General features: G+C 56.2%; 46 protein-coding genes and 1 tRNA gene (1 of these 47 running past the window's edge). 18 read left to right on the forward strand and 29 right to left on the reverse strand.

The annotated features are described in order from the left end of the window. Positions 1-149: 149 nt before the first annotated feature. The 8 genes from WHJ28_RS16555 to WHJ28_RS13285 all read right to left on the reverse strand — a co-directional run bounded on the left by WHJ28_RS16555 (position 150) and on the right by WHJ28_RS13285 (position 8442). Positions 150-476, reverse strand: a complete 327-nt coding sequence (locus WHJ28_RS16555; protein WP_425461146.1) for a rubredoxin — start codon at positions 474-476, stop codon at positions 150-152. 729 nt (positions 477-1205) lie between these two features. Next, a complete protein-coding gene (locus WHJ28_RS13255) occupies positions 1206-2360 on the reverse strand; it encodes an amidohydrolase (protein ID WP_340042545.1) in 1155 nt (384 codons plus the stop codon). Positions 2361-2533: 173 nt separating this feature from the next. Beyond that, positions 2534-3778 carry a S1C family serine protease gene (locus WHJ28_RS13260; protein ID WP_340042546.1) on the reverse strand — a complete coding sequence of 415 codons (1245 nt, stop codon included), beginning with the start codon at positions 3776-3778 and terminating at the stop codon, positions 2534-2536. Between the two features lie 15 nt (positions 3779-3793). Next, positions 3794-5251, reverse strand: a complete 1458-nt coding sequence (locus WHJ28_RS13265; RefSeq protein WP_340042547.1) for a sensor histidine kinase — start codon at positions 5249-5251, stop codon at positions 3794-3796. Then, positions 5248-5943 (reverse strand): response regulator transcription factor, encoded by a 696-nt coding sequence (locus WHJ28_RS13270; RefSeq protein ID WP_340042548.1) that lies wholly within the window; start codon positions 5941-5943, stop codon positions 5248-5250. The genes WHJ28_RS13265 and WHJ28_RS13270 overlap by 4 nt, the downstream gene beginning before the upstream one ends. Positions 5944-6337: 394 nt before the next feature. Further along, entirely contained in the window at positions 6338-7513 is a 1176-nt protein-coding gene (locus tag WHJ28_RS13275) for a cation diffusion facilitator family transporter (RefSeq protein WP_340042549.1), read from the reverse strand. Next, entirely contained in the window at positions 7479-7643 is a 165-nt protein-coding gene (locus WHJ28_RS13280) for a hypothetical protein (RefSeq protein ID WP_340042550.1), read from the reverse strand. The genes WHJ28_RS13275 and WHJ28_RS13280 overlap by 35 nt, the downstream gene beginning before the upstream one ends. A gap of 7 nt (positions 7644-7650) precedes the next feature. Next, positions 7651-8442 carry a sensor histidine kinase gene (locus WHJ28_RS13285; protein WP_340042551.1) on the reverse strand — a complete coding sequence of 264 codons (792 nt, stop codon included), beginning with the start codon at positions 8440-8442 and terminating at the stop codon, positions 7651-7653. A gap of 259 nt (positions 8443-8701) precedes the next feature. On the opposite strand from WHJ28_RS13285, the gene gap reads away from it, so the two are divergent. Then, complete coding sequence (gene gap, locus WHJ28_RS13290) at positions 8702-9715, forward strand: type I glyceraldehyde-3-phosphate dehydrogenase (RefSeq protein WP_087328567.1); 1014 nt, start codon at positions 8702-8704, stop codon at positions 9713-9715. A gap of 78 nt (positions 9716-9793) precedes the next feature. On the opposite strand, the gene WHJ28_RS13295 is transcribed toward gap, so the two are convergent. Continuing rightward, on the reverse strand, positions 9794-10633 hold the full coding sequence (locus tag WHJ28_RS13295; RefSeq protein ID WP_340042552.1) for a pyridoxamine kinase: 840 nt from the start codon (positions 10631-10633) through the stop codon (positions 9794-9796). A 293-nt stretch (positions 10634-10926) separates the two neighbouring features. Here WHJ28_RS13295 and WHJ28_RS13300 point away from each other — a divergent pair. Next, positions 10927-11011 (forward strand) — tRNA-Leu (locus WHJ28_RS13300). A gap of 82 nt (positions 11012-11093) precedes the next feature. Next, a complete protein-coding gene (locus tag WHJ28_RS13305) occupies positions 11094-15335 on the forward strand; it encodes an NACHT domain-containing protein (protein ID WP_302667387.1) in 4242 nt (1413 codons plus the stop codon). On the opposite strand, the gene WHJ28_RS13310 is transcribed toward WHJ28_RS13305, so the two are convergent. From WHJ28_RS13310 to WHJ28_RS13335, 6 genes are all read right to left on the reverse strand, one after another. Beyond that, entirely contained in the window at positions 15332-16627 is a 1296-nt protein-coding gene (locus WHJ28_RS13310; protein WP_302667388.1) for a recombinase family protein, read from the reverse strand. The genes WHJ28_RS13305 and WHJ28_RS13310 overlap by 4 nt on opposite strands. A gap of 10 nt (positions 16628-16637) precedes the next feature. Beyond that, positions 16638-18296, reverse strand: coding sequence for a recombinase family protein (locus WHJ28_RS13315; RefSeq protein WP_340042553.1), 1659 nt, complete (start codon positions 18294-18296; stop codon positions 16638-16640). 81 nt (positions 18297-18377) lie between these two features. Further along, the gene (locus WHJ28_RS13320; RefSeq protein WP_340042554.1) at positions 18378-18554 is read right to left on the reverse strand and encodes a hypothetical protein; all 177 of its coding nucleotides are present in this window, start codon (positions 18552-18554) and stop codon (positions 18378-18380) included. Positions 18555-18603: 49 nt separating this feature from the next. Next, on the reverse strand, positions 18604-19959 hold the full coding sequence (locus WHJ28_RS13325) for a relaxase/mobilization nuclease domain-containing protein (protein ID WP_340042555.1): 1356 nt from the start codon (positions 19957-19959) through the stop codon (positions 18604-18606). 3 nt (positions 19960-19962) lie between these two features. After that, a complete protein-coding gene (locus tag WHJ28_RS13330; RefSeq protein WP_302667392.1) occupies positions 19963-20274 on the reverse strand; it encodes a plasmid mobilization protein in 312 nt (103 codons plus the stop codon). A gap of 255 nt (positions 20275-20529) precedes the next feature. Then, a complete protein-coding gene (locus WHJ28_RS13335) occupies positions 20530-21600 on the reverse strand; it encodes an AAA family ATPase (protein ID WP_302667393.1) in 1071 nt (356 codons plus the stop codon). 150 nt (positions 21601-21750) lie between these two features. Here WHJ28_RS13335 and WHJ28_RS13340 point away from each other — a divergent pair, with 150 nt between their 5' ends. Continuing rightward, positions 21751-22875: a DUF6076 domain-containing protein gene (locus tag WHJ28_RS13340; protein ID WP_302667394.1), complete on the forward strand. Its 1125-nt coding sequence runs from the start codon at positions 21751-21753 to the stop codon at positions 22873-22875. Beyond that, positions 22872-23837 carry a sigma-70 family RNA polymerase sigma factor gene (locus tag WHJ28_RS13345; RefSeq protein WP_302667395.1) on the forward strand — a complete coding sequence of 322 codons (966 nt, stop codon included), beginning with the start codon at positions 22872-22874 and terminating at the stop codon, positions 23835-23837. Before WHJ28_RS13340 ends, WHJ28_RS13345 begins: the two co-directional genes overlap by 4 nt. Positions 23838-23882: 45 nt before the next feature. On the opposite strand, the gene WHJ28_RS13350 is transcribed toward WHJ28_RS13345, so the two are convergent. Continuing rightward, positions 23883-24332, reverse strand: coding sequence for a DUF6550 family protein (locus WHJ28_RS13350; protein WP_302667396.1), 450 nt, complete (start codon positions 24330-24332; stop codon positions 23883-23885). Then, positions 24329-24649 (reverse strand): DUF6809 family protein, encoded by a 321-nt coding sequence (locus WHJ28_RS13355; protein ID WP_302667397.1) that lies wholly within the window; start codon positions 24647-24649, stop codon positions 24329-24331. The genes WHJ28_RS13350 and WHJ28_RS13355 overlap by 4 nt, the downstream gene beginning before the upstream one ends. Positions 24650-24955: 306 nt before the next feature. Here WHJ28_RS13355 and WHJ28_RS13360 point away from each other — a divergent pair, with 306 nt between their 5' ends. The 5 genes from WHJ28_RS13360 (at position 24956) to WHJ28_RS13380 (ending at position 35770) form a co-directional block, all read left to right on the forward strand. Continuing rightward, entirely contained in the window at positions 24956-29596 is a 4641-nt protein-coding gene (locus tag WHJ28_RS13360; RefSeq protein ID WP_340042556.1) for a DUF4011 domain-containing protein, read from the forward strand. A 133-nt stretch (positions 29597-29729) separates the two neighbouring features. Further along, complete coding sequence (locus WHJ28_RS13365; RefSeq protein WP_340042557.1) at positions 29730-31031, forward strand: M18 family aminopeptidase; 1302 nt, start codon at positions 29730-29732, stop codon at positions 31029-31031. A gap of 175 nt (positions 31032-31206) precedes the next feature. Then, positions 31207-31908: an ABC transporter ATP-binding protein gene (locus tag WHJ28_RS13370; RefSeq protein WP_340042558.1), complete on the forward strand. Its 702-nt coding sequence runs from the start codon at positions 31207-31209 to the stop codon at positions 31906-31908. 1 nt (position 31909) lies between these two features. Further along, positions 31910-34219 (forward strand): ABC transporter permease, encoded by a 2310-nt coding sequence (locus WHJ28_RS13375; protein WP_340042560.1) that lies wholly within the window; start codon positions 31910-31912, stop codon positions 34217-34219. Positions 34220-34237: 18 nt separating this feature from the next. Continuing rightward, a complete protein-coding gene (locus WHJ28_RS13380) occupies positions 34238-35770 on the forward strand; it encodes an efflux RND transporter periplasmic adaptor subunit (RefSeq protein WP_340042561.1) in 1533 nt (510 codons plus the stop codon). Between the two features lie 47 nt (positions 35771-35817). Here WHJ28_RS13380 and WHJ28_RS13385 read toward each other — a convergent pair whose 3' ends face one another. Further along, positions 35818-37161 carry a hypothetical protein gene (locus WHJ28_RS13385; protein WP_340042562.1) on the reverse strand — a complete coding sequence of 448 codons (1344 nt, stop codon included), beginning with the start codon at positions 37159-37161 and terminating at the stop codon, positions 35818-35820. Then, complete coding sequence (locus WHJ28_RS13390; RefSeq protein WP_340042563.1) at positions 37158-37625, reverse strand: RNA polymerase sigma factor; 468 nt, start codon at positions 37623-37625, stop codon at positions 37158-37160. Before WHJ28_RS13390 ends, WHJ28_RS13385 begins: the two co-directional genes overlap by 4 nt. A 140-nt stretch (positions 37626-37765) precedes the next feature. Here WHJ28_RS13390 and WHJ28_RS13395 point away from each other — a divergent pair, with 140 nt between their 5' ends. The 6 genes from WHJ28_RS13395 (at position 37766) to WHJ28_RS13420 (ending at position 44262) form a co-directional block, all read left to right on the forward strand. Continuing rightward, positions 37766-38569 carry a M55 family metallopeptidase gene (locus tag WHJ28_RS13395; RefSeq protein ID WP_340042564.1) on the forward strand — a complete coding sequence of 268 codons (804 nt, stop codon included), beginning with the start codon at positions 37766-37768 and terminating at the stop codon, positions 38567-38569. Between the two features lie 11 nt (positions 38570-38580). Beyond that, positions 38581-39369, forward strand: coding sequence for an NYN domain-containing protein (locus tag WHJ28_RS13400; RefSeq protein ID WP_340042565.1), 789 nt, complete (start codon positions 38581-38583; stop codon positions 39367-39369). Between the two features lie 401 nt (positions 39370-39770). Continuing rightward, positions 39771-41063 (forward strand): UDP-N-acetylglucosamine 1-carboxyvinyltransferase, encoded by a 1293-nt coding sequence (murA, locus tag WHJ28_RS13405; RefSeq protein ID WP_340042566.1) that lies wholly within the window; start codon positions 39771-39773, stop codon positions 41061-41063. A gap of 65 nt (positions 41064-41128) precedes the next feature. Then, positions 41129-41917, forward strand: a complete 789-nt coding sequence (locus tag WHJ28_RS13410) for an MBL fold metallo-hydrolase (RefSeq protein WP_340042567.1) — start codon at positions 41129-41131, stop codon at positions 41915-41917. Further along, positions 41914-42402: a 23S rRNA (pseudouridine(1915)-N(3))-methyltransferase RlmH gene (gene rlmH, locus WHJ28_RS13415; protein WP_340042568.1), complete on the forward strand. Its 489-nt coding sequence runs from the start codon at positions 41914-41916 to the stop codon at positions 42400-42402. The genes WHJ28_RS13410 and rlmH overlap by 4 nt, the downstream gene beginning before the upstream one ends. A 132-nt stretch (positions 42403-42534) precedes the next feature. Then, a complete protein-coding gene (locus WHJ28_RS13420) occupies positions 42535-44262 on the forward strand; it encodes a phospho-sugar mutase (RefSeq protein ID WP_340042569.1) in 1728 nt (575 codons plus the stop codon). Between the two features lie 384 nt (positions 44263-44646). Here WHJ28_RS13420 and rpiB read toward each other — a convergent pair whose 3' ends face one another. The 7 genes from rpiB to hrcA form a co-directional block, all read right to left on the reverse strand. Beyond that, complete coding sequence (gene rpiB, locus WHJ28_RS13425; protein WP_204704678.1) at positions 44647-45072, reverse strand: ribose 5-phosphate isomerase B; 426 nt, start codon at positions 45070-45072, stop codon at positions 44647-44649. A 14-nt stretch (positions 45073-45086) separates the two neighbouring features. Continuing rightward, complete coding sequence (locus WHJ28_RS13430) at positions 45087-45878, reverse strand: histidinol-phosphatase HisJ family protein (RefSeq protein WP_340042570.1); 792 nt, start codon at positions 45876-45878, stop codon at positions 45087-45089. A 224-nt stretch (positions 45879-46102) separates the two neighbouring features. Further along, positions 46103-48223, reverse strand: a complete 2121-nt coding sequence (locus tag WHJ28_RS13435; RefSeq protein WP_340042571.1) for a glycosyltransferase family 39 protein — start codon at positions 48221-48223, stop codon at positions 46103-46105. 57 nt (positions 48224-48280) lie between these two features. Next, positions 48281-49438, reverse strand: coding sequence for a molecular chaperone DnaJ (gene dnaJ, locus WHJ28_RS13440; protein WP_340042572.1), 1158 nt, complete (start codon positions 49436-49438; stop codon positions 48281-48283). 137 nt (positions 49439-49575) lie between these two features. Next, complete coding sequence (gene dnaK / locus WHJ28_RS13445) at positions 49576-51432, reverse strand: molecular chaperone DnaK (protein WP_340042573.1); 1857 nt, start codon at positions 51430-51432, stop codon at positions 49576-49578. Between the two features lie 202 nt (positions 51433-51634). Beyond that, positions 51635-52168, reverse strand: a complete 534-nt coding sequence (grpE, locus tag WHJ28_RS13450) for a nucleotide exchange factor GrpE (protein ID WP_340042574.1) — start codon at positions 52166-52168, stop codon at positions 51635-51637. A gap of 16 nt (positions 52169-52184) precedes the next feature. Further along, complete coding sequence (gene hrcA, locus WHJ28_RS13455; RefSeq protein WP_340042575.1) at positions 52185-53237, reverse strand: heat-inducible transcriptional repressor HrcA; 1053 nt, start codon at positions 53235-53237, stop codon at positions 52185-52187. A gap of 226 nt (positions 53238-53463) precedes the next feature. On the opposite strand from hrcA, the gene WHJ28_RS13460 reads away from it, so the two are divergent. Continuing rightward, positions 53464-53931, forward strand: coding sequence for a GNAT family N-acetyltransferase (locus WHJ28_RS13460; RefSeq protein ID WP_340042576.1), 468 nt, complete (start codon positions 53464-53466; stop codon positions 53929-53931). A 34-nt stretch (positions 53932-53965) separates the two neighbouring features. On the opposite strand, the gene WHJ28_RS13465 is transcribed toward WHJ28_RS13460, so the two are convergent. The 3 genes from WHJ28_RS13465 to WHJ28_RS13475 are packed head-to-tail and all read right to left on the reverse strand — an operon-like array spanning position 53966 to position 57250. Then, positions 53966-54727 (reverse strand): MBL fold metallo-hydrolase, encoded by a 762-nt coding sequence (locus WHJ28_RS13465; protein WP_340042577.1) that lies wholly within the window; start codon positions 54725-54727, stop codon positions 53966-53968. Further along, positions 54724-56109 carry an MATE family efflux transporter gene (locus WHJ28_RS13470; RefSeq protein WP_340042578.1) on the reverse strand — a complete coding sequence of 462 codons (1386 nt, stop codon included), beginning with the start codon at positions 56107-56109 and terminating at the stop codon, positions 54724-54726. The genes WHJ28_RS13465 and WHJ28_RS13470 overlap by 4 nt, the downstream gene beginning before the upstream one ends. 16 nt (positions 56110-56125) lie before the next feature. Beyond that, entirely contained in the window at positions 56126-57250 is a 1125-nt protein-coding gene (locus WHJ28_RS13475) for a cysteine desulfurase family protein (protein WP_340042579.1), read from the reverse strand. 199 nt (positions 57251-57449) lie between these two features. On the opposite strand from WHJ28_RS13475, the gene WHJ28_RS13480 reads away from it, so the two are divergent. Next, a protein-coding gene (locus WHJ28_RS13480; protein WP_340042580.1) for a rubredoxin crosses the window boundary here: on the forward strand, positions 57450-57671 show its beginning. Its footprint extends 1149 nt past the window's final position; the window shows 222 of its 1371 coding nt (coding positions 1-222); it begins with the start codon at positions 57450-57452; its stop codon lies beyond the right edge, outside the window.

Raw genomic sequence — 57671 nt, forward strand, 5'->3', positions numbered from 1 at the left:
AGATAATCCCTTACAATCTCTATTTTCTTCTCGTATGCCACCTTACTTCTGGACATAAATATCTCCCCCTATAGAAGCAGTGTTTTATTTCACTGTCTCCTATAGGGGGAGCATATCACAATGCGCAGCCTGCGTTCTTTGTGTGTAAGTTAGTCAGCCTTCTTGAACATCTCCTTGTCCACGCCGCACAGGGGGCAGGACCAGGAGGAGGGCACCCGCTCCCAAGGGGTGCCGGGAGCCACGCCGTGGGCGGGATCGCCCTCGGCGGGATCGCCCTCGGCGGGATCATAGATGTAGCCGCACAGGGCGCACACCCACTTGCCGCCCTCGGTCTTGGGGGCATCCACCGGCACGGTGCACAGGGCGGCCACAGCCTTGGCGTAGTCGGCCATGGCGTCCAGGTCAGCCTGAGTGGGGGTGAAGAGAATGCGGAAGGGTTCGGCATAGCGCAGGCCCTTCAGAAAGGTGTGGAGCATGGGGGCGGCCTTGCCCTGAGGGCACTGGTGGGCGGAATGCTAGGAAATGCGTCGTCTATCCCTCTGCTTCCCTATGCGCCGCTGCTTCTGGCGCGGTTCGTCCCGCGCCTCGGGGCGTTGCGGCGGCGGTCGGCATTCCAGTTGACCAGCCCGTGTCCCACAATACAACTCAGGGCGGTAACTGGCGTCACCTATTGAGCAAGCGAAACCTGCTGATATTACTGGCAGGAAATATGATAGCAGGCGCGGTACTTGGCAATCTGGAAATCTATTGGCCGCCCTACCTGCAGCAGCTTGCAGGAGACTACACACCACTGATGGGTGTTATGAACTGCATCAGTATATTTGCGTGACGGCAGGAATGGCTCTCACAGGGCATCTGGCGGCCCATCTCCCATTGCAAAGAGTCTATATACTCTGTCTTGGCGATGCCGGGTTTGCTGGCATTGCTAGGTATGACAGACCGTATATAGGGATATACAGCCTGATCCTCCGCCTGGGGGCCATGCTGGGCAGCTGTATAGCGGCTGTGGTGCTGGTATATTGGGGCGTGCCTCAGCTATGGGCCTGGATGAGCCTTTTATTGGCCGCAGGGATCGTATTGCAGACATTATTCGGCATAACAAGGAAATCTGCGTTTTGACCTCTTTTTGTTGTTTAAGTGTCCCTCACCTGAAATGCGGCATACAGACAGAACAAGGCGCGCCCTGCGGCGCGCCTTGTTGCTGCTTATTTAACCTGCTTTCCCCCCAGGAACACGGCCTGGACCTTGCCGTTCCAGTCAAAGGGGTGGCCCTGGGTGACTACGATATCGGCATCCTTCCCCGGGGTCAGGGTGCCCACCCGGTGACCGATACCTGCGATCTCAGCCGGGTTGCGGGTGATGGCCGCCAGGGCCTCCTCCTCCTCCATGCCGCCCCGCACCGCCATGGCCGCGCACAGGGGCAGGTACTGGATGGGGATCTCCGGGTGGTCGGTACAGATGGCCACCTGTACCCCCGCCTTGGCCAGCAGAGCCGGATTTTCCAGGGTCTGGCCCACCAGCTCCGGCTTGGAGCGGCCAGTGAGGCAGGGGCCGGTAATGACCGCAGCCCCCTCAGCGGCCAGCAGCTCAGAGATCTTGTAGCCCTCGGTGCCGTGGACGATCACATACTTCAGACCGAACTCCTTGCTGAGCCGTACCGCCGTGGCAATGTCGTCCGCCCGGTGGGCGTGGAAGTGGGCGGGCACCTCCCCCTTCAGAACCGGCACCAGGGCCTCCAGCTTGGCATCATAGTCAGGCATATCGGTATCCGGGTCCTGCTCGGCTTTGTCCTGCTTGTCCTGATACTCCAGGGTTTTGGACAGTTCCTCCCGGATAATGGAAGCAATAGCCATACGAGTCACGGGAGTCTCCTTGCGGTCATTATAGGAGGTCTTTGGATTCTCACCCATAGCGAACTTCATGGCCGCCGGGGCCTTTACCACCATCTCGTCCACCCAGCGCCCGTCGGTTTTCAGGGCCAGGAACTGTCCGGCGATTGGGTTAGCGGAACCGGGACCGGTAAGCACTGTGGTGACGCCTCCCTCCCGGGCCTCCTGAAAGCCACGGTCCAGAGGATTCACGCCATCCAGGGCCCGCAGCTGGGGTGTACAGGGATCAGTCTCCTCATTACCGTCATCCGCCTCAAACCCCAGGGAATCTCCAAACAGGCCCAGGTGGCAGTGGGCGTCAATGAAGCCGGGCAGGATATGTCCCCCCTGGGCATCCAGAGCGCCCTCCGCAACGGCGGTCAGCTCTTCCATGGACCCTACCGCCGTAATCTTCCCGTCCTCAAAGGCCACATAACCCCGCTGGATCACCGGCCCATCCATGGGGTGGACCACCCCGTTGACAATCATCATCTTCTTTCCGACCCCTTTCGGCAAATCTTTTGTTTGACATATTCAGTAATTTATGGTATATTTTAGACACAGCTCACAAGAAGGACAAGTGCGATCCACATCACCATTCATTCCATTCTTCTGTGTAACATTGGGCGTCTCCTGACGGAGACGCCCGTTTTTTCTGCCTTTGTTCAGGGAACATACTGTTCGATCAAGGTCACATCCCGCTCCAGGTAGCCGCCGCCCCGCCACAGGCGGAAGTGGATCACATCGCCCGCTTCCATGCCCTTCTTCAGCGCCAGCAGTTCCTCAATGGTGGTGATGCTCTGGCCGTTGGCCTCCACGATCACATCACCGGGAAAGACACCCTGTTTTTTGGCGTTGGAATCCTGCTGCACACTGTCTACATAGACGCCCAGCGGCAGGTCATATTCCTCCGCCATCTCCTGGGTGATGGTATGACAGGTAATACCGATGGTTGGTTCTCCGCTGACGTAGCCCTGGCGGACAAGATCCTCCACCACCCGCTTGACGGTGGTGGTGGGAATGGCAAATCCCAGCCCCTCCACCGTATCGTCATAGGCGGACATCTTCATGTTGGTGATGCCCACCACCTGACCGTAGGCGTTGATGAGGGCGCCGCCGGAGTTGCCTGAGTTGAGGGCGGCAGTGGTCTGGATGAGTACCATACTGTACCCGTCCACATCCACATCCCGGTTGATGGCAGAGATGATGCCGTCGGTCATGGTACCCCGCAGCTCCTGGCCCAGGGGATTGCCGATAGCGACCGCCGCATCTCCCACACGCAGCTCATCGGAATTGCCGAACACCGCAGGATGCAGATTCTGAGCGTCGATCTTGAGCACCGCCAAGTCGGTGGGTACGTCCATACCCACCAGCAACGCCTCATACCTGCTGTCGTCCTGAAGGATCACCTCCACCGAACTGCAGCCCTCAATCACGTGGGTATTGGTAATGATGTAGCCGTTGGCGGACATCACCACGCCGGTGCCAAAGGAATAGGAGGTCCCCGCGTCTCCCCAGATGGATACGATGGACTGGATGTTTTCCTGATAGATGCTCTGGAGGGTATGGGCCCCTGTCTGAGGCTGTGGCGTCAGAGGCAAGGTCACATCATCCCCCAGAGGGGCGCGCTCTACGGTGGTCTCTCCCGTCTCCTCGTCCTCCCAATCCCAGGTACCCCCCCAGTCATAAGGGGTATTTTGAGGGGACTTATCACCAGAGTGGAATAAATTCTCCCTGGATGACAGGGTATGGCCCACCCAGCGCAGCACTACCGCGGCCGCCAGCAGCAGCGCCAGGACACAGCAGAAAAGCACCACAGCCTTTCCCGGCCCTCGCCGGCCCGGACGCCAGCGGCGGCCCTGGTCCTCCGGCGGATAGACCCGGTTCTGGTCGTAATAGTAGCCGTGCATGGCTCCCTCCTGTCCTTAAGCCAGGGTCAACGTAAAGTTAAACTCGGTCACACCGTCCTGGCTGGTCACTGTAATATTTTCCTTGTGGTTGTTCAGAATGGTCTTCACAATATACAGGCCCAGGCCCACGCCTTCCCGGTCCACACTGCGGGATTTATCACTCTTGTGGAATCGGTCGAAGATCATGGCCAATTCATCCGGTGGGATGGTCTGCCCGGTATTGCGTACCGCCACATGGGCCTTTCCTCCTTTGGCCGCAATGGAAATGCCCATGGTGCTCCCGTCGTTTGAAAACTTGATAGCGTTGTCCAGCAGATTATAGCACACCTGGGTGATGGCGTCCGGGTCCCCCCATACCATCACTGCCCCGTCGGGCAGCTGGGTGTCCACATCCAGATGCCGGGCGTTGATTTTGGTCTCCAGGCTCACCAGCACCCGCAGCATGATCTCGGAGACGTCAAACTGCTCCTGTGCGGTGACATTTTCCGCCGACTGGAGCCGGGACAGGTCCAGCATCCGACGCACCAGCCGGGACAGACGCCGGGTCTCGGAGGAGATAGTCTGGAGGGCGGCCCGCTCCCGCTCCGGCGGAATGGTGCCGTCCAGAATACCGTCAGAGAAGCCGGCAATGGTGGTCATGGGGGTCTTTAACTCATGGGAGATGTTGGCCACAAACTCTGACCGCCGCTCCTCGCTCTTGGAGATGGAGTCGGCCATGGCATTGAAGGCCTCGGCCAGTTCGCCCACCTCGTCCCGCCGGTCCTCATAGCCTCTGACCCGCAGCTCATACTCGCCGTGGCCAAACTTTCTGGCGATCTCGGCAATTTCTTTCAGTGGCTTGGTCTGCTTTAGAGAGGTCACGGAGCTGGTAAGAAAGGCGATACACAGCACCACCACCGCGGTAAAGATAAAGATGGTGGTAAATGCCCTCCACAGTTCAGTCAGGCTGGAGGCCTCCGCCGCCACATAGGCCACGCCCACCATGGTCTTGACCAGCTGACCGCTGTTACGGTCCAGAGCCTCCACTATAATGGGTGTGCCGGCCACATAGCGCTTTTCAGAAAAGAACCCGCCCAGGGTACTCATGCCGGTATAGCCTCCGGACTGGGCCACCTGCTCCACCACGGTACGGGGCAGATAGCGCCCCCCCAGGATATTGTAGCCCTGAACAGTCATGCCGTCGGTGGATACCACCATCTCTCCGTCAGCCTCAGTAATGAGCACCACAGCGTCGGAGATCTGGGCTATGGTGGCGATCATGGTAATATAAACGTCGTCCTCCACGCTGACGCCCAAGGCCCTGGATTTTCCGGTAAAGCTGGCCACATAATCGGCGTTGCGCTCCATGGATTCTTTGGTCTGACGGATGGTATACTGATAAGACAGGGCAAAAAAGGCGGCGCCCAGCAGAGCAAAGGACACCAGGATCATGCCTGCCGTCAGCATAAACTGCCGCTTATACAGGCTTCTCATGAGGCCGTCACAACCTCAAATTTATATCCTACGCCCCACACGGTCTTCAGGCTCCATTGACTGCTGACGCCCTCCAGCTTTTCCCGCAGGCGCTTGATGTGTACGTCCACGGTACGGGAATCACCGAAATAATCAAAGCCCCACACTTCATCCAGCAGCTGGTTGCGGGTAAATACCCGGTTGGGGGAAGCGGCCAGATGGTACAGAAGCTCCAGCTCCTTGGGGGGCGTGTCCACCCGCTTTCCATCCACCAACAGCTCGTAGGAGTCCAGGTTGATGACCAGCTTTTCAAAGGAGAGTTTCTTCTCTCCCCCTCCGTTTTCGTCCCCGCCGAACCGGCGCATCACCGCATGAATCCGAGCCAGCACTTCCTTCATCTCAAAGGGCTTGACGATATAGTCGTCAGCGCCCCCCTCCAGGCCCGCCACCTTATCCTGAGTCTCGCCCTTGGCGGTAAGCATGATCACGGGGGTCTTGTCATTTTCCCGAATCTTTTTCAGCACCGACCAGCCGTCCATAACGGGCAGCATGATGTCCAGCAGCACCAGGTCGGGCCGGAAGGAGCGGAACAGTTCCACGCCCTTGCCGCCGTCGCCGGCCACCGCCGTTTCAAACCCCTCCTTCTCCAGATAGAGGTGGAGCAGTTCGGCAATATTGGAGTCGTCTTCCACGATGAGGACTTTCTTGGCCATAGTACACCGTCCTTTTCAGACTAATCAAATGGTATTCTTCCGGTATGTCCGTTTATACCTGGGAACCTGTATCATACTTATCCTTATTATAATGCGTAATGAACAAAGCCGGAAGGCTTGAAAGCCAAATCTTTCAAGGCCAAATAGCTTTGTTCAGGTGCAAGGTTTTTGGACAAAGTTATCCAAAAAACCTTGCACCTTCCATTGGTGCGTCTCAACGCACCAATGGAAATACGCATTATAACAATGGCTGAATTCCATAAAATCGGCTCCCTTGAGCCGTTTTATGGAATTACGCGGCTACAGCCGCGGGAATAAACCGATTTTCGGTTTATTCATCAGACATTATTATACACGTTTCCCCACAGCGGGGGTGAACAATTTGTAAATCGCCTTATCTCGCCCCCACATAGGACCGGTCCAGCTGAAGCACCACATAACAGCCGGGCAATACCTGCTCTGCCGCCTCGGCAATGCGTCTGCGGATCTCCTCATCGCTGAGACGACAGCGGTGGGGCACCATCACGTCAAAAATCAAGTTGGAGTGGCGGGGTCCCCGGGTCAGGCGGAAGTCGTGGATGCTCATATCCGGGTCTATCTTCCGGACCAGCTCGCTCACCTGCTCCCGCAGGCGGGCAACCTCACTGTCTCCGGTTGCGATGGGGTCCATGTGGGCGGTGGTCTCAATGCCGAATTTCTCCTGGATCTCCCGCTCAATGTGGTCAATGGCATCATGGGCCTCCATAATATCGTTTCCCTCCGGTACCTCGGCGTGGAAGGAGCACATCCGGCGGCCCGGTCCGTAGTCATGGATCACCAGATCGTGCATCCCCACCACCTGCTCATGGGACAGGACCAGCTGCTGGATGGCCTTCACCAGCTCCGGGTCGGGGGCAGTACCCAGCAGGGGGTTCAGGGTATCCTTGGCCGCGCCCCAGCCAGCCCGCAGAATAAAGACCGCCACCACCACGCCGATCCAGCCGTCAATGCTTACATGGGCAAAGTGGCCGATGAGGGTGCCTGCCAGCACGGCGGAGGTGGCCACCACATCGGACAGGGAGTCGGTGGCGGTGGCCTGCATGGCCGCCGACCGGATACGCTTGCCCAGCTTCCGGTTGAAAAGACTCATCCACAATTTGATCAGGATGGAGCAGATGAGAATACCCACCGACATGATGGAAAAGGCTACTTCCTGCGGTCGGATGATCTTCTCAACAGAGGTCTTTCCCAGCTCCACACCCACCATTAAAATCAGCAGGGACACCAGCAGGCCCGCCAGATACTCGATGCGCCCGTGGCCGAAGGGATGGCCGTCGTCAGCCTTCTGCCCCGCCAGCTTGAAGCCCACCAGGGTCACCACTGAGGAACCAGCATCGGACAGGTTGTTGAAGGCGTCGGCGGTAACGGCGATGGACCCGGTCACCACGCCGGCAAAAAACTTGCCAAGCGACAGCAGCAGGTTAAGGAAAATACCCACTCCACCGGACAGCACGCCATAGCGCTCCCGCACCGCCGGGTCCTGTACCTGCTGATAATCACGCACAAAATGCCGGACCAAAAACTCCGTCATATACGTTCACTCCAAACCAAAAAACAGGATTCTTATTATTATCCCACGGAAGGGCTGCAACGTCAAGTTCCATGCCGTTTCCCCGGGAACAGAAAAAGAGCGCCGCGCCAAGCGCCGCGCTCTTTTTCATTTGTGTCTCACTCCAGATCGGCGGGCAAAAAAGCTTCGTAGGGCAGTACGGCGGACAACTCCACCATCAGATCGGAGAAGCCCCCCGACCGGTCCCAATCTGTCCGCGGGGTACGCAGCACCGCGCCCCCCTCCGGCGGCCGGATGGGCAGGGAGACCACCGCCCGGGACCCCCGGTCCTCCCGCTGCTCAAATACGATAGCCCCGCCGTGGAGGGCGGCGATCCGCCGTGCCACCCGCAGGCCCAGGCCCAGACCGTCAGGCCGGTGAAGCAGTTCCCGCTCCTCCCCTTCCTCCGGCGGCAGCAACCCGGGCCCGTCGTCCCACACGGTAAGCACCGCCCGGTCCTGGCGCACCGCCAGGCGCAGCCCGGTGTGGCCATCCTTCCCGGCAGCCCGGAAGGCATTGGAGATCAATCCAAGCAGCATCCGCCGCAGCTGGGGGCCATCCCCGGTGGTGATGAGACTGCCCTGCTCCTCTTCATAGGAAAAGCTCAGGCCCGCCTGTCCCGCCAGGGAGGCCACCTGCTCTCCAAGGCCACGGCACAGCCCCGCCAGGTCCAGACTGGTCCGTTCCACCGTCAGTTCGTCCTCCGGCAGCTGGAGGTATTCCAGATTGCCCAGCATCCGCATCATGCGGTACATACTCTGGTGAAGGATGGCCAGGTAGGGCTCATACTGCTGCCCGCCCTTCTCCTGTACCACCGGCGTCAGCAGCTGCACCGCCGCCGCCAGATTGTTCATCTGCTCCCGGAACTGCTCCACCAACAGCAGTCCCAGGTCCTCGGAAACAGGCTCCATGGGCCTCTCTCCTCCTCTCAGCTCCCAAAACACGGTAAAGTCAAAGTCAGTATAGCAAATATTTTGTCGAATCTCAAGGAATACGGTCGTATTACATCGAAACCGCCACGTTTACCGATAACCGCCATATAAATTTATACAGTTTCCCCAGTAAGTTTTGCATTTTTCCTCTTTTCATTCCAGGCAGATTAGTCTATAATGTAGTCGCGCCAAAGAAAGATGTATTAAGAGGCTATTTAGAACAAAGGAGAGATTCACTATGAGCATTAAAGTGGGTATTAACGGTTTTGGCCGTATCGGTCGTCTGGTGTTCCGCGCCGGCATCAACCGCTCTGACATCGAGTTCGTGGGTATCAACGATCCCTTCATGACCCCCGACTACATGGCTTATATGCTCCGTTACGATACCATGCACGGTCAGTTCGACGGCACCATCGAGTACACCGATGACGCCATCATTGTCAACGGCAAGACCGTGAAGTTCTTTGCCTGCATGGACCCCAAGGACATTCCCTGGGGCGAGGTGGGTGCTGAGTACGTCGTGGAGTCTACCGGCGTGTTCCTGACCCAGGAGAAGGCCCAGGCTCACATCGACGCCGGTGCCAAGAAGGTCGTTATGTCCGCTCCTTCCAAGGACTCCACCCCCATGTTCGTGATGGGCGTCAACCACAACACCTACACTTCCGACATGAAGTTCGTGTCCAACGCCTCCTGCACCACCAACTGCCTGGCTCCCATCGCCAAGGTGCTGCATGACAACTGGGGCATCACCGATGGTCTGATGACCACCGTTCACTCCACCACCGCTACCCAGAAGACCGTCGACGGTCCCTCCAAGAAGGACTGGCGTGGTGGCCGCGCTGCTGCCGGCAACATCATCCCCTCCTCCACCGGCGCCGCCAAGGCCGTGGGCAAGGTTATCCCCGAGCTGAACGGCAAGCTGACCGGTATGTCCATGCGTGTTCCCACCCTGGACGTGTCCGTTGTTGACCTGACTGTCAATCTGGCCAAGCCCGCCAAGTACGACGAGATCTGCGCCGCCATGAAGGCCGCCTCCGAGGGCGAGCTGAAGGGCATCCTGGGCTACACCGAGGACGCCGTTGTTTCCTCCGACTTCCTGGGCGACGCCCGCACTTCCATCTTCGACGCCGGCGCCGGCATCGCTCTGACCGACACCTTCGTGAAGGTCGTGTCCTGGTACGACAACGAGTGGGGTTACTCCAACAAGGTCCTGGACCTCATTGCTCATATGTATTCCGTGGACCACAAGTAAGTTACTTGAATCCAAAAAAGGGACGCTGCATCGGCAGCGTCCCTTTTTTCTGTTTGTCTCTTTGATACTGGGCAGCGCTTACACCAGTTCCTTCAGCAGGGGCTCAAACTGGACCCCTTCCAGAGGCGGAGTGCCGATCTGCATAGACTGCGCCACACACCGCTGGACAAAATCCACCGCCTGCTCCACCGATCCGGGCAGCTCATCCCCCCGCATAAGGGCACCCAGCAGCACGCTGGCGAAGAGATCGCCGGTACCGGGGAAGTGGGCGGGCTCCTGGTGGGCCATGGCAAAGCCGGTGGTGCCAGTGATGCGGTTAAAATAGCCCGCTCCGATCTGGCCTTCCGTCAGGCTGACGCCGGTGAGCACCACCGACCGCTTTCCTTTCAGGCTCAGCCGCTCCAGCCAGTTCCGGATGCCGCCTTCCTCAGTAGGACAAGCGTCATAGTCCTCATCCAGCAGCAGGGCGGCCTCCGTCCAGTTGGGCGTGATGCAGTCGGCCTGGTCCGCCAGCTGACGCATTTGCGCGCACAGCTCCGGGGTGTAGGTGCGGTAGGGCTTGCCGTGGTCCCCCATCACCGGGTCCACCAGCACCCGGGTATGTTCTCCCCGAAACTGCTGATAGAACCTCTCAATGATCCGGATCTGGTCTGCCGAGCCCAGGAAACCGCTGTAGATGGCGTCAAAGGTCACGCCCAGCTCGGCCCAATGGGCTGTGGTCCGCTCCATCTGACCGGTCAGATCCAGAAAAGTGGCCTTGTCACTGGGCGGGAAGGCGGTGTGGGCAGAGAGGCTGGCAGTGAGCAGGGGGCAGCACTGGCTGCCCATGGCGGACAGCACCGGCAGCACCACCGTCATGGAACAGCGGCCAAAGCCTGAAATATCCTGTATGGCAGCAATCCGGGGCGCAACGTTCATGGTCTGGTTCCTCCTTTGGGCTGCATATGCTATTTCATTATAATGCCTTCCTGTCCCTGCCGCAACCCCCTGTCGGAATTGACATTTTCCCTTACCGATGCTAAACTAGTGGATACACCACAGGCGGGTATGACGGAATTGGCAGACGTGCAGGATTTAGGTGCTGTCACCTCAGTGAAGAATTCATCAACCAGATAAAAGCGGGCATGTCCTGTTTTTATAGACGCGGCTCAAGCGCAACGCGCCGCCTCGGGTATCCCCTCCCCGAGTAAAAATAGAGGGAAACTGAATATGCGGGTATGGCGGAATTGGCAGACGCGCAGGATTTAGGTTCCTGTGAAGTGATTCGTGTGGGTTCGACCCCCACTACCCGTACCAACGTAAGTTGACGAGCTGCCAGAAACGGCGGCTCGTCGTTTTTGTTAATCATTCAACTAATAATAAGTTTGGAGGTGTTAAAATGTTAGATACGATAGGTGCTTTCGGGAGTGGTATTGGAACCAACCTTTTATCTGATTCTTTGAGCAAGAAACTTGAGGCTTTCAAAGACAAAAAAGCAATTGCCTCTTTCACCCAAAGTCTGCGAGATTGGGAAATTGAATTTGAAAAACAGAATGACGGCACTATCATCACAAACGGCGCATTTTATTCACATGTGAAGTATCATAATGTAATTGAAAATATTGTGGCTTATGTCCTTGAGCCGAGTATGAATGCCGTGACTGAGGATGAATTTCTAAATTGTCTCCATGAAAAAATGGTAAGCAGGATCGAAGAAACGACCGAAAAGAAATTATCTTGGAACGACTCAAGACTTATTCGGAATTTCCTTACACACTTACTTACAACAACAAGAGCCTTTCTTTTTCAAAAAATATCTTTGGAAGATCGCGGCCTATTCTATTTGGTTTGCCAAAATAATGCCAAACTTGAGCACTTAGAACGGATTGTAAAAGAGAAATTCCAAATGCAGGATCAGAATGTCCAGCAAATTGTAGAACAACTCTCGATGGCTATTCAGAAGTCCGAAACAGAGGAACGCATCAAAGCAAAAATGGCTTCATGGAATTCCAGACAAATAAAGAACCTTGGTAACCGGTATACGCCAGATTTGAACATCCCTGTTGAAATAATGGACTCTCTCCACGGAGCATCTGTCGATCAACAATTTCAGAATATATTCTATGACAAAGTAGATAAATTTTTGATTGCGATGAGACACACAGAGCTTAGTGAAATCAACGCATTGTGTGATGCCATAGAGAAATATGCAATAGAATTGAATTTCTTCAATATTACATCAAGCGACATCGATGTAATAATTTCAACAGTTAACGCTATCAAAGATTTTCTAACCAGCAAAATAGAAGAATATTATGAAAACCCCGAAGGGAAGAAAAGTTTTGACAGTAAAGCATACCAGTTATACGAGAAACTGGGTATTGCCAACGAATTTAACGACTATCTAACTAATACAACTGTTAGGGTAGCCGTTTCCCCGTACATTATTTTGGCCGGAGATGGTGGTGTTGGAAAATCACATCTTATTGCCGATTACATTGATAACTGTGATTCTTTGGGGCAGACATCTTTACTTCTGTTAGGCCAGCAGTTTTCTGCGGGAATGGATGTTTTGGCTATTCTCCCAACTCTACTCGGTTGTGATATTACTTATCACGAACTTTTTGATATATTCGAAGCGATTGCCTGTGCTCAGAAAAGTCGTGTCCTGATCTGTATTGATGCTCTTAATGAAGGTGCTGGGGTAACTTTTTGGAACAGTGTTCTTGGTGGACTCGTTGATTTCCTGAAAGAGTTTCCTCACATTGGCCTCCTCGTGTCTGTGCGTACACAATATGAGGATCCTCTTTTCGACGGACAAGATACGCTTAGAGCACAAATGCAACGAATTGAACACTTCGGTTTCACTACAGTTGAACACGATGCCATGCATCAGTACTTCTCTTTCTATGGAATAACCATTGACTCTGTAGTATTCCCAATTTCAGAATTCAGAAATCCGCTGTTTTTGCGGCTGTTTTGCACCGCAAATAGAAATACGCACATTAGTCTGGGCGATATTTCATTGCCGTTTGTTTATTCGCAGTACATTAGTGTGATGGAGCAGAAAGTCGCTGAAAGATGTAACTATAACAAATCTTATAAATTAATTTCAAAAATTATTGACGAAATGGTTTCCAAACGTATCAATGAACATAGTGGAACCGTTTCACTTTCGCTTGATGATACCCTTGCACTAATAGTTGATATCTGTAAGAAATGGAATGTTAACACCGATGTGTATAGTGCACTTCTTGCGGAAGGAGTTCTTACACAAGGCATTACATATAACGGTGATGAGTATGTTTATATTACCTACGAACGACTGGAAGACTACTTTTTAGCACAGAAAATAGTTTCAGCGTATGCACAGTTAAGTGAGGAGCAGTTTTTTGAGAAGTATTCTTGGATGTTAAACAAGCCGGACCTCCTTCAATTCTTTGGTATTGTCCTTGCTGAAGACTGGGAATATGAACTGAGTGATGTATTTTCCTCTGAAAACGCGAAGAATACATATCGTGTTCGCAATGCATTTCTTTATGGCTTATTATGGCGAAAAACAACCAGTATTACGGAGCATACTATAGATTACATTAACTCGGAAATCCTGCAATATGAGTATAGTTTCAACCAGTTTGTAGATGTTCTCTTCGCATTATCAGCACGCCCAAACCATCCTTTGAATGCCAAAAATGCATTTAACTTTTTTCATGGGGTAAAAATGTCAGACAGAGATGCTACATTTATTCCGATATTTGACGAATTATATAGTAATCACGATTCAGCGCTTTATCGACTCGTTGAGTGGGGACTTGTTCACGCCTCAAAGCAAGCTATTACCGACGATATTGCGGAAAGTTGTGCAATCATCCTTTCTTGGCTCCTAATTTCGCCTAACAACGAACTTCGGGATAAGGCAACAAAAGCTATCATTTGCATCCTGAACTCACACATGCCGGCATTATTATTCTTGATGCGGATATTTGAAGAAATTGACGACCCATACATTTCTGAAAGAATATATGCTGTCGCATTTGGCTGTGTGGTAAATGAAGATTCACCGCAACAGGTCAGGGCACTGGCAGAGCATGTTTACAAAAACATATTTGATAAGGATGTTGTATATCCAAATATACTGTTGAGAACCTACGCCAAAAACATTATCGATTATGCACGCCACATAGGCTGTGTTGAGGACGGGTATTTCGACGCAGAAAAAATCACACCTCCATATAACAGCAGATTCCCAGAAATTCCTTCGGATGAAGAGATTAAAACATATAAGTTGGACTATAACAGCGAATCATTTAGAGATTATCATTGGTCACAATTAGCTATTTTGAATTCAATGAAGGTTGAATACAGTCGAAGCGGTCAACCTGGTGGCTATGGTGATTTTGGAAGGTATACCTTTCAATCGTATTTTTACGCTTGGAAACAACTACATCCTATAGATTTAAAAAACATAGCCATTAAGCGTATCTTTGAACTGGGTTATGATGTCGAAAAGCACGGAAAATATGATCGAAATTGTACTGATCGTGTTGGTTTAGGGTTTCAGTTTGGAAGGAAGGAGCGTATTGGGAAAAAGTATCAATGGATAGCACTTTATGAATTGGCGGCTCAAGTCTGTGACAATTATCAGATTACGGTATACGACAATGACATAGGGGAACCACATCAGGAATACTGCAAGGGTTCTTTTGAGCCGGATATTCGGAACATCGATCCAACGGTACTTGTTACTCCTGTTTTTGATAATTTGCATATCGATATCGCAGCATTTTCATATGACATCCCAAACAATACTTATGAGGAATGGCTTGCTGATTTTTCTGACACACCTACTTTTGTGCAATGCGTAAAGCTACAGTCCGGAGCACATCAATATCTCTTACTTACGGGTGAATATGATTGGAAAGAAGCTAAGCGTTTAGGTTTCCGTTCATATGACCTTCCTCGCAAAGATATGTGGCATCAAATCAGAGGATATGTTGTAAAGAATGAATATGCTGAATCACTCATTTGCGCTCTTTCTGGTGTTGACTTTATGGGGCGTTGGATGCCTGAAGCTCAAAGTAACTCAGCAATGTACAACAAAGAATATTACTGGTCTGATGCGCATACTTTCTTTAATAACCCATATTATTGTGGTTTAGAATGGGTAAATATCGATTCTGACCGCCTTAATTATGTCTTCCCAGGAAAAGTATTAATTCCTGTTAAACAGTATTATAGCGAACGAAAAGGCGAACTGAATTGTTTGAATTCAGAAATAGCGTCTATCTACTGGCACAAACCATGCGAGGAAATATATACAAAATTGCAATTAAAGTATTTAAAAGGCAGTAATAGCGCGTTTGTTGATGGTGCTGGGGAATTAGTATGTTTTGACGGTTCAGAGCTAATAGGTAATGATACAGGTTTCTATATCAGGTACGACAAGCTCCTTGAGTTTTTGAAAAGCAGCAGTTATACATTAGTGTGGACATCTTTGTGCGAGAAGCGCATATTGACTCCTCCGTTTGGAAGGTGGGATTTACCACCCAAGGCAATACACATGTCTTCTGTTTATTATCTGAAAGACGGTAAAATAACGAAAGCCAGTGAAACATTATTCGAAGACAGACTATATTATTAACGAGGTCTTGGATTGGAAACGCTTCCTTTCAATTTCTCTATTACAATCTCATCTATCTCCCGCTCCAGTTCCTGCACTTTTTTCTGTAACGCAGAAATGTGGGCGTCGAGGATTGGTTTCCTCAACGCCCACATTTTTTGCATCTGCGCCAGTTTCTTCAGTTCCTCCGCGCGGCTCTCACAAGCTGTGGAAACGAGCTCCCATACCCTCGCATCCAGCGTTTCCTCGTGGATTCGGTGGGAGGCACAATAGGTTTTGCCGTTCCTCTGATAGCCTTTGCAGACATACTCCACACGGCTGTTGCCCCTCCAATATCGGATCATCGGAACGAATGGGTTGCCGCACTCGGCGCAGGCCAAAAGACCTGCATAACGGTGCCTGGCTTTATTGCCAGGTGCCGGGTGTTTCCTGGCGTTTTGGTTCAGCAACTCTTGTACCCGCCCCCAATCCTCCCGCTGGATGATGACCGGATAGACGCCCTCGTGCCGAAACTGTTCTGCTTCTGGTACAGCATAGGTTTTTCCTTCGCGCATTTGCTTGCGGTGATTTGTCAGCACACCGACATAGCTCTCATCGGTCAGAATGTTTTTTACACTGGTATAGGTCCAAACATAACTGCCGTCTTTGGCTTTGTGGATGTCCTGACGCCGTTTTCCGTACCGTTCATACTGGAGCTGCGCCGGAGTTTTTCGTTCCCGTTCATTCAAGCGCCGGGCGATTTCCTTCAGTCTGACACCACCCAAGTACAGAGAGTAGACCATTCGCACGGTTTCAGCGGCTTCTTCTATGACCTTGATTTCACCAGTGTTCTTATCTTTCCAGTACCCGAAGGACGGGATAATGACGATACCCTCTTTTTGTTTTTGATGGTATCCAGCCCGAATCTTCCTGCCAATGTCTTTGGCATAGTAGTCATTCATCAGGCCGCGGACGCCGATTATCAAATCATCCTCATCGCGGAAGGTATCGACCCCTTCCGTTGCGGAGATCACCCGCACCTGATGTTCCCGCAGATAGTCAATAAATAATGCGGTCTGGGTCCTGTGGCGGCCAAGACGGGACAAGTCCTTTACGATGACAGCGTCGATTTTATCTGCGTCCACAGCCGCCGTGAGCTCGTCCAGCCCACGGCGGTTGAACTTCATGCCGCTTACATTGTCATCGAAGGACTGTCCCACAATGATGTATCCGTGCTGCTCGGCAAACCCATGGCAGGTCTCCTGCTGGTTCAGGAGAGAGTTCATCTCCTCGTCATCATCGTTTGACAGTCGCGCATAGATCCATACCCGCATCTGTTATCACCTATCCCGCATAGTAGTCGCCATAGATGATCGCACCCAATCGGTCATAATCGAAATCCGCAGAAAGGATGGAGTCCGTTTGCTCCCCATTTTCGAAGATGTCCAGATGATCCCGGAAAGGCGCTTTCAGCCGAATCTCTAAATCCAGCTTACCATCCTCCTCGTGAACAAGGATCTTTTCCACCAGCATTTTCAGATGTGCCTCCGACATTTCGCCGTCTTGAAGAATATCGTCGATCAGTCTGATGTCTCGCTTTAGCTTGGCCTGGCGGCTGCGAAGCATTTCTGAGATGTTCTGCAGTTCTTCGATCTGCTTTTTGGCCTCCGCGATCTGCTCTTCACGCTTTGCGATCATTCGGTCATAACGTTCCGCGTTGACCTTATCCCGGATGCGTTCCATCAAGATCACCTCCACTTCCTCCTCCAGCAGGAGAATGTGTTCTTGCAGTTTGCTTATTTTGGCACTGGCCACGGAAGCTTTGGGTGTCCACTTTTCAATGAGCCACTCCAGCCTCGACCAGTTTTCCTGATACAGTTTCTTGGTCCGGAGAAGCTCCGCGCTGATCAGGCGGTCCAGTGTTTCCTCATCCACCATGTGAGAGGAGCAATGCTCCTTGCCGTACCGATGGTAGGTATCACAGACATAGACCACCCGTTCGCCGTCCTTCAGTTTGATCCGCTTGCCGATGAAAGTCCGGCCGCAGTCCTGGCAGCGCAGCAGGCCTCCGTACCGGAGGATACCCTTGTTGGTACCGGCTCGGGTATTTTTTGCCTTGCGCTCCACAAGAAGTGTCTGCGCCAGTTCCCATGTCTCACGGGTCACGATCACCGGCAGATAGTTTTCATGGCGGAACTGTTCCTCCGGGTCGGTGAAGCGGAAGGTCTTATTGATTTTATTGCGCTCGCTCTTGTGGCAGATCAGCGTGCCAATGTAGCTCTCATCCTTAAGGATTCGGCCAACCATCGTCGCGTCCCACAGATATTTCTTGAGAATCCCATCCTGCGTATTGGGCAATCGCTTGTTTAACAGCTCCATCTGCATGAGCGCGGGCGTTTTTCTTCTCTGCTCGTTCAATGTACGGGCAATGGCTTTCATCCCGCTGCCGTCGGTATAGGCGGAGAAAATCATGCGGACAGTTTCGGCGGCTTCCTCAACAACAACGACCTTCTTGGTGTTCTTGTCCTTAAAATATCCGAAGGGCGGAATGGTCACGATGCCCTCCTTTTGTTTCTGCCGGTAACCGGTCCGCACACGCCGGCTGCCATCACGGGCGTAGAAGTCGTTGACCAGTCCCTTGAAGCCAATGATGAGATCACCGTTCTCGTTAAAGGTATCGATGTTTTCCGTCGCGGACAGGACCCGCACATTGTGTTCACGGAGGTAGTCAATGAAGAGTGCGGTCTGTGTCCGGTGCCGGCCAAGGCGGGACAGATCTTTGACGATGATGGCTTCAATTTTCCCTGCCTCGACCACTTCATAGATTTTGTCGATACCCTCACGGTTGAAGTGCATGCCGCTGACATTGTCATCGAAGGATTCGCCAACCACTTGGTGGCCGTTGCTAATCGCAAAGTTATATATGATTTTTCTCTGGTTATTCAGAGAATTGAGTTCTTCATCCTCATCTCTGGACAAGCGGTAATAGAGCCAGACTTTCATAATCGTTCCTTTCCGCTATGGTGTGCCGATTATTCACGACACACCATAGCACACAAGTTTTTGAATAGCTATCAAAACCAATCAGGCCACTTCATTTTCTACCTTACCAACAGAATCAGCAGGCTGATTTGTGTACGGATCATCCACAGATAGATAGTCGTGGATCATCATTTTCAAGAAGTGATCGAACTGGGCATCTGTCCCCACATAGGAATACATGACACTTTTGATGTTGGATTCTTTTTTCTTTCTACCCATAGCGTTCCTTTCCCCCGAAACCAGTTCGGGCAACAAAAATAGCAGACCGTCACATGGTCTGCTGCCAGATTTGCTCTTCTTCGTGATCGTCCTCGGCATGGCCTTGGGCGATTTTCTTTTGCTGCTTCTTACGGAGCGTCTTCCTGTCTGTGTGGGGATGCATGGTGGTGCTGTCCATCACGGGAGCAGCAGACTGAGACTGCTCCAGACGGTATCCAAGCCCCACCACAGCAGAAGCAACGCCGCCGCTCCCATCAGCAGGACTGTCCATGTGGGAGCATCCAGGTGCGGCAGTCGCAGTCTGGGCAGTCTGATGCTGGGCAGAGAAAAACGCTTCTCGTTCCGCTTCCCAGCCTGTTCGCTCATCTGCTCCAGGTGCTTCACCGCTTTCAGAAGCTCGTCCATCTGCGTCCGAGTCGGGAGCTGCGCCAGCAGTTCGCTGATCCTCTTCAGATAGCCAATCTGTCTCTCGGTGTGGTACCCCAGCGTGTAGAGGTCGTTCTGCAAATCCTCCCACTCCGCTCTCGTGGGATGCACTTCGGGAGGCGGCGTCTGCTCCTGCGCCAGAGGCTGCGGTGTGGCCTGTGCCATCTGCGCAGGTCGGTTCTTCTCCAACAGCTCGTCCATGGATAATTTCTGCTCTGATCCTGAATTCATATTCCATCTTCTCCTTCAGATATTTGTCCCCGAACAGCAGGCGGTCACGGCACTGCCAGCCGCTGGGTGTGGTGTAGGTGATGTTCCGCCGGGAGGTTTCCCAGCGGACCTTGCAGCCCTCGCTCTCCATCAGTACAATGAATTCCTCACGGGTGGAGGCGTGGCGCATACAGTCGTTGATGAGATTCATGAGCTGCAGCTTCTTGCTCTGGCCATGGGCCGCGGTGTGATACTCACCGACTGTCATGGTCTTGGTTTTCTGCTTCCTGTCTTTAGGCTTGAACACAGGGAGAGAAAACTCCATGCAGACCTGATCGTTGCGCTGCCGCAGTTCCTGGAGCTGTTCCTTTGCGATGTGCAGTTTCTTTCCGGTATCGAAGTTGACCGAGTTGATGAGGAAGTGCGAATGGATGTGTTCCCGATCTGTGTGGGTGCAGACCAGAACTTCATATCCCTCATAGTACTCAGCCAGCTTCAGCGCCGCTGCGTGAACGGTGACTGGGTCGACCGCTTCGCCTTTCGGGAAGCTCTGCACCATGTGGTAGAACAGTACGCCATCGGTCTTGTGATGCAATCGTTTGGTGGTCATGAAGTCTGCGTAGACAGATTCCAGCTGGCAGTTGATACCTGTAATCAACTTCCGCCCATCGAACTCAGTTTTCTTATCCTGCATGGTGTACCGCATCACGGCTCCCATGCACCCGGTGGTCTGGCCCCGCTTATAATTGGTGAAGCTGATGATCGCCATTTCTCACCACCGCTTTCGTTCAAGGATCAACCGGACAGCAGCACAGAGTTCAAAGAACGCCTGGCGCACACCGTCCAGATTGATCACCGTGACGCGCCCCATGTGCGCCAGGGTGACAAGCTGATTCAGATTTCTGCCGATGGACTTCAGCTCCTTGAGCACTTCTTTCAGTCCATCGACGACCACCACCTGCTTTCCCAGACAGCAGGCCGTCACATAATCGCTCATGGACATCCCGGAGCGTTTCGCCAATTCCTTGATAGCCTCCCGGTCTTCGGATGCCATCCGGGTACTGAACTTGATATCTTTTTTCATGTCGTTTCCTCCAGCCTTTCGTAAAAATGGGGTGTGGGGCAGCGCCCCGCAAACAAGCGGAAGGCGGGCGACGGCTGTGCCGTTGACCAGACAAACGCGATGCTGGCCGTCGTCCAAGCGGACGACGAATCCCTCGCTTCGCCGCCAGCGGCGAAGCTCGCTCTCTCTGTCGCTTGTCCTCCTCCCGCCGAACACCCGCACTCCTCCTTCGGCCACAAACGGCCCAACACGGCGTTTCTTTTGCCTTGCGGGAGTTTACTCGCTGCCCCCGGAAACCGCCCGCAAATCGCCGCACAGCGCTCCGGCAGGGTCAACAGGGTCGACCGCCGGGACACCCTTGGTATCGTCACTTTCGGCACGCTGCAGCTCAATGAGCCGCCTTCCGTTGCTGCGGCGCACCCCAGCGGAAATGCCGATTTTCCTTAGTGCGTCAAGGTTTTGCAGGATCTGTCTGGACACTTTCTTGGGCGAGATACGCTCCACGCCTACAGGGTCGATTCGTTCAGACAGCTCTGTGGGAGTGCCGATAAATTCGGTTCGGTCACGCATCAGTTCAGAGAGGAGATAAACGATGCGGTCGCCCAGCAGCTCCGGCCGTGTCCGGCTGTCCGATACCAACTCCCACACATTTTCACCGTTGCGCTCCAGCGTCAGCTCCCGGTATTCAATGTCACGGCCAATACAAGAGAGCTTCGCTCTGCCGCTGCCCCGCCGTTCTTCCACCAGGGTGAAGCTGGAATCCACCGCACCGCTGATAGCAGTCGTACCAGAGATGCGATTGAACACATCGTCAGCGGTTTCCTTGCGCAGATGATGGATCAGCAGGATGGCGGTGCCGTGGGTATCTGCGATCCGTTTTAACACAGACAGATCCCGGTAGTCGTTTGCGTAGGTTGCGTCGCGAGCCGGACGAACCATCTGCAGCGTGTCGATGATAACCAGTACCGTATCCGGGTGGGCAGTGAGGAATGTTTCCACCTGCTCCTCCAACCCCTGTCCAATGAGGGCGCACTCCGTGCAGAAGTGGACGCTGCTTGGTGCCTCCTCGGTGATCTCGAAGAGCCGGTTCTGGATGCGGAGGACGGAATCCTCCAAGCAGAGATAGAGGGTAGTGCCTTGCTTCACGGACATCCCCCAGACAGGTTCGCCCTTGGCCACCATGACGGACAGCCACAGAGCCAGCCAGGACTTTCCCACCTTGGGAGAGCCGGCAAGGATGTGCAGCCCCTGAGACAGCAGCGTGTCCACCACGAAGTTGAGTGGTGTCAGCGGCAGGCTCATCAGGCTCTCACCGTCGACGGTTTGCAGTCGTTTTGTTTTACTCATCAGGATCATCCCCTTGTAAAAAAGATAAGGACAGAGACCACGCGGCCTCCGTGGCTCTTGTCCTTTCACTTGATTATTGGGGGGATTTTGATAAAATGAGAATATCGCAAGACAGGCAGAAAACGGATATAGGACAGAGGAGGTGGCCCTATGCCATTGGGAATCAGGCAAAACAACAATCTCCTGCATCTGACAATGGATGTCTGGCAGGATCAGATCTTTTTTAACGAGACCGTCTACCCGGCCGGCCACTTTGCCTCCGAACTGTTGAATGTTCCCGAGGAGACCATACGGGAACTGGTCGCCCACGGCGGTGCCATCAGCCATCATGTGGAGGCCCTGGCCAAGGCTGGGCGGGGTGAATTTATCAACCTGCTGGACGGGACCCACACCTCTCTGGAGAAGCTGTTGGACGCCCTGTGGCACTGTCCGCCGTACAGCCTGATGGACAAAGGGCAGGAGTTACACACTTTGGAGGTGCTGTTTTCCCCGGCGTCCCACAACGACCTGCTGAAGCCGGCTTCGCCTGCTCGGGAATTTTTCTTCCGCTATCTGGTGGCTGCCTTCAGCATCCCCCTGGGCATCCAGCACTTCGCCGTGGCGGCACGATATTTTGAGGAGGGCTATCTGCGACGGCTGAAGAAACGGACAGAGACCTTCTTTGCCATGGCCGCCCACGACTGCTTCAACAGCGAATGGTTCTGGAATATGATGCGTGATTTGCCGGTACCGGATGTTGAGCCATTCACCATCACACCGAACCTGAGATCCTCCTATGTCTTTGCCCGACACCCAAAACAGGAAAAGGAAACCGTATTTGTGAACCGGTACTTCTTTGACCATGCCATCAGCTTCTACATCTTTGACCTGATGAACGGACTGCAGCACGGCCATGCGCCCAGCCGGTGCTGTGGCTGTGGAACATACTTTCTCACCACCAACGGCCATATGCCGAAATACTGCGATGGCATTGCTCCCCAGGACCCCCGCATGACCTGCCGGCAGTACGGCGCCATGATGCGGCAGAAGGAGCAAAACAAGCAGCACCCGGTCTACCGCCTGTTCACCACCCGCACCAACACCATCCGCAAGCATCACCAGAGAGGAAAGATCTCCGACGAGCTGCGCAATGAAGCGCTGTATGTAGCGGAGAACCTTCGGGACAAGGCGCTCATGGATAACGACTATGCCGCCAACGGCTATGCCTGCGATATGGAGCAGGAATCGATCTACGCCCAGGCGAGAGCGCGCCTTGCCCGGGAGGACCGGCCATGAGCATGTATTGCTGTGATGATCTCTGCCTGAGTAACGAGGAGCTTGCACTGCGGATACAGGACGGCGATCCGCAGGCCGCTCCGCTCCTGCTTTCCCAGAATGAGGGATATCTGACCATGCTGGCCGCAAGCTACTGCGAGCAGTTTTCTCAGGAGTTTCTGGTGGACGACCTCAAGCAGGAGGGGGCGCTGGCACTGCTGGACGCAGCGACGCGGTTTGATCCCTCCTATGGAACAAAGCTGCTGACCTATGCGACCCCCGCCATTGAGACAGCCATGCGGGACTGCGCTGCCCAAGGCTCTTTTTCTCTGTCGCTCCCACTGGACCGTTACCACCAGCTGCGCCAGGTAGCGTTTCTCTATGCTACACATGAGGGGGACACCGAAACAGATCTTCTACCAGCCATTCAAGAGAAGCTGACGGTCTCTGCCAAAGTAGCCAAGCGTCTGTTGGAGGAACACCGCACCGTGTTTCAGATCGAGTCTCTGGGCGAGCGTGTCTTTGACCTTGGGTGTGGTGGTGACCCCGCCAGGGCCTATGACCGCTTCATGCGCCGGACGCTGCTCCTCCAGCGCATGGAGGAGGTTCTGAGCCCCAGAGAGCTGAATCTGGTGCGCTGTTATCTGGGGATCGGCCAGCCCAACGAGCAGGGCATGACCTTTCAGGAACTGGCCATCCGGCTCAACTACAACGGACCCAGTGGTGCGGAGAAAGCATATAAGGCTGCCATCCGGAAACTGAGAAAGCAGTTGAACGGCGGCACTTACGGCCAGTGGCTCTTCATCCAGAAAGCCATTCGCAAGGCCAGAGCGGAGGCAGAAGCTGATTCCGGTTACTATGTGCCGCCGCAGACCACCTGGCTGGACGAAAAAGAACTGGCGGAGCGGTTTCTCTGTGAAGTTGTTTCTCTGATCCATGTCCATGAGATCTTCAGCGACGCATTGGAGCAGGACGCAGAATAAGCAGTGCGGCACCAGGCTTTGTCCTGATACCGCACTGCTTTTAATTTATCCCATGCTTCCAATTTTATTACCGTTCTCGTACATATCCTCGGCGTATTCCACATGGTTGGGGCCTTGACTTTCTATCCAGCCGAAGCCCGGCACATAGACCATGTTGTCCAGTGCCGGGGCAGGCTCTGGTTCTTGCTGTGGAGTGGCATTCTGTTCAGGTGGGACTGGTACTTCACTCGCTGGGGGCGTTTGAGCAGGCGATGGCTCCGGGACAATGTCAGCTTCCTCGACCAGTTCCGGCAGTGTTGCTTTCGCCTTTTCTTCCTCTGGCGATATGACTTCTTCTATTTCTGGTATCTCCGGAACTTCGGGCTGTGTGGTGATTACAGCGGCTGGCGTGGGCAGTGCGGGTGTTTCCCCGGCTGGCTCTTCCTGCGGCCACACAGCAGCACACAGGGCCAGACAGGCGGCGAATGCTGCGGCAGTGATGATTCGTTTCTTCATGTTGCTTCCTCCCTTCCGGACATGGAAAGAGCGCCCGATCTCTTCGCTGTACGGCGAGAGACTGAGCGCTCTTTTTCATATTGATTCAGTTCCATGGAGAGCCGCCACGCCAGCTCAAATCCAGAGATAAAGCTGTCCATGGAGCGTTCTTCTGCCATCAGACTCTGGGCATCCATGATTCGCAGTACCAGCCGCCGTTCCGGTTTCTCCAGCACTTTGATCAGTGCCTGGTGGCATTCTTCCACTTCCTGCTTCTGCTCCGAAAACTCAGGCGGGGTGTAGAAACAGTCGTACAGGTCCTTGAGTCGTGTTTTCATGCGTTGCACCTCCTGGTAGCAACACACCATACCACAGGACGAGGAAAATAGCTATACGGTATGTTTGAATAGATTTATTATGGGTTGTACATTTTTACAGTCCGTTTTTTAGCACATATTTTGATGCATAATTATTATGTTTAACATTAGACTGCATTTTGTCACCGTAGATTGCAGCGCAGGTGGTGGTAAAAGCGCATATTTCGTGATACAATAATTTAATTCACACTGACGAGACATCGACTGACGGAAATCTCTAAAATTTTCAATATAAAAGGCACAGCAACATGTAGAGGGGGTTGCACTTTGGATACAAAAAAGTTAGACAAATGGGCAGACTTGCTGTTAGACACAGGCAAGCGTAATAGCCTCATTAATTTTAAGGACACAAGGGCGTCCACCGTAGAAGTGCTGTTGCCATCTGCCGAGACACTTTTCGAAAAAGTTGATGGGAGTGCCGCATTTGAGGTGTATGATCCAAAGATCATTGAGGACGATGATGATCTGAATGAGGATGATATAGCAGAACAGTTACAGCTTGAGGTGCCGGAAAATTCGAAGGAATCAGATGGACGAGATGCTTATCTTGCTCAATATTCCGGAAAAATCAAACGGCAAAATCAAGTCTTGCTGTATAATGCGGCTGGAAATCCGCTGACTGCAATCAAAAACATCAATAAGAAGGCACGGGAGTTTATTGAAGAGACTGGCGTCAATGTCGCATATATGGCATTTGGTTTTATCCACTGGAAAGAAAGTGATTCTTCGAATTATATTTTCCGTGCCCCGATCTTACTTGTGCCTATCCAATTGGAGCAAGTGTCAGCAGTAGACCCTTATTTCATCAAATCGACGGAGGATGATGTTATCGTCAATCCGACCTTCGCCTATAAGATGGATGCAGAATATGGAGTAAAACTTCCTGATTATAGTGATGAGGGTCTATCTGTTTATCTTGAAAAAGTTAAGCGTCTGGTTGCAAAGCTCCAGTGGACGGTATCTTCTGAATGCAAGCTCGGTATTTTTTCGTTTCTGAAAATCAATATGTATCGCGATTTGAAGGACAATGCCGCTGCGATCCTTGCAAATCAGAATGTCCGCAAACTTTTGGGTGAGCCTGTTAACTTGCAAGGAGCGGACACAGAAATCGGAGCTGCAGCTTCTGTTTCCAATCCTCTGATCGAACTGCATAGTGTGGTGGATGCGGACTCCAGCCAAATAGAGGCTATCGAAATGGCAAAGTCAGGCAAGAGCTTCGTCTTGCAGGGCCCTCCTGGAACAGGTAAGAGTCAGACGATCACCAATATCATTGCAGAGTGCCTGGGCGATGGAAAAAAGGTTCTGTTCGTTTCTGAAAAGTTAGCAGCATTGAGTGTGGTCTATGACAAGTTGAAGCAAGCGGGCCTTTCAGAATTTTGTTTAGAGCTTCACAGTCACAAAGCCAACAAAAAAGATGTAATCACGGATATCTGCCATACACTTCGAGCTGACAAGAGCGCGGTTTCTTCGAAAGCGGACAGCGAAATTGCGCTCAAAGAGAAGGCCCAGCAACAGTTGGACGCTTATGCGGTAGAGCTGCATAAGCCTCATCCGATTATAGGGAAAAGCCTGTATCAGCTTTACGAGGCCTATGCGGCACTCAGATCCACGCCAGATGTAGAATGGAATGTTCCGCAACTCACTGCGAAAGGTGAATCGTACTTAACAGAAGCTGCCGCCCTCTTAGAGCAGTATGTTGATTATATTCCTACGGTTGGATATGACTATAGAAAGAATCCATGGTACGGCTATATTAACCAGGACACATCCTATCAGGCTAAGAGCAGTGTCAAAAACAGTATTGCGACAGGGATACAATTTCTGCAATCCTTGATTCCCTTGATTCAGGAAATTTCCGATAGATATGGCATCAACTGCACCACAATAGATGATGCACGAACCTGGAAGGGCTTTTTCAGCACCGCCGCAACATCTCAAATTATCACTCCATCTCTGCTGAACAAAGAGCATTTTCAAGCAGTAAATTCTGCCTTAACCAAGCTGAGCGCACAGAGCGCTGAGATTCTCTCGTCCCGTTCAGTATTGGAATCCACTTTCGATGATGATCTTTACAAATTAAACGGCGCACAATATCACAAACAACTGACAAAACAGTTCACCAGTGCCTTTGCAAGGTTGTTTAATTCCGAGTACAAAAAAATCATAGCGGACTTACGGCTATGCAAGAAAGATGGAAAAAAGCTATCTTACACCGAGGCCACCGCAGCAACAGAACGTCTCGCCTATTACCAGCAAAAGACGCAGGAATACTGTGAGGTCGAGGAGCCAATCAGAGATTTTCTGGGCGCTGCTTACAAAGGTGTAGAAACAGACTGGAATTATGTAGCAGAGCAAATGGGTGCCCTGCAAGCATTATTCTGTGCTGGGGTATCCTTTGGTTTGCTGGAGGAGTATTCCGATTTTGTTACTGAACGCACTACCTTTGCGGATTATGCCCAGCGTCTGGATGCTGTATTTGAGATTTGTGACAACGATGTTTTTGAGTATATCTCAAACTGCTTTGATCGGTCACTCTTAGATATCGGCATTGCAAACTGTTCTTTGCTGTTGGCACGGTTCACTGACTGTTCGGATTCGATGGATAAGTTGGATAACTGGTGTCATTTCAGAACATTGCTTTCCAAGTTGGATGATGTACAAACCGTGTCTTATATCAACAGTGCCATCAGCCGAAATATAGAGCCAAAATTTATTGTTGGTGCTTTCAAAAAGCAGTTTTACTATCAGTGGATCGACTCGATTTTGTCGGGAACACCAGTCTTATCTGGGTTCAATCGAATCTCTCAGGACAACACAATCCGTACTTTTTCGGAAAAAGACACAGAACAATTTGAGATCAACAAAGCGAAGATCCGTGCAGAGATTTCCAGCAAACGTCCCTCTTTGGAGTTAATCGCTCCCGGAAGCGCTTTGGCAATCCTGCTCCGTGAAGGTGAAAAGAAACGAAAGCAGAAGAGCATTCGCTCCCTGCTTTCTGAAACGGGTGAACTTATTCAGCGTATCAAGCCGTGCTTTTTGATGTCGCCCCTAAGCGTCAGCACATTCCTTGCTCCGGATGCTGTCCATTTTGATGTTGTGGTATTTGATGAGGCATCGCAAATTTTCCCGCAAGACGCAATCGGCGCGATATATCGCGCTCAGCAACTGATCGTTGTGGGCGACTCCAAGCAGATGCCGCCCAGCAATTTTTTCAATGCCACCATTGAGGCCGAGGATACCGATGAAGAAAGCGGAGATGTCACAGATTTTGAATCCATCTTGGATCTGTGTTCTACTTCTATGCAGCAGCTTCGCCTGCGTTGGCATTATCGGAGCCGCTATGAGCAACTTATCACCTTCTCCAACAAGAATTTTTATGACAGCGATCTTGTTACATTCCCATCTGCCAAAGCAGACACCTCCGGCATTGGTGTAGACTATTATCATGTGGACGGGGTCTTTGACCGAAAGAGCCACTCCAACAGAAAAGAAGCAGAGTTTATCGTCGATCTGATTTATCAAAACATCGAACGATACCCTGATCGAAGCCTGGGTGTCGTTGCATTCAGCGTTGCGCAGCAGGATCTGATCGACAAACTGCTATCCAAGCAGCGGCAGAATACACCAGGAAAAGAATGGTTCTTTAAAAACGACGCAAAAGAGCCATTCTTTATCAAGAACCTTGAGACCGTGCAGGGTGATGAACGAGATACCATTATTTTCAGCATCGCATATGGCGCTGATGCCCAGGGACGTCTGCTGCATAATTTCGGCCCCCTGAACCGTGTTGGCGGCGAACGACGGTTGAATGTTGCTGTCACTCGTGCCAAATGCAATGTTCAGCTGGTTTCCTCGATGCACTATACAGATATTGATTTGAAGCGTACATCTTCAGAGGGCGCGAAACTGTTGCGGGAATATCTTGACTTTGCGGAAAACGGAAATATCGCCCTGGAGCGCGCCGTGAGTATCAATTCCTTTGAACAGTTCGATTCTGACTTCGAACTTGAGGTATGTGAATTTTTGCGCGCTAACGGTTTTTCTGTTGACACACAGGTTGGATGTTCTGGGTTCAGAATTGATCTTGGGTTGAAGATTCCGAACAGTTCTGATTATGTACTTGCAATCGAGTGTGATGGGGCGACCTACCATTCTTCCAGGAACGCTCGGGACCGTGATCGTTTGCGGCAGGAAATTCTGGAGCGCATGGGTTGGAAGTTCTATCGCATCTGGTCGACTGATTGGTTCAGAAACAGAAGTGTGGAGCAAAGCCGACTTTTGGAAGCTGCTACGGATGCAATCAAGCACCCTACACAAGTCTTAGCAAAGCCAGAAAAGGCACCTTCCGCAGAAACCTTTGAAAATTTTGAAGAAGTTGCGGAAGAGAAACCCTTTGAGTTTTCACCTTACAAAGCCGCCGACATTCAATCTCTATGCCAGCAGTATCTGCCGCGCGATTTCAAAGGGATGGTGAAGGCCGTTTTGGAAGTGGAGGCCCCACTTTCTGAGGAACTGTTTCTGCGGCGTATCGTATGGTTATTCGGCCGGGAAAAAGTCACAAAGATTGTTTGGCAAGACTACGAGCAAAAAATGTATGGATGTCAACGCTGTGGCATTATTCGACGGAATGGCTTTTTGTATTTGGAGAATGGCCAAGAAATTCAATTCCGAGGGCCGGGCGATATCGAACGGGACATCAAGCAAATCGCCCCGGAAGAATTGGCCGCAGGAATGCTGGAGATTCTGAAGCAAAATGTAACGGCTGACAAAAATGGGTTGTACCGCTCTCTCGTCTCACAATGTGGTATAAACCGCGTGGGCAAAACAATCAATGAAATATTGGATTCCGCACTGCGCCTTCTTGAAGACACCATTGACATAGACGGCGACCAGCTTTCACTAAGGTGACATCACCTTTAGGTTCCTGTGCCGCAAGGCGTGTGGGTTCGACCCCCACTACCCGTACCATACCGCCGCGGACGTTGCAGCGTTCGCGGCTTTTTATCATATCTTCGGATTTTCACCCAGGAGGTTACCAAATATGGATACCCTGCATCAACTGATGAACTTCATCTCCCGCAGCCCCAGCCCCTACCACGCCGTAGGCAGCGCCGCCGCCCTGCTGGAGGAGGCAGGCTTCACCCGGCTGGAGGAGTGCGCGTCCTGGACTCTGGAGTGGGGCAAGGGCTATTATACCACCCGCAACCAGAGCAGTCTTATCGCTTTCCGGCTGCCTAAAAATGCTCTCGCCGGCTGGCGGATGACCGCCGCCCACAGCGACTCCCCCACCTTTTATATCAAGGGCGACGTGCTGGAGGGGGACAAGCGCTACCTCCGTCTTTCCACGGAGGGCTACGGCGGCATGAACTGCGCCTCCTGGCTGGACCGGCCCCTGACTGTGGCAGGCCGGGCCATTGTCAAAACCGTCCATGGCGTGGAGAGCCGCCTGGTCTACCTGGACCGGGACCTGCTCACCATCCCCAGCCTTGCCATCCATCAGCAGCGGGATGTGAACCGGGGCCATGATTACAACGCTCAGAAGGATATGCAGCCCCTGTACGGCCTGGCAGGCAGCCCCTCCCTCAGCCAGCTGGTGGCTCAGGAGCTGAACGTGAACCCTGAGGACATTCTGTCCACCGATCTCACCCTCTGTCCCCGGCAGCATCCGGTGGTGCTGGGCCCCGCCGGAGAGCTGTTCCAGGCCCCCCGCATCGACGATCTGGGCTGCGCCTACGCCACCCTGGAGGGCCTGCTCACCGCCGCCCCTCAGGACAAGCTGGGCCAGGTCTACTGTCTCTTTGACAACGAGGAGGTGGGCAGCGGCACCCGGCAGGGCGCCCTCAGCTCCTTCCTGCCCGATGTGCTCTCCCGCGTTGCCCATGTCCTGAAGCTGGACGACCAGCAGGTCCGGCAGGCTCTGACCGGCAGTATGCTCCTCAGTGCAGACAACGGCCACGCCGTCCACCCCAACTTCACCGAAAAGGCCGACCCCGCCAACAAGGTCTACCCCAACGGCGGCGTTGTCATCAAGCTGTCCGCCAACCAGAAGTACACCACCACCGGCCTCACCGCCGGTCTGTTCAAAGCCGTCTGCCAGCAGGCCGGAGTGCCGGTGCAGATCTTTGCCAACCGGGCCGACGAGCCCGGCGGCTCCACCCTGGGCAATCTGCTCAGCCAGGCCGTCAGCATCCCTATGGTGGACATCGGCATGGCCCAGCTGGCCATGCACTCTGCCGTGGAGACCGCCGGCAGTCAGGACCCGGCCTACATAGCCAAAGCCTGCGCCGTCTTCTTCCAGGCCAGCTTTGCGCCCATCGCCGACAGCATCTATCAATTCTCATAACATCAGATCATCTGCGGTTATTTCGGAAACCGCAGATGATTTTTTATCCCGTCTTTCCCCCAGGGATTGAGAAAGCAAATATGCGGTGTTATAATATAGCATAATAGCACAAATAATTTCTGTAATTCCATCGATATCCGTATCTTTTAACCAATTTTAGGGAGGTGTCATCCCTATGGCGGGCGTTCGACTGGAGCACGTGTCCCGGGAATACATCATGGGCAAAACGGTGATCAAAGCGGTGGACGACATCAGCTTTGCCATCCCCGAGGGCAAATACACCATCATTCTGGGGGCCAGCGGCGCCGGCAAATCCACGGTCCTCAACATTTTGGGCGGCATGGACTCCCCCACCGGCGGCAAGGTCTTTGTCAACGAGAAAGAGATCTCCGGTTTTAACAAACGCCAGCTCACCCAATACCGCCGGGAGAGCATTGGCTTTGTGTTCCAGTTCTACAACCTGATGCCCAACCTGACGGTGGAGGAAAATGTGGAACTGGCCAGCCAGATCTGCCCCAACCCTCTGGACACCCGGGAGGTGCTGCGCATGGTGGGGCTGGACGAGCGGCGGCGGAACTTTCCCGCCCAGTGCTCCGGCGGCGAGCAGCAGCGGGGCGCCATTGCCCGCGCCCTGGCCAAAAACCCCGACGTGCTGCTGTGCGACGAGCCCACCGGCGCCCTGGATTATGTGACAGGCAAATCCATCCTGGCCCTGCTGTACGATCTGTGCAAGCAGAGCAAAAAGACGGTGGTGGTGGTCACCCACAACGGCGCTCTGGCCCCTACCGCCGATGTGCTGATCCGCATGAAGAGTGGCAAGATCGAATCCTTTGAGGAGAATCCCAACCCGGTGCCGGTACAGGAACTGGAGTGGTAGCATGATCTGGAAAAACTTTTTCCGCGACCTGCGGCGCACCGCCTCCCGGCTGATCTCGGTGAGTATCATCACTATGATCGCCGTGGTGGTGTATACCGGCCTCAGCGGCATCATTTATAACGTAGACCGGCTGATGGGCGACTATTACGACACTCAAAATGTGGCCGACTACTGGATCTCCGGCGTCGGCCTGGATCAGAGGGACTGCCGGGATCTGTCGGCCATTGGGGGGATCTCCGGCGTACAGCCTCGGGTGGTGCTGGACGCTGAGGACCGCTATGACAGCGATCTGACCCTCACCCTCTACGGCGTGGCCGACTTTTCCATCAACACCCCTTATATTGTGGAAGGCTCCCTGCCCCAAAACAGTCGGGAAATCTTCCTCAGCGACCAGTACGCCGCCGCCCACGGTCTGGAGGTGGGCGACTGGTACGAGATCACCCTAACCGGCCTGGGTGTCCACCTGCGGCTCCAGATCTGCGGCGTGGGCAAGGACCCGGAGTGTCTCTATAATATCAACGCCACCAATCCCTCCCCCAACCTGTCCCGCTTCGCCTTTGCCTATGTGGACGAGGAAGTCCTCAGTGGGGTGATGGGGGCCAATCAATATACCCAGGTCTGCATCACCACAGCCAATGACATTCCCGCCTCTGTCGTTCGGGAGGCCATTGACGACGTACTGGGCAACAAAGTGGTCAACATCCTGGCTCTCAAGGACAACCAGCCCGCCTATGCTCTCATGGAGAGCAAAGACAACCTGGCACCCATCCTCACCTTCTTCCCCACCCTGTTCTTCCTGTGCGCGGTGCTGATGATGGTGAGCACCATGAACCGGCTCATTGAAAATGCCCGTATGGACATCGGTACCTTCAAGGCGCTGGGCTATGACGACCGCACCATTATGATCTACTACCTGCTCCACGCGCTGCTGGTGGTCATCGTGGGCTTTCCCACCGGCGCACTGCTGGGCAAATACATCTCCCAGCTTATCGTGTGGACCATCGCCACTGGCTGCGACCTGCCTTCCTATACCATCTACCACGATTTCTCCGCCTGGGGCCAGGCGGCCGGTCTTACCGCCCTGTGCTGCCTGGGCAGCGCCTGGCTGGTGGCCCGTTCTCTGCTGAAGGAAAGTCCCGCCCAGTGTATGCGCCCCAAGCCCCCCAAAAACGCCAAGACGGTTCTGTTGGAACAGATCGGCCCTCTGTGGCGGCGGCTGGGCTTCAACAGCAAGTACATCATCCGCAACACTTTCCGCAACAAGGTGCGGATGCTTACCTGCGTGGTAGGCATCGCCTTCTGTATGGCCCTGGTATTTATGGCCTTTGCCATCAGAGACTCCATGGACGCCTACTCCGACGCTCTGGCCAAAAACCAGAACAAGTATGACATGATGGCCAGTCTGAACAGCTCAGTCACCGAAGCCCAGTACAGCCGGCTGACCAATGCCCCCGGCATCACCGGGGCGGAACTGGAGATGACCACCGCCTGTTGGATGTACACAGGCGACCAGCGGACCACCTCTATGCTGACGGTGACTGAGGATACCGTCTCTCTCCACCTGTATGATCCCTATGCCGCCGGGCCCCTTATCCCGCCGGAGGACGGGGTGGTGCTGGAGAAGCTGCTGGCCGACGATCTGGGCGTAAAGGAGGGCGATATCATTACCCTCCGATTTACCGGCGACAACCATTACTACAGGTTAAGGGTAGCCGAGGTCAACCGGTGTGTCAGCGGCGCCTATATCAGCCGCAGTCTGTGGCGGGATCTGGGCAAGGCCTATACTCCCACCACAGCCTACCTCACCACCCAGGATGCTGACGCACTGGAAACGGAACTGGACCGGTACGACTTTGTGGACGGCTGGCAGAGCCGGGCGGCTGTTACCCACGCCTTGGTAGAGAGAATCACCAATATGACAATGGTGGTCTACATCCTCATCCTCTTTGGCGGCGGGCTGGCCTGCATCGTCATCTATAACCTGGGCATCATGAGCTTCTATGAACAGATCCGCAGCCTGGCCACCCTGATGGTCCTGGGGTTTTACGAAAAAGAGATCAAAAAATTGCAGCTGAGCGAAAACCTGATTTTCGCCGGAGCCGGTATTCTGTGCGGCATTCCTTTGGGCATCGCTCTGGACCGGTTCCTGATCCTCTCCGTCACCGCCATGCCTCTGGAGGTGATCATCACCCCCATGGCCATCAGCCTGTCATGCGCGGTCACCATGATCTTTGCCCTGGGCGTCAATGTGATCATCGGGCGGAAAATGCGGGAGATCGATATGCTGGGTGCGCTGAAAAGCGTGGAATAGCACACGGGGGTGTTTCTTATGAAAGTTGTGTATTGGCGGCGGGGCACGGCGCTTTTGTCTGTGCTGAGCCTGCTTCTGCTGGGCGGCTGCTCCGGCTCCGATCAGGACGGGTACCGCACGGTCCAGCCTGATACCGGCCCGGTGGAGTACCGGGTGGAGGATACCGGCACCGTGACCTACGCCGACAACTATGCCATCGTCCCCACCGTCAGCGGCACGGTGACGGAGTGTACCTTTCAGGAGGGTGACACCGTAACGGCGGGTCAGGTTCTGTACACCATCGACTCCGACGCTCTGGAGGACCAGATCGTCCAGGCCCAGCTGTCGGTGGACAGCGCCCAGGTGGCCCTGGAGCAGACGGTGGCCGCGCTGAATCAGGCCAAGGTGGGTCTGTCCCAGGCCCAGGCCGCCTGCGCCGACCTGACAGTGGTCTCTCACGCTTCCGGCTCGATAACAACAGTCAACGTCCATGTGGGAGACTTCATCTCCGCCGGCACACCGGTGGCCCAGGTGGTGGACAGCGTGAATCTGAAACTCACCGTCCCCTTCGCCCTGGAGGACGCCAAGGCCCTGACGCCGGGCTCTGCCGCCATCATCTCCTTCCCCGGCAAGGCGGACACCCTCACCGGCACGGTGGTGCGGGTCTATGACACGCCCGTGGCCCTCAGCGGCAGCCGCACCGGCGTCAATGTGGAGTTCTCCTTCCGCAATCCCGGCACCCTGGCCAGCGGTTCCACCGCCATGGCGTCGGTGAATGGGGTGATGTGCATGGAAGCCGGTACCATCTCCTACACCACCGAACAGTCCATCTACGCCGGTCAGTCAGGACAGGTACTCACCCTCTCCATAAAGGAGGGCCAGACGGTCACCGCCGGGCAGACGGTGCTTACCCTGAAAAATGACAGCCTGACCAACGCCGTGGACAACGCCCAGCTCCAGGTCAATAACGCCAAGCTTCAGGTGGACGCCGCCCAGGTCCAGGTGAATTCGGCTCAGGCCAGCCTGGACCAACTCATCGATCAGCGGGAGGATTACACCATCACCGCTCCGGCGGACGGGATCATCCTCTCCCGCACGTCCAAGAAAGGGGATCTGGCCTCCGCCGGCAATCCCATGGCGGTGCTGGCCCAGCCTGAAGCCCTGTGCGTCCACGCCAGCATCGACGAGCAGTACATCGACCGAGTGGGTACCGGCCAGAGCGTATCCATCACCTTTACCACCGACACTGGGGAGCAGCGCACCTACACCGGCTCGGTGCGGCGGGTGGAGGACACCGGCGTTACCTCCGGCGGCGTCACCGACTACACTGTGGAGATCGCCCTGGATAACACCGACGGCTTGCGGGACGGCATGAACGTGTCGGTATCCATTCTCACGGAGGGGAAAGAGAATTGCCTCCGTGTGCCTGTGAAGGCGGTGGACGGAGATACCGTTCAGGTGCTGCGAAACGACAAGGCCGAGACGGTCACCGTGGAGACCGGCCTCTGGGGCAGCGACTATGTGGAGATCCTGTCCGGGGTCACGGAGGAGGACGAAGTGATCCTGCCTTAAATCCATATAATAAAAAGCGCGGAACCGGACGGTTCCGCGCTTTTGTTTCAATCAACGGCTCCAGTGACGGGGTGGACACGGGATTGGCTGGCCGGGCTGCTGTTTACAAAGGCGGCCGTCTCCTCCAGGTTCAAGCCCCTGATCGAATAACTGACGGCCACCGTCACTCCGTCTGCCTCAGTATAATGGACGGTGAAGGGTCTGTACCGCCAGCCCGGGGTATCCCCATGGTCATCGTCTTCATAGTAACCGATCCACTCCAGAGCCTGAGGGGTGACTACCTCATCCGGCTGGAAGTCGGGGGCCAGCAGGGAAGTACCATCGGGAAAGCGGCCCACAGAGACGCTGATATAGTCATCGCCCCGGCACCACAGGATACTCATGCTATCTTCCAAATCGTCAAAATGCCACTGGGCGCTCTCAAAGGCAAAGCCGTCGGGCAGGGCCGACTGGTCGGGCAGATAGGGCGCCAGCTCCTGCTGATAGGCCTCGCCCAGGGTCAGTTCCCCGCTGCCGTAGAGCCGGGCGGTACCCAGACCTACCGTATGGTTCCCGCCCTTCGGGGCGTCCAGGCCCTCGGCGGTAAAGCCCTTGTGACCCACCACCAGATTGGTCAGCCAGGCAGCGATCCCCTCGTCTTTGCTGGTACAGGTGAAGTTTATCCCCATGTTCCCATCAAAATAATCGGCATGGTAGGTGTACTCCTTGGTATCGTCTCCGTCCTGATCGTAGTAGAGGGAGTAAGTGGTGACCTCCACCCCGTCCACCTCCTGGACGGCGGCATCTGCATAGAGCAGATCAATGAGGGGCTCCCGGCCCGGCCACAGTTCCAAACGCAGGGTATCCTCTCCCCGCTGGCCCATAATATCGATTCGCCAGGGATTTCCCTCCCCGTCGTAGATCACCGTGCCGTCCAGGCCAAAGCCGGTCCAGTCCAGCGTCCAGGGCACCGCATCAGTACCGCCCAGCACGGCGATGATCTCCTGGGCGGACAGCAGCTCCATAAACCACCCCTCGGGATAAGCGTAGTCTCCTGCCAGGGCCTCCGAGCCGGTACAGTCGGGGTAATGGTAATCATAACCGGGCACATTGGGGAAGCTGTGAGGCTGTCCCCCAAAGGCGTCCTCCACCACCAGGGTGTGATCTCCCTCCTGGGTCACTTGCTGGCTCATCTGAGGCGTGGCCGCCACCCCCGCCGTGGGATTGGGTCCAGCCAGACTTCTCCCCCGCCACAGCTGCCAGCCACCTGCCGCCGCCACCAGACAGCAGGCCGCCAGAACGCCCGCCGCCAAAGCAGGACGGGCCCGCCGGGGCCGCTTTCCCTCCAACACCCGGTCCGCCAGGGATGCCGGGGCGGCAATGCGGTCCATATAGTCACGATATCGGTTCATTCCTGTTCTCCTTTCAGCAGCGCCCCCAGTTTTGCCCTGGCCCGGGTGAGCCGGGAGCGGACGGTACCCTCCCGCCAGCCGGTCATTTCGGCGATCTCGGCGGTCTGGTACCCCTCATAATAGTAGAGATGAAGCACCGTCCGGTCCCTGGCGGGCAGGGCCATAATGGCGTCCAGCAAGCCCTGCTCCTCCGGGTCCGCGGCAGGGTAGGTATCCAGCAGCGGGTCGGTGCGCCGCCGCCAGGGTGAGCGCAGGCGGCTCTTGCAGCCATTGACGGTGACCCGCAGCAGCCAGGCCTTCTCATGGGCGGGGCTTTCAAATTCCGGCCCCTTCTCCAGGCAGCGCAGGAAGGCGTCCTGCACCGCATCCTCCGCCTCATGGGCATCCCCAAGAATGGCCAGGGCAGCCCGGTACAGGGTATTTTGATGAATCTGAATCAGTGTTTCCAACCGGTTGGGGTCCATTTCCTCTCTCCCCCTTTCACCCTATATACGCTTTTAGACGGCAAATTGCTGCAATGGCTGCGTAAAATAGCAGCTCCACCAAGTTGCCTCAAGCCAAAAAACTATGATATACTGAAAAAAACGCTTGGGAGGCCTGTCCTATGCAATTTTATCTCAGCGCCGACATCGAAGGAACTTGCGGCATTGCCGACTGGAAAGAGACCGAGCGGGGCTCCACGTTCGATTATGAGCCCTTCCGAAAACAGATGACCGCCGAAGTGGCCGCCGCCTGTCACGGCGCTCTGGCCGGCGGGGCGGATGGCCTGCTGGTGAAGGACGCCCATGACTCCGCCCGTAACCTGGATGCCGCCGCCCTCCCCCGTGAGACCCGCATCTTCCGGGGCTGGACCGGCGACCCTCTGTGTATGATGGCTGGGCTGGACCGGGAAAAATTCGGCGGTGTGCTGTTTACCGGCTACCACGCCTGGAGTTCCTGCGGCGGCAATCCCCTGTCCCATACCATGACCACCGACTGCGCCCAGGTGCTGCTCAACGGAAGGCCCGCCAGCGAGTTTCTCATCAACGCCTACATCGCCGGTTATTTCGGCGTGCCTGTCTGCTTCCTGTCCGGAGACAAGGACCTGTGCGACAGCGCCCGGCAGCTCATCCCCGCCATCGTCACCGTTCCGGTGAATGAGGGCGTAGGGGGCGGCGTACTGTCCATGCACCCCGCCGCCGCAGCGGATGCCATCCGTAAGGGGGCGGAGGAGGCGGTAAAGCGGGCGGCAAACTGCGTGGTACCCATGCCGGAGCAGTTTGAGACCGCCGTTACCTTCCACGATCATAAACTGGCTTACCGCCGCAGCTTCTATCCCGGCGCCTGTCTGAAGGACAGCCGTACCCTCTCCTTTGCAACGAAGGATTGGTATGAGATGCTGCGCTTTTATCACTTCGTACTGGCTTAAGGAGGACCGCCATGTCAGAACAGACCGATCTGCGTCTGGCCGTGCTCATCGACGCGGACAACGCCCCCCGCTCGGCCCTTGGGGATATCATGGCCGAGGTGGCGGTATACGGCACCCCCACCATCAAGCGGATCTACGGGGACTGGACCACCCCCAACCTGGCCTCCTGGAAGGGCCCTCTGCTGGAAAACGCCATTACCCCCATCCAGCAGTACAGCTATACCACCGGCAAGAATGCCACCGACTCGGCCATGATCATCGACGCCATGGACATCCTCTACACCGGCCAGGTGGACGGTTTCGTGCTGGTGAGCAGCGACAGCGATTTCACCCGTCTGGCCGTGCGGCTGCGGGAGGCAGGCAAAAAGGTCTACGGTATGGGCGAGCGCAAGACCCCCAATCCCTTTATCGTAGCCTGCGACAAATTTGTTTACATTGAGGTCATCCGGGCAGCCGCGGAGCAAGCCAGGGCCGAGGAGGAAAAGCCCAAGGCCCAGAAGCCCCAGAAAAAGAAGGAGACCCCGGCCCAGCCTCAGGATACGGAGCACAAGGTGCCCCAGGCAGTGGTCAAGCTCATTGCCGAATCGGTGGATACCATTGCTGACGAGGATGGCTATGCCGCTCTGGGGGAGTTGGGCAATCTGCTGGTGAAAAAGCAGCCCGACTTCGACCCCCGAAATTTTGGTTTTTCCAAACTGTCCAAGCTGGTCAAATCCCTCTCCCGCTTTGAGGTGGATGTGCGCCCCACCAGCCAGCCCAACGTGACCCACATTCTGGTGCGGGATAAACAAAGCAAATAAAGAATAGCATCCACATCCTGCCATGGGAAGCTGCGAAATTCACAGCTTCCCATGGCTTTTTTTGTGCATTTTTCAGAAAGACAGAAGCACTTCCATAGGGTATAATATTTCGGACCCAGTGCAGCGAACAAGCAGAGTCTTTTCCCAGATTATGTGTCCATTTTGTCCTACTCAGCGGTATATTTTCCGTATAGCAGGGTAAATTATGATCAAAACAGTCCTACCTCAAAGGCACTGAAGAAATGTCTTTGATTTTATGATATGTTATGTTATAATGTATGCGTATTGGAGCGCTCTGCCGCAGGCAGTCGTTTGAAGATGTTTTATGGCGCCGGTTTGCCCCGGCCTTGGATACCGCCGGTGCGGTGTGTTCCCCGGCGGAAGGAATAGAGGGTTGCATTTTGACAAAGTATGTGATTCACGGCGGGAAACCGCTTTATGGAGAGATCGACATCAGCGGCGCAAAAAACGCCGCTGTTGCTATCATCCCCGCCGCTCTTCTGGTGGACGGGGTATGCCGCATTGAAAATCTGCCCCAGATCAGCGATGTAACGCTGCTGCTCAACATTTTGCAGGAACTGGGCGCTGACGTGCGTACCGTCAACCGTACCACCGTGGATGTGGACTGCTCCCACATCCGCAATGCCCGGGTACCCGAGGAGCTTGCCCGCAAGATCCGGGCCTCCTACTACCTGATCGGCGCTCTGCTGGGCCGCTTTGGCTCTGCTGAGGTTCCTCCGCCCGGCGGCTGTGACTTTGGCGGCCGGCCCATTGACCAGCATATCAAGGGCTTTGTAGCCATGGGGGCCAACGTGGACGTCCGGGGCGGCTACATCCATGCCAAGGCCGCCAACGGCCGGATGAGCGGCACCCAGATCTATCTGGATATCGTCTCCGTGGGCGCCACCATGAACATCATGCTGGCCGCCGCTCTGGCCGACGGCATGACCATCATTGAAAACGCCGCCAAGGAGCCCCACATCGTGGACCTGGCCAACTTCCTCAACTCCATGGGCGCTGAGATCATGGGCGCCGGCACCGATGTCATTAAGATCCGGGGCGTGGAGCGGCTGACCGGCGGCACCTACTCCATCATTCCCGACCAGATCGAGGCGGGCACCTATATGACCGCCGTGGCTGCCACCGGCGGCGAGGTACTCATCAAGAACGTGATCCCCAAGCATCTGGAGTGCATCACCGCCAAGCTGCTGGAAATGGGCGTGGATGTGGAGGAGCAGGACGACGCCGTGCTGGTGCGCCGCACGGGCAAGCTGACCCGCACCAACGTCAAGACCCTGCCTTACCCCGGCTTCCCCACCGATATGCAGCCCCAGATCGCCGCTGTTCTCTGCCTGGCGGAGGGCACCAGCGTAGTCACCGAGGGCGTGTGGGACAACCGTTTCCGCTATGCGGATGAGTTCCGCCGCATGGGCGCTCAGATCCAGGTGGACGGTAAGATCGCCGTCATCGAGGGCGTGGAGAAGTTTACCGGCGCCCGCATCCAGGCCTGTGACCTGCGGGCAGGCGCGGCCATGGTCATTGCCGGACTGGCCGCCCAGGGCACCACGGAGATCGGCTGTATCCACCATATCGAGCGCGGCTATGAGGACATTGTCCGCAAGCTGTCCGGTGTGGGGGCTGATATCCGTGTGGTGGTCACCCCCGACGAGGACAAACAGGCCCAGGTTGGATGATCAACATAGATCTTATGCAGGCGGGGGAACTCCTCCGCCTGTTTTTTCTGGAAAGGAGCGATTTTGTGCTTCAACTGTGTACCCTGGCCAGCGGCTCCAGCGGCAACAGCCTGCTGGTCAGCGATGGCGACACCCACATTCTGGTGGACGCCGGCATCTCCTGCCGCCGTATTACCACCGCACTGAAGGGGCTGGGAGTGGATCCCGCCAGCCTGTCCGCCGTACTCATCACCCATGAGCACACCGACCATATCTCCGGCCTCACCACCCTGACCAAGCAGCGGAAGGTGCCGGTGTACGCCAGCCGGGGCACCGGACGTCAGCTGTGCTACCGCATTGCCTTTCTGGAGGAGGTGTTCCATCCCTTTACGCCGGGGGAACACTTCTCCATCGGCTCCATTGACGTGGAAACCTTCCCCACCCCCCATGACGCCGCTGAAAGCACCGGCTACGCCCTCTCCGCCGGTGGCAGAAAGGCGGCGGTGGTCACCGACCTGGGCCATGTGACCCCCGAGGTGGAGGCGGGCATCCGAGGGGCCAGTCTGCTGGTGGCTGAGGCCAACCACGACGTGGAGTGGCTCCGCTCCGGTCCCTACCCCTACTTCCTCAAGGACCGCATCCTGGGGGACCGGGGCCACCTGTCCAACGAGGCCGGGGCTGCCCTGGTGTGCTCCGCTGTGGCGGCGGGAACCTCCACCGTGGTGCTGGCCCACCTGTCTCACGAGAACAACACCCCGGAGCGGGCCCGACAGGTGGTGGGGGCTTCCCTCACCCGTATGGGAGCCGTTCCCGGCCGGGACGTACTGCTGGACGTGGCGCCCCGCAGTGAACCGGGACGGAGGTACAGCGTATGAAAGGAATTCCCATCCATATCATCTGCGTGGGCAAGCTGAAGGAAAAGTTCTACATAGACGGGGCGGCGGAATATGTCAAGCGGCTGGGGGGCTACTGCAAGCTCCAGATTACCGAACTGCCCGAGGAGCGGCTGCCTCAGAACCCCTCCCGGGCCCAGATCGACGCCGCGCTGGAAAAGGAGGCCGCGGCGGTAACCGCCAAGATCCCCAAGGGCGGGGCGCTGGTGGCCCTGTGCGTGGAGGGCCAGCTCCTCTCCAGCGAGAAGCTGGCTGCCCGACTGGAGGGATGGACGGGTCAGGGCAAAAATACCTTGACCTTCCTCATCGGCTCCTCCTACGGCATGCACCCTTCCCTGAAGGAGAAGGCCGACCTGCGCCTGTCCATGTCTCCCATGACCTTCCCCCACCACCTGGCCCGGGTCATGCTGCTGGAGCAGATCTACCGCTGCTTCAAGATCGTGGAGGGTTCCGGGTACCATAAGTGAAGGGCAGGAAAATTTTTGCACCTCACGGCGTAAACTCCCAAAAAACAGGGTAGATATACCGGTTAGTTTGTGCTATAATCACAAGCGCAGAGATGTGCTTTTGCTGAATTTGAGGTATTGGAGGTAATTCCCATGGCTTATCGTGATGTATATGAGAAGTGGCTCAACAGTCCCGCCCTCAGCGAGGCTGAAAAGGAGGAACTGCGTTCCATCTCCGGCGACGAGAAGGAAATCGAGAGCCGCTTTTTTGCTCCTCTGGAGTTTGGTACCGCCGGTCTGCGCGGCACTATGTGCGTGGGCCTGCATCAGATGAATATCCACGTCATCCGCCACGCCACTCAGGCTTTTGCCGAGGTCATTAAGGCGGAGGGCCCCGAGGCGGTGGAGCGGGGCGTTGCCATCTGCTACGACTGCCGCAACCACTCCGACGACTTTGCCCGTGAGACCGCCTGCGTTATGGCGGGCAACGGCATCAAGGTCCGTCTGTTCGACGCCATGCGTCCCACCCCTGAGGTGTCCTTTGCCGTCCGGGAGTATCGCTGCATTGCCGGCGTCAACGTGACCGCCAGCCACAATCCCAAGGAGTACAACGGCTACAAGGTCTACTGGCAGGACGGCGCTCAGCTGCCCCCCCACCACGCCTCCGCCATTGCCGCCAAGATGGAGGAGCTGGACCTGTTTGACTCCATCCAGCGCATGGACTATGACGAGGCGGTTAAGGCCGGCCTCATCACCCTCATGGGCGAGGAGACCGACGAGAAGTTCCTGGCCAATGTGATGGGCCAGGTCAACGACAAGGCCGCTGTGGAGAAGGTGGCCGATACCTTTAAGATGGTGTACACCCCCTTCCACGGCACCGGCTATAAGCTGATCCCCGAGGCGCTGAAGCGTCTGGGCATGAAGCACGTCATCTGCGTCCCTGAGCAAATGGTCATTGACGGCAACTTCCCCACCGTGGTCTCCCCCAACCCGGAGAATCCCGAGGGCTTCTACCTGGCTGTGGATCTGGCCAAGAAGGAAGGGGCCGACTTCATTCTGGGCTCCGACCCCGACGCCGACCGTGTGGGTATCATGGTGCGCAACGATCAGGGCGAGTACATCACCATCTCCGGCAACCAGACTGGTGTGCTGCTGCTGGACTACCTGATCGGCGCCAAGCAGCGCACCGGCAAGATGCCGGACAAGCCGGTGGCCCTCAAGACCATCGTCACCACCGAGATGGCCCGCAAGGTGGCCGAGACCAACGGCGTCACCTGCTGCGATACCTTTACCGGCTTTAAGTTTATGGCCGAGAAGAAGAATGCGCTGGAGGCCGCCGGAGAGGGTAAGGTGATCTTTGCCTATGAGGAGAGTTACGGCTATATGCTGGGCGACTACGTCCGGGATAAGGACGCCGTCACCGCCGCCCTCTCCCTTACCGAGATGGCCGCCTGGTACGCCGGACAGGGCATGACCCTGTACGACGCCCTCCAGCAGTGCTATGAGAAGTACGGCTTCTACGGCGAGAAGACCCTGAACCTGGTGATGCCCGGTCTGGACGGCCTGAAGAAGATGGCCGACCTGATGGCGGGTCTGCGGGAGCACCCCCCGGTGGAGATTGCCGGCGTAGCAGTGAAGCAGCAGAAGGACTACAGGGACGGCTCTGTGGTCAGCGTGGCTGACGGCAGTAAGAGCACCATGGAACTTTCCGGCTCCAACGTGCTGCGCTACGAGATGGCCGACGGCACCAGCCTCATCGTCCGTCCCTCCGGCACCGAGCCCAAGGTCAAGGTGTATGTCCTGGCCAACGGCGCTACCAAGGCGGAGGCCGATGAGAAGGTGGCCAAGTATGCTGCCTGGGCGGAAAGCCTGAAGGGCTGATTCCTGTGTAAAAGGCCGTTCCGTTTCAAGGGACGCCTGTAAAAGGAAAGTAGACACTCACAAAAATGTGAGTGTCTACTTTTTTCATAATAAGATAAAGAAAACGGCAACTCATACACCGGGCTGTATAGCAGCAAATCGCCGACGCCAGATGGAACAGCTACGCCGCTTCAAGCGACCCCGGTGCAGAAGCATGGGAGGTCAAATCAAGCTGACGGGGCTGTGTCGGGGACCACCTACAAAAAGTATCCCGCTCAAGGGCATCACCGCCTGATATCGGATGCCCTTTTGGAAACCGGCTGGTTGCTTTCTCACAACCTGGTACACGTCTCAGCATTCCCAGTCACTTGATACGCCTATCATATTTGCAAAAGAAATAGAGTCTCAGCCCTCCAGCTTGTCCACCCTGCGCTGGTGGCGGCCGCCTTCAAACTCTGTATTGAGGAAGGCGTCCAGGATCTTGTCAGCCATGTTGTTGCCGATGAGACCGCCGCCCATAGCCAGCATATTGGCGTTGTTGTGCCGACGAGTCATCTCGGCGGACAGGGGCTCGCTGCACAGGGCGCAGCGGATACCCTTCACCTTGTTGGCGGCAATGGAGATGCCGATGCCGGTGGTGCAGATGACGATGCCCCGGTCACATTCGCCAGAGGCCACCGCCTCAGCCGCCGCCCGGCCGAAGTCGGGATAGTCGCAGCTGTCAGATGTGTAGCAGCCGTAATCCTTGTAGGCCAGCTGATGCTGGTCCAGATAGTCCATGACGTGGCGCTTGAGGGCCAGTCCTCCGTGGTCAGAACCCAGTGCGATCATGATATGACTCCTCCTTACAATGTGTGGAATACTGGTTTGCGCTTTTCATAGGTCGCCAGATAGCGGAACCCCGCCTCTGCCAACAGGCCGCAGGCCTCCAAACAGCCCTTGCCCACCCCGTCGGTGGTGTGGGCGTCTGAGCCGATGGTGACAATCTCACCGCCGCAGGCCTTGAACCGTCGGAGCACCGGCAGCCACTCCTTCAGTGTGCGGCCCCGCCAGGTGTTGATCTCGATGCCCCGGCCCCGTTCCGCCGCTGCCCGGAAGATGCCGTCCAGGTCGTCGTGGTAGCGGTCCAGGGAGATGGGGTGATCCATATAGCGCAGGGGGTAGATGATATGGCTGAGCACATCGTAGAAATCAGTGACTGCCAGCTGTGCCATGGAAGCAAAATAATCATCCAGCGCAGCATAGCAGGCTGCGGGATCAGGGTACTCCACGTAGTAGAAGTCGGTCCCCCCCTTTTCGGGGCGCAGGTTGTGGATCGATCCCAGTACAAAATCCAGCTCCGGCTGGTCCAGAATGGTGCGGCTCAGTTCCGGATTCAGGTGGGCCATGCCGAACTCCAGGCCCAGGCGGATGGTCAGCTTGCCGGCATAGCGGGGGGCGGTCTGGGCGTACTGCTTCAGAGCGGGGGGCCAGTCGTAGTGGTCCACCGGCTCGCCATAGAGTTCCAGCAGGTCGCAGTGGTCAGTGATGCACAGTTCGTTTAGCCCCGCGGCCACAGCGGCGTCAGCCATTTCAGACAGCGGCACGCTGCCGTCGGGAGAGAGCATGGTGTGGGTATGATAGTCGGTCAGGTACATAATCGAATTGCCTCCAGAGCAGCAATGTGAAAATCCATGTTTGGGGGAATTCATTTCTCCCAAACATACCACGACCCGCGCCACGGGGCGCGAAACCAGGGGCATCAAATCCGCTGTGCCGCTTGCGGCGCGGCGGATTTGCATCTAGGGGTTCGGAGACGCCGGGGGTGTTTCCGATCAGAATTCCGCAAAGCCACATCTATAGAGTTGGATCCCTCTGGATATTAAAACGGCCAGGCGGGGAACCACTTTAAGATGCAGGTTCCATACCAGCTGGGATAGGTGAGGCCCACCAGCACCGGATAGAACAGAGCGTACAATGCCGCCGCGCCGCCGGTGACAGCATACATGGCCGGTTTCCAACGGACCATTTCTTCCTTCTTGGACAGGGTGTAGAATACATAGCACAGAGCCAGGATGAGGAAGAGCACCGAGGGGAAGTAGTGGTAGGCGAAGGTGATACGACCGATGAAGAACCAGGGCACCAGCTGGGCCAGATAGCCGATGAGAATGAACAATGCAATGGGGGAGGACTGCTGGAAGGCGCGGCTGACAAACCAGCCCAGAGCCAGATAGAGCACCAGCAGGGCCACGATGAGTACCAGGCAGAGCAGTCGGGTCTGGGTATCGGTCTCCGGGTCAAACACGCCGGTGACCCAGGCGGCGGAGACGGCCCCGCCCAGTCCGGAGAGGCCAAAGAAGGTCAGCTTGGCCCACAGGGGACGGAAGGCCTGGGCGGCGCACACCAGCATGGCCACCAGACCGCCCCAACAAACCACAGGATTGAGGAAGGCAGCAAAGCGGGTGGTGACCCCGGACACGGAATTGTCCATATAGTACAGGATGGGCCGGGCATTGACCAGCCACTCGTACCACCGGGAGGAGTAGGGGTGGGCAGAAGTGACGCCGTTGTGGTAGGAGAGCATATATTTCTGGTTCTCCCACATCTCGCTGAACAGGTTCCCCAGAGACAGATCCCCGGAAGCCGTGGCGTAGGGCAGATAGGACAGTATGTAGATGATAACGGGGATGATGGCAAAGGCCAGCACAGAGAAGGCCAGGATTTTTACCGTCCAGCCTGCCCGCTCATGGCGCTCCTCCTCCGGCCAGCGGCGCAGCTTGACCACCAGACCGATGAAATAGAGGGCCACCAGTCCGGTGCAGCCGTAGATCACCGTCCACTTGGAGGCGGCGCCGATGCCCCAGAACAGCCCCGACAGGAAGAGGGGCAGGGCACACTGCTGGAAGGAGGCGCCGTCGGGCAGGGTCAGATACCGGTACAGGAAATAGTACATCAGAAGAATAAAGAGGAACGCGTAGGTGTCGATGGTAGCCAGCCTGGTCTGGGTCAGGTGCATGAAATCCACCGCCAGCAGAATGGTGCCGCAGGTGGCAATGGAGGTACGGCCAAAGAGGTTTTTCAAAAACAGGTAGAGCAGAGGCACCATAACCACGCCGAGGAGGGTGCCCATGAAACGCCAGCCGAAGGGAGTCATGCCGAACAGGGAGATACCCACGCTCATAATCAGCTTGCCCAGAGGGGGGTGGGAGATCTCATAGGGTTCGACATTTCGAAGGTGCTCGTAGGCGGTGCGGGGATGATAGATCTCGTCAAAGTAGGCGGAGTTCTCAAAGGAGATGGTTTCAGGCACCGTGTCCGCCTCGTCAAAGAGGGGATTGGTGCTGTCGCTGACCTGGATGCGGGCTCCGTTTTCATCAAACAGGGCCAGTTCGTTCAGCTCCAGCAGTCCCTTGTTGGCCTGTCCTGTAATCCGGATATAGCGGATATACTGTGGGTTATCAAACGTAATCTCATTCCATTTGAACAACTGGTTGTAATTCTGAGTCATGGCATAGCTGGAGCCGTAGCCGGCGCCGTCGGCCCAGTAGTAACCGGTGATCTCGTCAGGATCGTCGGCATTGTCCTTCCGCTGCCACAGAGACAGCCAGTTCATACCGTCAGCAGAGATCTCCACCTGGTATTTACCGGTACCCAGACCGGAAAAATACCACAGCTTGGAAACCAACAGCTCCTCCTCCTGGATGAGGAAGGTTTCCGATTTACCGCTGCCAAAGTCCCACGGATTCTGAGGTGCAGTGGCAGAGCCCAGGTTGAAGAAGGCGGTAAAAGCATAGAGAATGGTGATGAGCACCATGGGGATGGCATCCTTTTTCACCAGGGGATGCCGCCGCCCCGCAAAGGTAAAGGGTCTCTTTTCCGGGAGCGGAGCCAACTGCTGTGCCAGAGGGGCCCGCATGGTCTGAGCATACCACAGGAAAAAGCTCAGCAGCGCCGCAATGGTCAGGATGGGAAAGAGATAGACGATGTATCGAATAGGTCCCATAGGAGCACCTCACAGACAAAATAAGAGGACGAGTTACCGTGTACTCGTCCTCTTATTTTATTTCTTCTTCTTGCGTTTGTCAAAGAAAGATTTTACGCTGTCCGCCGAACTGGCTGGAATCTCGCCCATGGCTTCGCCATAGGCACGCAGCGCCTCCTTCTGCTCCTTCGTCAGGTCGGTGGGGACCTGTACCTTGACGGTGACATACTGATCGCCCCGGCCCCGTCCGTTGACGGAGGGGATGCCCTTGCCCCGCAGGCGGAAGGTAGTGCCCGGCTGGGTACCGGCAGGCAGGTTCCACTTCACCTTGCCGTCAATGGTGGGGATCTCCAGCTCGGCGCCCAGGGTTGCCTGAAGGAATGTGACCGGGTGCTCCAGGAACACCGATGTACCGTCCCGCTTGAAGAACTCATGGGGGCGGACGGTGACGCTGATGAGCAGGTCGCCGGCGGGACCGCCGTTGCGGCCCGCGCCGCCCTGCCCCCGGAGGGAGACGGCCTGGCCGTTGTCGATACCGGCGGGGATGCTGACGGTGATCTTGCGCTGCTTGCGCACATTGCCGGTGCCGCCGCAGTCCTTACAGGGCTGGTGAATGATCTTGCCCTTGCCGCCGCACTTGGGGCAGGTGGTGGTGGTGGCGAAGGTAAAGGCTCCGCCGCCCCGCTGGATGCGGATGGTGCCGCTGCCGTGGCAGTCGGGACAGACCTCCGCCGTGGTACCAGGGGCACAGCCGGTGCCCTTACAGGAATCACAGCTCTCGGTGCGGTTGAGGGTGATCTCCTTCTCGCAGCCGAAGGCGGCCTCCTCAAAACTGATGGTCACCGAGGCCCGCAGGGTCTCGCCCTTCATGGGGCCGTTGGCCCGGCGGCTGCCGCCGCCGCCGAAGCCGCCGCCAAAGAAGGAGCCGAAAATATCGCCCAGGTCGATATCGCCCATATCGAAGCCGCCGAAGCCGCCGCCGAAGCCGCCGGCCCCGAAGTTGGGGTCCACGCCGGCATGGCCGAACTGGTCGTACTTGGCACGCTTTTCCTTGTCGGAGAGGACCTCATAGGCCTCGTTGACCTCTTTAAACTTGGCCTCGGCCTCTTTGTCGCCGGGGTTCAGGTCGGGGTGGTATTTCTTGGCCAGCTTGCGGTAGGCCTTTTTCAGCTCGTCCTCGCTGGCGGTTTTGGCAACGCCCAGGACTTCGTAATAATCTCGTTTCTGTTCAGGCATAGGTGTTCACCTCTGTTTCAAAGTGGAGCGTGGAAAGTGAAGTGTAAGAGCAGTCCTCCACGATCCACCGTTTGGAAGAAAACGGAACGCCACACAGGCGGGGGACAAGCCCCCGCCCGCGGCGTTTTCCTATTTGATTACTTCTGATCGTCGTCCACGACCTGATAATCAGCATCCACCACATTGGGGTCGGTGTTGCAGGAGCCGCAGTCACCGCCGGCGCAGCCGCCCATGTCGGGGCCGGCCTGGCCGCCCTGAGGATTGGCCTGCTGATACATCTTCTCAGCGATGGGGTAGAAGGCCTTGGAAGCCTCCTCGGTGGCGGTCTTAATGGCCTCAATGTCGGTGCCCTTCATGGCATCCTTCAGCTTGTTGAGGGCGGCCTCCACGTTGGCCTTGTCGCCGGCGTCGATCTTGTCCTTGGCGTCCTCCAGGGCCTTCTCGGTCTGGTAGATCACCTGGTCGGCCTGGTTGCGCACGTCAACCTCTTCCTTGCGCTTGGCGTCCTCGGCGGCAAACTGCTCGGCCTCGCGGACGGCCTTGTCGATGTCCTCCTTGGACATGTTGGTGGAGGAGGTGATGGTGATGTGCTGCTCCTTGCCGGTGCCCAGATCCTTGGCGGACACGTTCACGATGCCGTTGGCGTCGATGTCGAAGGTGACCTCGATCTGAGGCACGCCGCGGCGGGCGGGAGCAATGCCGTCCAGGTTGAAGCGTCCCAGGGTCTTGTTGTACTGAGCCATCTCACGCTCGCCCTGCAGCACGTGGACCTCAACGGAGGTCTGGTTGTCGGCGGCGGTGGTGAACACCTGGCTCTTCTTGGCGGGGATGGTGGTGTTGCGCTCGATGAGCTTGGTCATGACGCCGCCCATGGTCTCGATGCCCAGGGACAGAGGAGTCACGTCCAGCAGCAGCAGGCCCTTCACGTCGCCCACCAGAACGCCGCCCTGGAGAGCAGCGCCGATGGCCACGCACTCGTCGGGGTTGATGCCCTTGAAGCCTTCCTTCCCGGTCAGCTTCTTGACCATGTCCTGCACGGCGGGGATACGGCTGGAGCCGCCCACCAGCAGCACCTTGGACAGCTCGCCGGAACTCAGGCCGGCGTCGCTCATGGCCTGACGGACGGGGCCGGCGGTGGCTTCCACCAGAGAGGCGGTCAGCTGGTCGAACTTGGCGCGGGTCAGGGTCAGGTCCAGATGCTTGGGGCCGGTGGCGTCAGCGGTGATATAGGGCAGGTTGATGTTGGTGGAGGTCACGCCGGACAGCTCGATCTTGGCCTTCTCAGCAGCCTCCTTCAGGCGCTGCATGGCAACCTTGTCGCCGGTCAGGTCGATGCCGGTGTCCTTCTTGAACTCAGCGGCCATCCAGTCCATGACGGCCTTGTCGAAGTCGTCGCCGCCCAGACGGTTGTTACCAGCGGTGGCCAGCACCTCGATGACGCCGTCGCCAACCTCCAGCACGGACACATCGAAGGTACCGCCGCCCAGGTCGTATACCATGATCTTCTGGTCGGTCTCCTTGTCCACGCCGTAGGCCAGAGCGGCGGCGGTGGGCTCGTTGATGATACGCTTCACGTCCAGACCGGCGATGCGGCCGGCGTCCTTGGTGGCCTGACGCTGAGCGTCGGTGAAGTAAGCAGGAACAGTGATAACAGCCTCAGTGACAGGCTGGCCCAGATAGGCCTCGGCGTCCGCCTTCAGCTTCTGCAGGATCATAGCGGAGATCTCCTGGGGCGTGTAGGCCTTGCCGTCCACGTCCACCTTATAGTTGGAGCCCATCTCACGCTTGATGGACATGATGGTGCGGTCGGGATTGGTGATCGCCTGACGCTTGGCCACCTGGCCCACCATACGCTCGCCGTCCTTGGAGAAGGCCACGACAGAGGGGGTGGTGCGGTTGCCTTCCGCGTTGGCGATAACAACAGCCTCGCCGCCTTCCATAACGGCGACACAAGAGTTGGTCGTACCGAGGTCGATACCGATGATCTTAGACATAATCAATTCCTCCAATATATCGTAAATTGTTTTTTAACGTAGGGAGATGGGCGCACACTGTGCGCCCTGATGTCACGCTTCTCACGCCGCGCGGCCGGGTCGCCTTCCCTGCGTCTCGGGCTGGTCTGTGGGCCGCCTCGCGGCCCTTCGCTCGCCCTCGCTCCGGTCCAGGCTCCCCTGCTCAGCGGTTCAGCGCTTCCTTTTAATTCGCTACCTTGACCATAGAGAACCGGATCACCTTTTCTTCGGTGCGGAAGCCGGCCTGGAATACCTCTACAATGGTGTTCTCCCCGGCGTTCTCGTCCTCCACGTGCATGACGGCATTGTGCAGGTTGGGGTCAAAGGCCTCGCCCAGAGCGGGGATCTCCTGGATGCCCAGCTTGGAGAGGACCTCCTTCAGCTGGGTCATGGTCATCTCCACGCCCTTCTTATAGGCCTCGTCAGCGGTGTCCTGCTTGAGGGCCCGCTCCAGGTTATCGTATACCGGCAGGAAGGCGGCGGCAGTCTCCGCCTTGGAATCGGCCCAGGCAGACTCCTTTTCCTTCTGGCTGCGGCGGCGGTAGTTGTCGTACTCGGCGGCCAGGCGGAGGAATTTATCCTCCTGGTCGGTGAGATTCTGCTTCAGAGCCTCCAGCTCCTCCAACAGAGGATTGGGGGTTTCCTCCGCAGTCTCGGCGGCCTGCACGGTCTGCTCCTCGGGGATGACCTCTTCGGGCTGTTTCTCTTTCTTACTCATGGGATGCACTCATCTCCTATTTATGATCGTCGCTGCCGCCCGGCAGCTCGCCCTGCCCGAACAGCCGGGTCAGTCCCTCGGCCAGATAGGAAAGGCGGGCGGTTATTTTGGCATAATCCATACGGGTGGGTCCCACCACACCGATGACACCCCGCATTCCGTCGCCAATGTCGTAGCTGGCTACCACCACGCTGGTATCCTTCAATGCGTCGGCCACGTTTTCCGGGCCGATGAGGATCTTCATGGAGGCGTCCTTGGGTACAGGGAAGCGGGCGGGATCGGCATCCTCGGAGAGGTAGCTCAGCAGAGGCTGGGCCCGCTCCAAAGAGCGGTACTCAGGCAGCTCCAGCAGATGGGCGATGCCCGAGGTGTGGACGGTGCGCTGCTCCAGACTCTCCAGCACCTCCATCGCGAAGGAAACCACCAGGGAGATGAGCCCGTAGGCCTCTCCTGCGGCGTGCTGGGCCACCCGCATCAGCTCCGGCGTGATCTCATCCAGAGGCAGGCCGGTAAAAGTGGCGTTGAGCAAGGTGTTGAGCATTTGCAGCTGAGCCTCCGTCAAATCGGAGGGCAGGCGGATCAATCGGTTTCGCACGACATTGGTGTCGGTCATCACTACGATGATAAAGGCGTTGCGTTCCACCATCAGAAGGTCAAACCGGCGGATGGTTACCCGGCTCATGCCGGAGGACAGAGCAAAGGCGGGGTAGTTGGTCAGCTGGGATACCACCCGGCCGGCCTGATCCAGTACCCGGTCCAGCTCCTGCATCTTCAGGCGCAGGGCCTGATTGATGCGTTGGGTCTCCTGAAGGGAGAGCTTGTGCTCCTCCATCAGTTCGTTGACGTAGAACCGATATCCCTTGGGAGAGGGGATGCGTCCGGCGGAGGTATGGGGCTTTTCCAGCAGCCCCAGAGTCTCCAGATCCGCCATCTCGTTGCGGATGGTGGCCGAGGAGATCTCCATGCCGATGGAAGAGGCAATGGCCTTGGACCCCACCGGCTCCGCGGACTGAATGTAACTTTCGATGATGGCGCGCAGGATTCGTTTTTTGCGTTCCGTCAAATCCATGGCAGCCACCTCACTTTCGTTTTAGCACTCATACTACCTGAGTGCTAAAGATAATGTAGCACCGTCCGGGAAAAAAGTCAATAGGCAGGGTTGTAAATTAAATGTGAACGGGAAAAAGATAGCAGAGGAGGGGGCAGATTGCAAACGGACGGCGGTTGACGTGGGGACCGTTCAATGGTATTCTATCCAATAAGGAGAAAGACTTGCAAACAGGAGGGAGTACCCCATGGACAAAACGGTGCCCGTGGAGATCATTGACTACGAAGAGCGCTACAAACAGGACCTGGAGGATATCTCTCTGCCCTGGCTGCTGGAGTATGACCTGCTGGAGCCGGTGGATCTGGAGATGCTGGCTGATCCACACCGGTTTATTGCTGGAGGCGGCCGGGTGTTGTTGGCCCGCTGCGGCCGAGAGATCGTGGGCATGGTGATGCTGGAGCTCCAGGGCGACGGTGTGTGCGAGGCCTTGAAATTCGGCGTCAAAGAGGAGTATCGGGAGCGGGGTATCGGTACCGCACTGATGGAGGCGGTGATCCAGGCCGCCCGGGACGCGGGACAAAAGACCATCGTGATCACCTCCAACCACAAGCTGAAAGCCGCCCTGCGGATCTATGAGAAGCTGGGATTTGAATACGTCACGTATTCTGACAAATGGTTTCAACTGTCTGATATTAGAATGGAACGGGAATTATAAGAAAAGGACGCGCCTGCGGCGCGTCCTTTTTGATTCAGTCAGCAAATTCATAGACCGCCCCGGTGGTAAAACGGTGGAGCCTGTCTCCCAGCTCCTCCTCCAGCAGGGCGTAAGCGGGATCTCCGGTGCAGTGGCCGGTGTAGATATCCTGTACCTTTAAATCATCCCGCAGGGCGGCGGCGATGGAGCGTACCTTTTCCGGTGAGGGGCCCAGGGTGGATACCCCCTCCTTGCCCATCAGGTGGAAGCCTCCCAATACCGCACGGATCGGGGTGCCGGGGAACTGTTCGGAGAGCTGGGTGAGGATTTTCACCACTCCGGCGTGGCAGCAGGAGTTGAGGACCACCAGCCCTTCCGAGGTCTCAGCCACCAGGGACTGCTCGTGCTTCACCCGGTCAGGGATCAGGTGGAGGCCCTCCGCCAGATCCCGGGGCCCCTCCGCCAGATCAATGCGCTTCTCATGCCGGCGGAACATCCCCATGTTGATGCCGATGTACTCCTTCTCCGCCCAGATCTCCGGGTCAATAATCCGGGGCCGGGCGTAAACGGAGGCAGAGGGATTGATGGCGAAGAAGGCATTGAAGCCTTCGGCGTGGTCATAGTGTCCATGGGACAGAGCGGCCTTATCTACCTTTGAAAGGTCTACCCCCAGCTTGGCGGCGTTGTATACCACCGCGCCGCACTCCCCGGCGTCCAGCAGGTAGCGGCCACCTCGGTATTCTATGTAAAAGGACAGCCCGTGTTCGGAGATCAGCCCATCCCCGGCGGAGTTTTCCATCAGAACGGTGATCTTCATGAGGAGACCTCCTCTTTCACATATTGGGTCACGTCATTGATCCAGGCCCGGGAGCGGAACCGGGGCACACCTACAATAAATTTGGTGATCTGCTCCATAATGACGCCCACATATACCCAGAAGATGCCCCACTTCAGCACCAGACCGAAGAGGGCGGACAGGGGAAGCGCCACCAGCCACAGGGGACACACGTCAATAAGGGAGGCCGCCCGCACGTCGCCGCCGCCCCTGAGCACGCCTACAGTGTTCACCGAGTTGAAGGCCCTCAGGGGGAGACAGACGCCGATCATAGTAAGCATCATGGTGGCGATCTCTCCCGCCATGGGGGACAAATGGAAGAAGGGGTAGACCAGGGTGGGGAAGAAGCTGTGGGTAAAGGTGACCAGCAGTCCGCCGATCACCAGGCCGCAGCACATGGCAAGGGTATTGAGGGTGGCTCCGATCTCGTAGATGTGCTCCCGCCGCCCGGCTCCGATCTCCCGCCCAATGATGATGGCGGTGGTGCCGCCCACGGCGAAGATGGCCACGGTACACAGATCTTCCAGATTGCCCGCCAGAGCCCGGGCGGCCAGGATCTCGGTGGAGTTTTCCATATGGCCCATGACTACCTTGTGCATGGAGGTGCCCAGACCCCACAGAGTCTCGTTGAGGACCACCGGGCCGGAGTAGCGGAAGAATTTTTGGATCAGGGGCCGTCCCGGCCGGAACATGAGGGTGGGTTTGAGCCGGAACCGCTTGTTGATGAGGGCATAGGTCATGGTGATGCCAAACTCCAGGATGCGGGAGAGCAGAGTGGCAAAGGCCGCGCCCTCCACCCCCAGAGCGGGGGCGCCCAGATTACCGAAAATGAACACCCAGTTCAGGAAGGTGTTGGTGGCCATGGAGGTGGCAAAGATGATCATGCCAAGCTTGGGGTTCTCCATGGAGCGGTGGGCGCCCACATACACGCCAGTGAGGCTGTTGAACAGGTAGGAGGGCCCCACAATACGGGCATAGCTGGCGGCCAGCGGGATCAGTTCTTCGTTGTCGGTGAGCAGGCCCATAAGCTGAGTGGGGAAGAAGCACATGACGGCGGCGAACAGAGCGGCAATGGCACCAGCCACATAGCATCCGATGCCAATGACTCGGTTGATGGTATCGGTGTCTTTCTTACCCCAGAACTGGCTGATGAGCACTGAGGAGCCGCTTTGCAGGCCGAAGATCACCAGCTGAATGACAAACACCGGCAGGTTGGCCTGAGCAACGGCGGCCAGCGGGGCTTCTCCTAGACTGCCTACCATAAACGTATCCACCAGACCCAGCAGGGTGGTACACAGATTTTGCAGCAGGATGGGCAGGGCCAACGCAATCACATTGCGATAAAAGGCCCTGCCTCGGTTCATGTAGGAAAACAAATCCTCACCTCATTGCGATCCGAGTCTGTGTGATCTCCGTGAGGGCGTCGGCCAGAGCGTCGGCCTCCTCACAGGTGCTGTCGGGGGAAAAGGAAATACGCAGCACCCCCATCAGGGTGCGTTTGGGCAGGCCCAGGGCGGCAAAGACGTGGCTGGGTTTGCCCTTGTGGCAGGCCGAGCCGGAAGAGACGTAGATACCCCGGTCAGACAGGTCCCGCACCAGCATCTCACTGGGATAGCCGGGCAGAGAAATGGCGCAGATGTGGGGAGCGTCGCCGGGGTTAATGACCTCCAGCCCGGGGACGGCGGAAAATACCTCCAGGGCATGGGCCTTCACTGCCGCCATACGAGCGGGCGCGCCAGAGTCCCAGGCCTCACAGGCGGCGGCCAGAGCGGCCAGCTGGGCGGTGGGCTCGGTGCCGGAGCGCAGACCATTTTCCTGTCCGCCTCCCAGCAGCAGGGGGTTCAGGTCCAGGCCCTTACGGATGTACTGGGCGCCGATACCCTTGGGCGCCCGGATCTTGTGGCCGCTGATGGTGAGCAGGTCTACCCCCAGCTCTTTGGGGGTAAAGGGGACCTTCAAAAAGGCCTGTACCGCGTCGCAGTGGAGCAGGGCGGGGCAGTTGGCGGCCTTAATGGCCTGGGCGGCTTCCGCCACCGGCAGGAGGGTACCCAGTTCATTGTTTACCAGCATCATGGATACCAGTACCGTATCGGGCCGCAGGGCGTCGGCCAGCGCCTGGGTGGATATATGGCCGGACTTGTCCGGCTTTAAGTAGGTGACCTCATAGCCCTGGGTGGCCAGAGCACGCATGGGCTCCAGCACAGCGGAGTGCTCAATGGCGGTGGTGATGATATGCTTCCCAATCCGCTTCCCATGCTCCACGGCAGCCCGGATGGCCCAGTTGTCTCCCTCGGTACCGCAGGAGGTAAAGGTAAGCTCCTCCGGCAGGCAACCCAGCCTGCCCGCTACCACGGCGCGGTACTCCTTTACTTTGGCGGCGGCGGCCTGACCGATGGCATAGCCGGAGGAGGGATTGCCGTAGCCCTCCGTCATGGCCTCATAGGCCGCTTTGACCGCCTGGGGACACACCGGCGTGGTGGCGGCGTTATCGAGATAGATGGACATGAACAGTCACCTCAGACAAAAAAAGTACAGTTTCGCAATTTTTCATTGTAGCCTCCTACAGAGGGAAAGTCAAGGTGGCAGAACCGCTGGAAAACAGACGTGACAGTTTATCCCATAGCGCTTGACAAGCGGAAGAGAGGATAATATACTGTGACCTGCTAGGAAATAATTTTTGACAATATGAAAGGAAGGAACCACCATGAGCGCCATCAAGCTGCGTGAAAATCTCTGGTCCGTGGGCGTCCTCAATCCGACGCTGCGGGTCTTTGACATCGTAATGGAATCCAAATACGGTACCTCCTACAATGCCTATCTGCTGACGGGAGAGAAGAATGTTCTGATCGAAACGGTCCATACCGATTATTTTGATGAATATCTGGATAACATCCGCCAGGTCATTCCCCTGGAGGATGTGGATTAC

Source organism: Flavonifractor porci (assembly GCF_037572415.1).
GTDB classification, from domain to species: Bacteria; Bacillota; Clostridia; order Oscillospirales; family Oscillospiraceae; genus Flavonifractor; species Flavonifractor porci.

Excerpts from the sequence above, each read along its gene's own strand:
- WHJ28_RS16555 (WP_425461146.1), bottom strand. The coding sequence starts at position 476 with ATGCTCCACACCTTTCTGAAGGGCCTGCGCTATGCCGAACCCTTCCGC.
- WHJ28_RS13255 (WP_340042545.1), bottom strand. The coding sequence starts at position 2,360 with ATGATGATTGTCAACGGGGTGGTCCACCCCATGGATGGGCCGGTGATC.
- WHJ28_RS13260 (WP_340042546.1), bottom strand. The coding sequence starts at position 3,778 with ATGCACGGCTACTATTACGACCAGAACCGGGTCTATCCGCCGGAGGAC.
- WHJ28_RS13265 (WP_340042547.1), bottom strand. The coding sequence starts at position 5,251 with ATGAGAAGCCTGTATAAGCGGCAGTTTATGCTGACGGCAGGCATGATC.
- WHJ28_RS13270 (WP_340042548.1), bottom strand. The coding sequence starts at position 5,943 with ATGGCCAAGAAAGTCCTCATCGTGGAAGACGACTCCAATATTGCCGAA.
- WHJ28_RS13275 (WP_340042549.1), bottom strand. The coding sequence starts at position 7,513 with ATGACGGAGTTTTTGGTCCGGCATTTTGTGCGTGATTATCAGCAGGTA.
- WHJ28_RS13280 (WP_340042550.1), bottom strand. The coding sequence starts at position 7,643 with ATGAAAAAGAGCGCGGCGCTTGGCGCGGCGCTCTTTTTCTGTTCCCGG.
- WHJ28_RS13285 (WP_340042551.1), bottom strand. The coding sequence starts at position 8,442 with ATGGAGCCTGTTTCCGAGGACCTGGGACTGCTGTTGGTGGAGCAGTTC.
- gap (WP_087328567.1), top strand. The coding sequence starts at position 8,702 with ATGAGCATTAAAGTGGGTATTAACGGTTTTGGCCGTATCGGTCGTCTG.
- WHJ28_RS13295 (WP_340042552.1), bottom strand. The coding sequence starts at position 10,633 with ATGAACGTTGCGCCCCGGATTGCTGCCATACAGGATATTTCAGGCTTT.
- WHJ28_RS13305 (WP_302667387.1), top strand. The coding sequence starts at position 11,094 with ATGTTAGATACGATAGGTGCTTTCGGGAGTGGTATTGGAACCAACCTT.
- WHJ28_RS13310 (WP_302667388.1), bottom strand. The coding sequence starts at position 16,627 with ATGCGGGTATGGATCTATGCGCGACTGTCAAACGATGATGACGAGGAG.
- WHJ28_RS13315 (WP_340042553.1), bottom strand. The coding sequence starts at position 18,296 with ATGAAAGTCTGGCTCTATTACCGCTTGTCCAGAGATGAGGATGAAGAA.
- WHJ28_RS13320 (WP_340042554.1), bottom strand. The coding sequence starts at position 18,554 with ATGGGTAGAAAGAAAAAAGAATCCAACATCAAAAGTGTCATGTATTCC.
- WHJ28_RS13325 (WP_340042555.1), bottom strand. The coding sequence starts at position 19,959 with ATGGCGATCATCAGCTTCACCAATTATAAGCGGGGCCAGACCACCGGG.
- WHJ28_RS13330 (WP_302667392.1), bottom strand. The coding sequence starts at position 20,274 with ATGAAAAAAGATATCAAGTTCAGTACCCGGATGGCATCCGAAGACCGG.
- WHJ28_RS13335 (WP_302667393.1), bottom strand. The coding sequence starts at position 21,600 with ATGAGTAAAACAAAACGACTGCAAACCGTCGACGGTGAGAGCCTGATG.
- WHJ28_RS13340 (WP_302667394.1), top strand. The coding sequence starts at position 21,751 with ATGCCATTGGGAATCAGGCAAAACAACAATCTCCTGCATCTGACAATG.
- WHJ28_RS13345 (WP_302667395.1), top strand. The coding sequence starts at position 22,872 with ATGAGCATGTATTGCTGTGATGATCTCTGCCTGAGTAACGAGGAGCTT.
- WHJ28_RS13350 (WP_302667396.1), bottom strand. The coding sequence starts at position 24,332 with ATGAAGAAACGAATCATCACTGCCGCAGCATTCGCCGCCTGTCTGGCC.
- WHJ28_RS13355 (WP_302667397.1), bottom strand. The coding sequence starts at position 24,649 with ATGAAAACACGACTCAAGGACCTGTACGACTGTTTCTACACCCCGCCT.
- WHJ28_RS13365 (WP_340042557.1), top strand. The coding sequence starts at position 29,730 with ATGGATACCCTGCATCAACTGATGAACTTCATCTCCCGCAGCCCCAGC.
- WHJ28_RS13370 (WP_340042558.1), top strand. The coding sequence starts at position 31,207 with ATGGCGGGCGTTCGACTGGAGCACGTGTCCCGGGAATACATCATGGGC.
- WHJ28_RS13375 (WP_340042560.1), top strand. The coding sequence starts at position 31,910 with ATGATCTGGAAAAACTTTTTCCGCGACCTGCGGCGCACCGCCTCCCGG.
- WHJ28_RS13380 (WP_340042561.1), top strand. The coding sequence starts at position 34,238 with ATGAAAGTTGTGTATTGGCGGCGGGGCACGGCGCTTTTGTCTGTGCTG.
- WHJ28_RS13385 (WP_340042562.1), bottom strand. The coding sequence starts at position 37,161 with ATGAACCGATATCGTGACTATATGGACCGCATTGCCGCCCCGGCATCC.
- WHJ28_RS13390 (WP_340042563.1), bottom strand. The coding sequence starts at position 37,625 with ATGGACCCCAACCGGTTGGAAACACTGATTCAGATTCATCAAAATACC.
- WHJ28_RS13395 (WP_340042564.1), top strand. The coding sequence starts at position 37,766 with ATGCAATTTTATCTCAGCGCCGACATCGAAGGAACTTGCGGCATTGCC.
- WHJ28_RS13400 (WP_340042565.1), top strand. The coding sequence starts at position 38,581 with ATGTCAGAACAGACCGATCTGCGTCTGGCCGTGCTCATCGACGCGGAC.
- rlmH (WP_340042568.1), top strand. The coding sequence starts at position 41,914 with ATGAAAGGAATTCCCATCCATATCATCTGCGTGGGCAAGCTGAAGGAA.
- WHJ28_RS13420 (WP_340042569.1), top strand. The coding sequence starts at position 42,535 with ATGGCTTATCGTGATGTATATGAGAAGTGGCTCAACAGTCCCGCCCTC.
- rpiB (WP_204704678.1), bottom strand. The coding sequence starts at position 45,072 with ATGATCGCACTGGGTTCTGACCACGGAGGACTGGCCCTCAAGCGCCAC.
- WHJ28_RS13430 (WP_340042570.1), bottom strand. The coding sequence starts at position 45,878 with ATGTACCTGACCGACTATCATACCCACACCATGCTCTCTCCCGACGGC.
- WHJ28_RS13435 (WP_340042571.1), bottom strand. The coding sequence starts at position 48,223 with ATGGGACCTATTCGATACATCGTCTATCTCTTTCCCATCCTGACCATT.
- dnaJ (WP_340042572.1), bottom strand. The coding sequence starts at position 49,438 with ATGCCTGAACAGAAACGAGATTATTACGAAGTCCTGGGCGTTGCCAAA.
- dnaK (WP_340042573.1), bottom strand. The coding sequence starts at position 51,432 with ATGTCTAAGATCATCGGTATCGACCTCGGTACGACCAACTCTTGTGTC.
- grpE (WP_340042574.1), bottom strand. The coding sequence starts at position 52,168 with ATGAGTAAGAAAGAGAAACAGCCCGAAGAGGTCATCCCCGAGGAGCAG.
- hrcA (WP_340042575.1), bottom strand. The coding sequence starts at position 53,237 with ATGGATTTGACGGAACGCAAAAAACGAATCCTGCGCGCCATCATCGAA.
- WHJ28_RS13460 (WP_340042576.1), top strand. The coding sequence starts at position 53,464 with ATGGACAAAACGGTGCCCGTGGAGATCATTGACTACGAAGAGCGCTAC.
- WHJ28_RS13465 (WP_340042577.1), bottom strand. The coding sequence starts at position 54,727 with ATGAAGATCACCGTTCTGATGGAAAACTCCGCCGGGGATGGGCTGATC.
- WHJ28_RS13470 (WP_340042578.1), bottom strand. The coding sequence starts at position 56,109 with ATGAACCGAGGCAGGGCCTTTTATCGCAATGTGATTGCGTTGGCCCTG.
- WHJ28_RS13475 (WP_340042579.1), bottom strand. The coding sequence starts at position 57,250 with ATGTCCATCTATCTCGATAACGCCGCCACCACGCCGGTGTGTCCCCAG.